Raw genomic sequence first — 55,075 nt, forward strand, 5'->3', positions numbered from 1 at the left:
AGATCAACGTTCTCTACGCCATCCTGCGCGACCGTCGCCCCTACGAGGCCCGGCCGCCTCTTCGTCTCGTGGCTTGACAACAGCATTAGGCAGCGTCCTCCTTGGGGTGGGGTGCTGCCTGCTGGTCGCCCGGCGATTCGGCCCGCCTCCGGTCCCGTCGCGTGCGGTGGACCTCGGTCTCCAGCGCGGCCAGCCGCTGCGTCCAGGCGTCGGGCCGGGGGTCGGCGAACTGGGCGAGCCAGGCGGCGAGGTCGCCCAGGCGGGAGGGAACCAGGGAGTAGTGCCGGTGGCGGCCGAGCTGCTCGTCCCTGACCAGGCCGCTCTCCCGCAGGACGCGCAGGTGCCGGCTCACGGCCGGCCTGCTGATGGCGAACCGGGCGGCTATGTCGCCTGCCGTCAGCGTGGACCGGCGCAGCATGGTCAGGATCTCCCGGCGCACCGGGTCGGCTATGGCGTCGGCCACCTCGCTGAGTTCGTCCACGCCGGAAGCGTAACCTATTGGTTACGCGTTCGGGCGGCCGCCCGGCCTGGGCCGAGTCGCCCGAACAGGACGGACGTGCGGCGGCGCGCCGCGTGACCGGGTCAGTCCGCCACTTCAGGTGACCTCCGGACCACCCTCGTTTACGGACCGGCCCGCGGGCCACGGCCGTCCCGGGGCGCCGTTCACGCAGCGGGCCGCGTCAGCGGAGATGACGGGCGAAGAACTCCACCGAGCTGTCCAGCTCCCATCCGGGAAGGTCGCCGTGCTTGCCCGGGTTCACGTGCAGCGACTTGTCGGTCGAGGCGAACGCGTCGAACAGGGCCAGGCTCTCCTCTCGCGGCACGCGTTCGTCGTCCCACTGCACCAGGAACTCCACCGGGATCGTGATCCGTGCCGCGGCCGCGTGCAGGGTCGGGGCGCCGCCCAGGCCCAACACCGCTGCACGGACACGGGGTTCGGCCGCGAGGAAGGGGACTCCGAGGCCGCAGCCGAGGGAGACGCCCCAGTAGCCCACCGGTCCGGTGCCGACGTGGGTGAGTTGTTGGACCGCGTCCAGGACGGTCCGCCACTCCGGTACCGTCCGGCGGGCGACCAGGGCCTGGAAGTCGGCGATGAGGGTGGCCAGTTCCTCTCCGGCCTCGACGCGCGCCGGGATCTCGGTCGCGATGCGGTCGTATGCCGAGTCCACGGGCCGGTCCCCGTGGTTGGGGACGTCGACCGCCACCGCGGCGAAACCGCATTCGGTCGCGAAACGGTGGGCCAGGACCAGGATCTCGGGGTCCTTCTTGTGCCGCCCGCCGCCGTGCCCCATCAGGATCAGGGGACGGGTACCGGCGGCCTGTTCCGGTGTCCACAGGACGCCGGGGATGTCGTTGAGGGAGAAGAGCTGTTCGCGGATGCCTTCGGAGCATGTGTCCGACGTCAGGCGCATAGCGTGGTGAGCCTTTCGGGGTACCTTGCGGGCTCCCTAGGCCATGCGAGCGAGGGAGGCCCGACCTGTCGTGGTGTTGATCGGTCTCACCTCCCCGGTTCACGGCCATGCACGGCGGCGTCGAAGGTATCCCATCCGTGGTCGGACGGGGAAGGGCAAACACCCGTACGGACAGGCCTTAACATGTCGCCCGTCGGGTGACGGGCGGTCCAGTGCCGCACATAGTCGTAGGGCCGGTGCGGCGCCGTCCGTCTGGCTGTGTCCTGGCAGCTGTGAACTACGGGGGAGAACGTCGATGTTCGGAATCATCAGGCCCTGCCGTCATCGCCTCGGCGAAGGCATGCGCACCGAGTGGATGGCGCATCTGTGCGGGCTGTGCCTGGCGCTGCGCGGTGAGTACGGGCAGTTCGCCCGGGTCGCCACCAACTACGACGGGTTGATCGTGTCGGTGCTCACCGAGGCGCAGTCCGAGCGCACCGGTGACTGGCGGCGCGGTGCCGGTCCGTGCCCCCTGCGGGGGATGCGGTCGGCGGATGTCGCGCAGGGCGAGGGTGCGCGGCTGGCGGCGACGGTGTCGCTGGTGCTGGCCGCCGCGAAGGTACGTGACCATGTGGCCGACGGCGACGGGCTGTTCGGCCGTCGGCCGGTGACGCTGGCGGCGCGCAGGATTGCCGACGGCTGGGAGCGGGCCGGGGCCGTGGGCGGCCAGGGGCTCGGTTTCGACACCGCGGTGCTGCTGGACGCGGTCGAGCGGCAGGCGCAGATCGAACGCCGCACCGGTACCGGCGACTCGCTGCTCGCCGTGACCGAACCGACCGAGACGGCGACCGCCGCCGCCTTCGCGCACACCGCCGTCCTCGCCGGTCGCCCCGGGAACACCGAGCCGCTGGCCGAGGCCGGCCGGCTGTTCGGGCGGCTGGCGCATCTGCTGGACGCGGTGGAGGACCTGGACGCGGACCGGGCGTCCGGCGCGTGGAACCCGATCGCCGCGACCGGCGCCACCCGCACCGACGTGCGCCGGCTCTGCGACGACGCCGTCCACGGGATTCAGCTCGCCCTGTCCGACGTCGCGTTCACCGACGGCCGGCTGGCACGGGCACTGCTGGGCGGCGAGCTGGAGCGCGCCGTGGACCGTGTCTTCGACCCACGGCACCATCACCACGAGCACCGCCACCAGACACGGGCCACGCGCCTGCTTCCCTTCCTGGGACGCCGTACGACGACCGGGGCCCTCCCGGGGAGCGACTCCGGGACGGGCTCGACCTGCGGTGTCGGGGCACTCACGGGTACGGCACCCGCCGACGGCCGCATGGCGTCGCGGCGGTCCTCCGACGGAGAGTGCCGCAGATGCGGCCAGTGGCGTGAGCTGTGCCGTGACTGCCGGTTGTGCCGCAACTGCTGCATCTGCAGCGACGACGAAGGGCCGGACGACTTCGAGCCGTGGCAGACCGGTGAAGGCGGCGGTGGCGGCTTCCGCGAGGGCTCGGGCGGCCGTGGCGGTTCCGGTAAGGACGGGTCGGGCCGGGACGGATCGGGCGGCGACGGTTGGTCCGGAGGCTCCGGCAATTCCGGCGGGGGCGGCTGGTCGGGGGGCTCCGGCGGTTCGGGCGGGGGCGGCCGGGGGTCCGGCGGCTCGGGCGGGGATTCCGGCGGCTGCTGCGACGGCGGGGGCTGCTGCAACCCGTGCAAGTGCTGCGACTGCTGCTGCTGCGACTGAGCAACGCGACAGCCCTCCCGGCGCCGCGTGCGCACTGCTCCTGCCGTGGTGACGCTCAGCCCTGCTCGGGCTCCACGGCGAGCCACAGCTCGGCGTCGGCCTCGGTTCCGTCCGCGGACAGGCGGGTGCGCAGGATCTCCGGGCCCGGGCGGGTGCGGTACGGGTTGGAGGGGAACCACTCCGTGAACGCGTCCCGCCACAGCTCCTGGATCGCCTGCGGTGCCGGACCGGATGTGGTGAAGACCGCCCAGGTACCGGCGGGGACGGCGAGCGTCGCCGTCCCCTCGGGGGCCGGTGCGCCGGTGATCACGGCCTGGTAGTAGTCGAGTTCGGTGCCCTCGGCGCGGCTGGGGTCCAGGTCGTCGCAGACCGCGACGATGCCGTGCGGCTCCTGGTCCGACAGTTTCCCCAGGCGGTCGAGGGTCTCGGGGGCGATCCCGCGGACAAAGGACATGATCGCCTGGTTCGGGCCCCTGTGCACCAGGGGCACCCGCGTCTTGAGCCCGACGACGCGGAAGGCTTCCTTCTCCACGATGCGGTACCGCATGGTGCTGCTTCCTTCGGTGGTGAGGCGAAAGGCCATCCGGGACTGGGAGTTGAGCGCCGCGCCGGTACGCCGTGCCTCGCCCGGTCCGATGCCGTGCATGGCCCGGAACGCCCGGGTGAACGCCTCGGTGGAGCTGTAGCCGTAGCGCACCGCGATCTCCAGCAAGGTGTCGCGCCCCGCCAGTACGTCGGCACCCGCCACGGTGAGGCGACGGCGCCGGATGTACTCCGACAGCGGCATGCCGGCGAGCGCGGAGAACATCCGGCGCAGGTGGTGCTCCGAGGTGGCCGCGATACGGGCCAGGTCCGTCACGTCGAGAGCCTGGTCGAGGTGCCGCTCGATGTGGTCCAGGGCTTGGTTGAGCCGCTCCAGCACGACCAGCTTCCCTCGCTTCTCTCCCTTGAGCCGCTCACGCGTGGATCACTCCTCGGCGGCGCTGTGGCCTGCGGCTTCCCTTCCGAGACCCAGGCGGATCGCTGTCTCCACGGGAGAGTACGCGCCGTCCGCCCGCTCCAGTTCGTACGGCGTGGCCGGCATCAGCGGTGGCTGGGCCAGGAAGCGCGGGCGGGTGCCGTGGTGCGGTTGTGCCGCGTGCACCAGGAACGGGTGGCAGAGGAAGACGTCGCCCGGGCTTCCGGTGGCGAGGACGACAGGGCGGTGTTCGGACGCCGCGGTGATGTCCGGGGCGAGGGTCAGCCCGCTCGCACCGTCCTCGCCGTACTTCTCCAACACCTTCGGTACGTCGAGGTGGGAGCCCACTCTGATCCGCGTCGGGGCGTCCTGCTCGCCGACCTCGCTGAAGAGGAACAGCATCAGCAGTGCCCTGCCGCGGGAGTGCAGATTCGTGAAGTACCAGCTCTCCCCGTCCGGCAGGTAGCTGCCCTCGATGTGCCATCCCGCGTCGTCCGGCTCCTCCTCGTGCGGGAACCGGAGCGGGAACGTGCCGAGTGAGTAGCGCGGCTCCCAGCGGCCAGGGCCGACGAGCAGGTCGTACGCGTGGTGCAGTTCCGGTGAATTGGGTGCCGCGGCGAACGGGCCCTGGGCCAGGCCGCCCACCCAGTGCACGGGCTGCGTCCATGTCGACGGGTCGTCCGGGTCGCAGCCGGTCTCCCGCCACAGCAGGCGCGTGCAGTCCGCGGCCACGCGCGGCGCGACGGCACCCTCCAGCTTCACGAAGCCGTCGCGCAGGAAACGGGTTACCAAGGTGTTGTCGTCCATGGCCCCATCGTGCGGTGCGGACGGGCACGGCCACCCGACATTTACCGCACCGATTCTGTCGGGTGGGGGGACGCACGGAGCAGGGGTGGCATCGGTGTCCTGGAGCGAGGCTCACCTTCCCCAACTACTTTCAGCCGTGATCTATCGCAGTGGCTGGTTCTTGGTGCATGGTGTGCGGGCGGGCACCCCACCACTCCCCCGGGTGGGGTCCCTTGGCGGAGCCCTGCTGTGCGTCCCCCGCACAGCAGAGCCCGCATAGCCTCCCGGCTCCCCACGGGAGGCTGCCCGCATGCTCGGTCATGAACGACCGCGATCAAGAAGGTACCGGCTGTCACCAGGCGGCATCGCCCCCAGGCCTGGCCGGTGCCCCCGCAGGACCCGGCTGGTCCGGCGGCCGGCTACGGGGCTCGTTGAGCCAGGTCGTGGGGCAGGTTGTGGAGGAGGGCTTCGGCTCGGTGTGGGCGGGTCATGGCTCGGGAGATCGGGGCGAGGTGGTCGGTGATCGCGGGGCCGATCCGTGGGGTGTGAGTGTCCTGGGTGCGGGGGCGGCGGTGGGCGTAGGCGTCCAGGGCGGCGCGTAGGGCTGCGGCTCCGGCCAGGGCGCGGGACGTGTTCGCGTCGTGCTGGGTGGCCGCCTGTTCGTATGCCTGGTGGTACAGGGTTTCGTCGAAATAGGGGGCCAGGCGCAGGAGGGCGTCCGTGATGTGTTGTTGGCGTTGCATCAGGCGGAGGTCCACGGGGGCGAATCTGCTGACCTTGGCTTTGGCCGAGGAAGGTGCGACCGACTCGACGGCGCGGCAGAGCGGGAGCAGGGACCAGTGCAGGATTTGGTCCCTGAGCCTGGTCTGGAGGAACGGGCCCGCTACGGGGAGGATGAAGCCCACGGCAACCAGAGAGCCTCCCAGGAGGGCGAACAGGGGTGCCGCCCCGGTGTTGAGGGTGTCCCAGTCCGCGCCCGCCCAACGGGCCGCGATGGCAAGGGCTTTGGCCGCGACGAAGGCGACGCCCAGGGCGTAGCCGGACTGGAGGCAGATCAGGCCGGTCTTGAGCCAGTGGCCGCTGACGTGGGGGATCCAGGTCCGGATCATCCAGGCGGACACGACGGTCGAGGTGAGGTAGCCGAGCAGGTAGAGGACGATGTGCTCGCGCATCCAAGGGGTTGTGGCGTAGTACGTGTCCAGGTCGTAGACGCGTTCGCTGGGCACCTCGGCCAGCAGGAAGGTGAGCCACAGGGCCGCGATGACGCTGCCGTAGCCGGTCCAGGCCCAGGCGATTCTCCGGGTGCGGCGGGGTGAGGGTTCCTCGCGCCAGGTGATGATCATGGTGAGGCAGGCGCCGCAGAACGCGTTGATGAGGGAGTACGTCCAGGGCGCCGCGAAGTTCGGTACGCCGGTGATGCTGTTGATGCGGCGGATGTTGCCGGGCATCACCGAGATGAATACCGCCGCCGCGCACAGCAGGACGAACCAAGTGGCCCGGGAATTGGGGTCCTTCCAGGACCGGGTGATCGAGGGGGCCTTCACGGCGAGGCCGGTGAGCAGCAGGACCGCGGGTGGGAGGTACAGCGGGTGGTTCACAGGATCTGCCGGTTGCGGCTGGTCAGGGACAGGCTGATGCGGCCTGCGACGGTCGCGGCGTTCACCGGGCCCTGTGCGTGCGGACCTGTCATCCAGGGGCGTACCGCTCGGCCGAAGAGCAGGCCGAACGTCTCCGCGGCCTGCTCGGTCTCCTCGTGGGACCGGGCGCGGGCGGCGATCGTGAGGAGGGCGTCGCGGGGTACTCGGTGCCCGGTGAGGATGCGGTCCAGGGCGTGTCGCAGATCTTCCGTCGTCCGGTAGGTACCGTGCGTGCGGGCCGCCGCACGCGGCGCGCCGCCCGTGAGGTGGTGGCCGCGGTCCTCCTTCTCCTCGTGCCACAGTTCGTGCCCCAGGATGACCAACTGCGCGGTAGGTGTGGCGCGTTCCTCGACGACGATGACGGAGTGGCCCCCGCAGTCCAGCCGCGCGCCCGACACCTCAAGGTCCGCGGGGAACGCGCTGAGGATCAGCCGGACGGGCCGGTCGCGGCGCTCGCTCATGGCGTCGCAGAAGGCGTGCATCAGCGTGTGCGGTTCGGCCGGCCGCGTGATCCGCTGTGCCGCCGCCTTGCCGAGCTCCGCGAGCAGGGCCTTCATCTCCTTGGCACTCACTGCTGGTCACCTGTTGGGGGGTTGAGGGATTCGGCCATGGTGGTGAGGGGCGCTTCGGGCTGCTGCCCGGGCGGGTGTCCGACGCGTGGCCCGTCAGCAGGCCGCCGTCCGGCGTTCCGCCTCACTCAGCGGCGGGCCCTGGAGCCGTGGTTTCCGCGGACCGAAGAGCATGGGGACGAGCATGTCCGGTGAGAACAGCCGGGTCGCGGGCTTCTCCAGGCCCATCACGTCCAACAGGGCGCCGAGCGCGCGAGGATGGGTGGCGCCGGTCTCGACCGCGCGGTCAACGAAGCGGGCCAGCAGCCGCTCCGTCGCCTTGGGTGGGGTGTCGGTGGCGCCCGGGTAGAAGGCGTCCTGTCCCACTCCCAGGTCCCACGCGGCGCTCACCGGGCGTGCGACGGCTCGCTGCAGGCGCCGGGCAACGCCAGGCGCGGTGAGCCGGGTGGCGCGCACCATGTCCCGGACAGCCAAGGCGCATTGGGCGGCGACCGTCAGGCCGTGGCCGTAGACGGGGTTGTAGCCGGCGACGGCGTCGCCGAGGACGAGGAAGCCGTCGGGCCAGCGCTTGGCCTTCTCGTAGTAGCGGCGGTGGTTGGCCGTGGACCGGGTGATGGCAACGTCACTGAAGGGCTCGGCCCCCTTGAGGAGTTCGCCGATGACCGGATCGCCGAGGCCGAACGCGAAGTCGGTGAAAGCGTCGGGGTCTTTGGTGGGTTCGCCGCCGCGCGTGCCGGACAGCGTGACGATCCACCGGGCGTTCTCGATCGGCAGGATGATGCCGCCCTGCCCCGGCGCCTTGCCGGGGTTGGGCTGGACGTTGACGAGGGGGAAACCGTGCCCGGCGGTGCCGTGCGGGGCGCGGAACAGGCGGGTCGCGTAGACGACACCGGCGTCGACCCGCCGTTCGGGAACCCTCGGCAGCCCCAGCTCGCCGAGCCATCGCGGCGTACGGGAGCCGCGTCCGGAGGCGTCGACCACCAGGTCCGCCCTGAGCGTGGAGCGGGCACCTCCGCCGTCGACACGGACGCCGGTGACGCGGGTGGCGTCGCCCTCCAGTCCCCGTACCGCGGTGTTCTGGAGCACAGTGACGTGCCTGTCCGCGAACACCCGCTCGCGCAGGACCGCGTCCAGCAGGTCGCGGGAGCAGATCAGGTTGCGGTGGTGATTGGCGAGGAATCGGCGGAACCACACCTCGTTCGGCGCCCGGGACACCATGTCGCCCATGATGTGGGCCAGGCGTCCGCCCCGGGTCACCAACTCGTCGACGACGCCGGGCAGCAGTTGGCCCAAGGCGGCCACACCGCCGCTCCACACCATGTGTGCGTGCCGCGCCTGGGGGACGCCCCTGCGCGGCAGGGGGCCGTCCGGCAGGCGGTCGCGCTCGACGAGGACGACGTCTGCCGTATCGGCGAGCGCGGCGGCGGCCAGCAGGCCGCTCGCACCGGCTCCGACGACGACGGCGGTGGGGCGGTGCGCTAAGTCGGGCACGGGGCGGGATCACCTTCTCTGTCGGGCGTTCGCGGGTGGGGTGTGCGGATCGTTCTCGGTGGTGCACGGGGGCAAGGGTGTCCGGCTGTCGCGTCCTCGGTGTGCGGCACCAGTGGGCCACTGCGGTCGATGCGCTGCTCGCCGCATGGCGCAGCGCGGCTCCACGAGGCAGTCCCTGCACACCTTTTGGGCGGCTCGGCTCCCTTACGGCTGAGCAGCGTACGCATAACCGGGACAGCGCTTCAACGCCGGTTCGTCGCCGGCAAGCCGTCCTTGTCTTGTTGCGCATGCTCCTCCGGTGCGCGCGGCCGACCGGGCGGCCGTCGGCGGCAATCCTTTGCCGTTCGCTCACAGAAACCTAAGAACTCGTGCCTAGCTTCGCGTTCAAGATTCACAGCAGGCGTCCCCTGTCCCCCACCTCGCAGAGGCTCTCGCATGCCCACTTCCCTCCACGCTTTCCGCGCCGGCGGACGGCACCGCAAGCCCAAGCACCCGAGCCCCGCCGTGCGCCGGGCGGCCGTTGTCGCTCTCGCCGCGCCGGTCGCCGGGACGCTCCTGGCGGGTCCGTCCGCCTTCGCCGCGGAGAAGTCCGGGACCGGGGCCGCCGTGCTCAACCCCACGGAGCGGAGGATCGCGGCGGATCTCAACTCGCGTGCGCAGGACGCCCGGTTGGGCGACAGGCTGAGCGGTGTCGTCATCGACGCGGAGTCCGGCAGGACCGTATGGGGTCACGACGCGACCACGGCGCTGATGCCCGCGTCCAACACCAAACTCGCCACCGCCACCGCCGCGTTGAAGGTGCTCGGGCCCGAGCACCGGTTCACCACGAAGGTCGTCCACAGTGCCGGCACGCTCACCCTGGTCGGCGGCGGGGACCGTACGCTCACCACCGGTGACCTCACCGAGCTCGCCGCGGCGGCGGCCTCGGGCCTGCGCGACGCGGGTGTCACCTCGGTGAGCGTCCGGGTCGACGACAGCCTCTTCCCCGGACCCACGCTCGCCACCGGCTGGAACAGCGGCTACTACCCGGACAGCGTCGCCCCGGTACGGGCCTTGGTGGTGAACGGCCGCCATGTCACGGACACCTCCCTGGACGCCGGACGGACCTTCGCCCAGCTCCTCACCCAGCAAGGCGTCACCGTCAACGGCAGTGTCACCCGTGGCACGGCGGGCAGCGGCGACACCATGGTGGCCCGGCATCAGTCCGACCAGCTGTCCGTCATCGTCAAACACATGCTCAAGGTGAGCGACAACGACATCGCCGAGTCACTGCTCAGGACGACCGCGCCGGCCGCCGGTCGCCCGGCCACCTTCGAGGGCGGCACCGCGGCCGTACGCGACGTCCTCACCCAGTACGGCATCTCCCTGCGCGACTTCGTGATGCACGACGGCAGCGGTCTCTCGCGCGCCAACCGCATCCCGGCACGGACCATCGCCGGCATCCTCGACGTGGCCTCCGACCCGCGCCACACCGGCACCTTGAAGTACGTCGTGGACGGGCTGCCCGTGGCGGGTGAGGCGGGCAGCACCCTCGGGCCCGAATGGGGTCGCTTCGACACCGCGGACTCCAGCTGCGCCGTCGGCCGGGTCAAGGCCAAGACGGGCACACTCACCGGCGCGATCGGGCTCAGCGGCCTGACCAAGGCCAAGGACGGGAACTGGAAGATCTTCTCCTTCATCGAGAACGACTCCCCCGCGGCCCCGGGAGCCGTCAAGGACGCCCTCGACGGTCTCGCCGCCACGGTCAACGGCTGCTGGGCGTAGTGAGGGCCGAGCAAGTGCCGTACCGTCACAACGACTTCGCCCCCTACGCGCAACAGCACTGGCCCCGCCTGGTCACCACCGCGCACCTCCTCTGCGGCGACGCACAGGAGGCCACGGAGTTGGCGCGCGACACCCTGGTGGGCGTGTGCGCGCGGTGGCGGCGGATACCGCGGGACGACGTGGACTTCTATGTACGGCGGTCCCTGGTCAGGGCGTATCTGCGCGGGGCGCGCCGGGCACACGGCCCGTCCCCGGAAGGGCTGGGCTCTCTGTCCGCACGGCAACGCGTCGTGCTGGTGCTGCTGCACCGGGAGGGCCTGCGCGAGGCGGAGGTCGCCCAGATGCTCGGGTGCTCGGTGCGCGCGGTCAAGAGCCTCGCCCGACTGGGATGCCTGGCCTGCGGGGGTGGCCCGGAGCGACTGCGGGCGCTACTCGCCGCCGAAGTTCTCCCCGGCGCGGTTCCGCTCGACGCGATCGAGCAGCGGGGCCGTGCCCTGCGCCGCCGTCGCGTCGGGGCGGTCGTCGTCGCGTGTGCGCTGGTGCTCGGCCCGTCGGCTGTCCTGGCCGCCGATCGGTTCGGGGGCGGCGGCGATTCGGGCGGGTCGGGGTCGGCCGCGGAGGGCGCGGCGTCGAGCCCGGTGCGGATCGTGACGCCGGGCGAGCGGGTGGAGGCCGTGCGCGGCGTGCGGCTGTGGCTGACCGACAGGGGCAAGCACTGGTCGACACCGCTGAGCTCCCATCAGTTCCTGGGCCTGGCCGAGGACATCACCGGTGAGAACGCCCACGAGAAGGCCGACGACAAGAAGCCGCGTGTCTCGGCGCAGTTGGAGCCGCTGGACGACAGCTTCTTCCTGTCCGGCCTCTACCACGGCTTGTCCACCGCTCCGGGGCGTGTCGAGGCGTCCGTCGGAGACATCAAGGTCACAGGCACGGTCCTCACCCTGGCCGGCAGCCCGGGCTGGGGAGTCTGGTACGCGCGGGCGCCCTTGTCCTCGACGGCGCTGAAGGCGAGCCTCGCCGAGGGCGGTCCGACGGTCACGGTGTACGACGCGGCGGGCAAGGCAGTCGCGCGTTCCGACGCCGGCAGATGAAGCGCGGAAAAGCCCCCGATTCCCCTTCGTCGCGCCCCCTGCAAGTGTGAAAGGCCCCCCGTGCACGCATCCTCCCCGGACCAGGAACCGCCCGCTCAGGCCGAGCCGCCCGCCGAGAACCGGCCCTACACGCCGACCCGTACGAAGCGCGCGCACCGCTACCGCCCGCGCATCCCGCTCCGCCGCCGTCTCCGGCGCACCCGGGGCCGTCGGCTGCGCCGCGCGGCCGTCGCCCTGCTGGTGCTGATCGCGGCACTGTGCGCGACGGTGGTCGTCATGTACCACCTGACGGACATCCCCGAACCGCACCCGGAGACCGTCACCCAGAGCACGGTCTTCACCGATGCCAAGGGCTCCCCCCTGGGGCGCCGCGGCCCCGTCAACCGTCAGGAGGTGCCCCTGTCGCAGGTCCCGCGATACGTCCAGGACGCGGTGATCGCGGCCGAGAACCGCTCCTTCCGCACCGACGACGGGGTCTCCCCGCGTGCCATCGCCCGCGCGACGCTGGCCTCGCTGACCGGTGGGGAGCGGCAGGGCGGGTCCACCATCACGCAGCAGTACGTGAAGAACGCGCTGCTGACCCCGGAGCAGTCATTGTCGCGCAAAGTGCGCGAGGCGCTGATCGCGGTCAAGCTCGATCGCACCCACTCCAAGGACGAGATCCTGGCCGGCTATCTCAACACGGTGTACTTCGGCCGGGGTTCGGCGGGCATCCAGGCCGCCGCGCGCGGCTACTTCGGCGTGGACGCCCGGAGCCTGACCGTGTCCCAGGGCGCGGCGCTGGCGGCGATCGTCAACATTCCGTCGTACTACGAGAAGGCGGGCTCGGATCCGAAGGTGAGCGCGCGGCTCAGGCACCGCTGGGAGTGGGTGCTCGACGCGATGGCGGCGAGCGGCAGCATTTCGGCGGAGCAGCGCGCCGAGGCCGTGTTCCCGCCGTTCCGGTTCTATCCGCCCGGAGCGACCGAGGGGCAGCGGCAGTACATGATCGACGTGGCCGCGAAGGAGGCCGCGGACCGGCTCGGTATCACCGAGGACCAGTTGGCGCGCGGCGGCTACACCGTGCGGACCACTTTCGATCTGGCGCTCCAGGACGCCACGACCGAGCTGGTGAAGGGCATCAAGGGCCGCGAGGGCACCCGGCTGCACACCGCAGTCGTGGCGATCGAGCCCGACGACGGGGCGGTGCGGCTGCTGTTCGGCGGATCGGACTACGCCCGCCAGCCGTTCAACGACGCGGTGGCCGGGTCGGTGGAGGCGGGGGCGGCACTGGACCCCTTCCGTCAGGTCCGCCTCGGCGCCCCGTTGGACGTACTGCCGAGGACCGCGGCCCCGACTCCGCTGAAACTGACCTCGGCGTACGCGACGGCGGCGGCGAACGGGGTGTACGCGGCTCCGTACACGGTCGCGAAGATCAGCCGGGACGGGCGGACGGTCTACACGGCCCGCCCCGACACGCGTCGTGCGATGAACGAGAAGGAGGCTTGGACCGTGCAGGAGGCCATGCGCATGTGGCCGACACCCAAGGCCTCCTCCCTGCCGAGCGATGCGCGGGACTTCTTCACGGCGGGCGCGGGCGGCGGGATCACCCGCCGGACGGTGTGGTCCACCGGGATGGACCACCGGCTCGCCCTGACGGTCACGCTCTTCGCCGACCGGCCCGGCGAGAAGAAGAACACGTCCGTGCCCGCGTTGCTGCCGAGTGAACCGGCGCCGACCGAGACGGCGGAGGAGACCGCTGCGGAGATCTGGCGGACGGCTTTCGGGGAGACGTAAGCCCTTGGGAGGGGCGGGAGTTGCTGAGGCAGGATGCCTCTCGCGCACAGCGCGCGTCCGGCTGACCCGCCCCGCGAGAGGACATCCATGACCATCGCCTTCCTGATGCTCGCACGGCTGCCGGAGGGGCGGTTCGAAGCCTTCGACGCCTACCGGTCCGATCCTCGGCGGGCGGCCGCGGCGCCGCTGCTGGAAGCGTCGGGGGCGGCGATCGAGCTCCTCGCCGTGCGGGACGTCGGCGGAGGGAGCTCTGCCTGACGTCACGTGCTCCGGGCGCGCAGCGCGCGCGTGAGGGTGGGGATCATCACCGCGGCGGGGAGGAGGTGCAGGCCCAGCAGCGCGGTGGTGGTCGCGGTGTCGGCGCCGCCGAGGAGGGGCGGGAGCAGCGAGATCACCGTCAGGGACACGGTGATCCACAGGAATCGCTCGGCGGGGCGGGCGCTCCGGCGCAGGAGTGCTACGGCGATGGCGACGCCCACGGCCGAGCAGAACCCGGTCACAACGGCGAACCCACCGAGCGGGATCGCCTCGGCCCCGTCGGGAACCTCGAAGTCGACGCCGGCGGCTCGGGCGAGGGCGGCGGCGAGAGTGGTGACCGCGGCTGCCGCGAGCGCGGCCGTGAGGCCGGTGGTGGCGAGGCCGCGGAGGCGGTGGGGTCGGGTGGCGGCACGGTCGGCGATGACGCCCGTCTCGGGCATGGCGTTCATGGCGTTACTCCGTCGTTCGCGGGCCGGTGTTACTCGGTGCCGTCCGCCGGCAGGCGCTCGGGCAGCCCCAGGCGGGGGAACCGGTCGGCGTGGAACGTGGTGATCTCGGCGATCGCTCCGTCGGTGATGCGCAGGACGTCGATCGTGAGCGGCAGGTACGCGCTCTGCTCCTCCTGCCAGATGTAGAAGGCGATGGCGGGCCGGCGGTTCACGGCGGTGGGGACACCGCGCAGACCCTTGATGCCCTCGAAGCCCTCCTCGATCCAGTTGCTGACGACGGTGTCGCGGCCGATGTACAGGCCCGGTGTGGGCGGCATCGAGCAGCGGACGTCGTCGCGCAGCATGGCCGCGATGGCCGGGATGTCCGTGGCCACGCTGGCGTCGGTGTAGCGGCGTACCAGATCACGCGTCCGCGCGTCCTCCTCGCCGCCGGTCCAGTCCTGGCGCTCGGCGGGCAGGTGCTCCCGCATGCCGGCGCGGGCCCGCTGGAGGGCGCTGTTCACGGAGTTGACGGAGTCGCCGAGGAGCGCCGCGACCTGCTTCGCGGGCCAGCCGAGCACGTCGCGCAGGATCAGTACGGCGCGGGGGCGCGGTGCCAGGTGCTGGACCGCGACCAGGTACGCCAGCTCGATGGTCTCCCGGGCCACGGCGACGGCTTCCGGCTCGTCTGCGCCGCCCGCGGGGACCTCGTCGAGCAAGCGGTCCGGGTACGGCTGGAGCCACAGGACCTCGCCGCCGGTCGCGGGCTCGGGGCGGTGCTTGGCGAGCAGGTCGAGGCAGGCGTTGGTGGCGATGCCGTACAGCCAGGCCCGGAACGTGGACCGTCCCTCGAACGTCTCCCGGCGCCGCCAGGCCCGCAGGAACGTCTCCTGCACGGTGTCCTCGGCGTCCTCGAACGACCCGAGCATCCGGTAGCAGTGCACGTGCAGTTCCCGCCGGTGCCGCTCCGCCAGCTCGGAGAACGCCGCCTCGTCGACCTCGCCCAGTCCGCTCACGCCCGGTTCCTCCAGCCGCGTGTCCGCGCTCATCACGTCATCCTTCCGCCTCGTCGTGTCCTGTCGTAGGTGTGACGGGCGGGGGCGCGGAAACTCATCACTGGGCTCGCCGGGGGTCACTCTCAGGGCAGGGCATCACGGCATGTGGCGGATGGACCACGAACCGTGGACGGCGAACCTAGTCGTCGAATTCAAACCCGGCCGTCTCGGCGCGGGCGATGAGCTGGCGGACTTCGCTGGGGCTGGAGAGCACGAACTCAAGGGTGGCCTTCAGCTCGGTCAGGTCGCTCAGCTTTCCGCGCGCGCAGAACATGCCGCTCTCGCTGTCGAAGTCGAGGCGTTCGGCGAGGTCCGGCCAGCCGAACTGGACGAGGCCCTCCCAGAAGTAGCCGCTCGGCTCGTGTCCGGCGGCCACTACCGCGGCATCGGCGGGCAGGCCGCCGGCAGCGCATGTCAGGGAGTAGTCCCCGTCGAAGTCGTGGAGGGTGACAGTCACGGCGCGATCTTCCCACAACCGGCACGCGAGCCGCCCGGCCCCACGTTCACCGCACCGGGTTGAATCCGTATATGACTTGCTGACCGAACGGCACCGCGGGCAGGATCGCGCGCATGGTTTCGGTGGTGCAGAACGTCGCGATCGACTGTGCGGATGCCTACGCGCTGGCTCGGTTCTGGAGCGAGGTGCTCGGTTGTCCGATGGACCCGGAGAGCGAGCCGGGGGACGCGGAGACCGCGGTGGTCCTGCCGGACGGCCCGCACCTGTACTTCAACCAGGTGCCGGAGCCGAAGACGGTCAAGAACCGGATCCACCTGTGCCTGCGCCCCGAGACCGCCCGCGAGGAGGAGGTCCAGCGGCTGCTGGACCTCGGAGCCGCTCTCGTCGCCGATCGCCGGGAACCCGACGGATCCGGCTGGGCCGTCCTGGCCGACCCGGAGGGCAATGAGTTCTGCGTGCTGCGCAGCGCGGCCGAGCGTGCGGCCATGTCTTCCCAGGCGGTCGGCCCGGGGTCGGACACCGTCTAGCGGTCCACGCCCCAGCGCCAGAGGAGCTCTCCGCCCTCGGGTACCGCTGCCCAGCGGGCCGCGGCCGCGTCCAGGCGGGGTCCCGTCCTGGCCAGGGCGTCCTCGCCGATCGGTGCGCGGCCGATGCCCCGGCCTTCCGTGGGCAGGCCGCTCCAGACCCGGTAGGCCCAGTTCACCGACATCTCGGCGGCCATGACGGCGTCGCCGCCCCGGCGCAGCACCTTCAGTCCGGAACGGCGGTGGCGACCGGGGTTGATGAGCTCGAAGCCCTGGAACGTGGCGCCGCGCGCCATCGCGCCCCAGAACCCGTCGTCGATGCCGAGGGCGGTCTCCACGACGGCGTGGACCAAGTCGTGCGGCATGGTCGGGCCCGTGGGCTGGGCGGGCAGTCTGACGTCCGGCCCCTTGCGGTCGCGGACCAGGAGTTCGTGCTGGTTGTCCGGCAGCTTCCGGAAGGACATCTCCATATCGCGGGTGACGGTAAGGCAAAGCGGGCGCGCTGCCAATCGATTTTCCCCGTGCCCTTGCGAGGCGGCTTGTTCCCGGTCCTCCGCACCGCCCACCTCACCGCGCGATGTCATAGACCAAGTGCGTCGCGGTGGAGGTCGCGAGCACGCTCCGCTGCACCAGCGTGCGTGGCGCTCCGCCGGTGAACAGGGGTGTCCCTGCGCCGAGTACGACGGGCGCGAGGTGCACGGACAGCACGTCGACCAGCCCGGCCTCGATCGCGGAGCGGATGACGGCGCCACCGCCCATGAGGACGGCGTCGAGGTCGCTGCCGCGGGCCTTCGACGCCGTCTCGGCCAGCTCGCGTGCCGTGGTGACGGCGTCGGCGATGCCGGTGGTCACGAAGGTCCAGTCGAGGTTGACGGTACGCACCGTCGTGGGCGGTGAGCTCGTGACGACGACGAAGGAGGGCTTGCCGACCTCGCCGGCGCCGTAGCCGACGGTGTCGTCCCAGCCCTGCGGGCCGTCGACCACGTCGAAGAGACGGCGGCCGAGCACCACGGAACCGGAGCGGGCGGTGGCCTCGCGCAGGACGCGGCGGTCGTCGGGGTCGTCGGAGAACGCCCAGGTGTGCAGGGCCTCGCCGCCGGTGCCCAGGCCGTTGTCCGGGCCGGGGTCGGGCCCGGTGACGAAGCCGTCGAGCGAGACGGAGATGTCAGCGATGATGCGTGTCATGCCAGGGCAGACTCTCTCCGCCGCCCGAACTCATCGCTCACCCTCCCGGACGTACTGTCAGTGCCGCGTGCCATGATGCCGACGCGTCTCAGGGGAGGGACGCAGTGTGGTGAGCACCGAGGGGTGGGCCATGGGCTCGGGTACGGCACCGGACGGATCGTCCAGGTCGGACGAGGAGTGGGAGCGGTTCCTCCGCGAGTCGGTGGCCGGTGCCGCCGACGCGCCCAAGGAGCCGTCGGCGCGGGCACGTGAGGTGGCCCAGCGGCTGCGCGCCGAACCCGACCGGGGCACGGGGGGCTGGCGCAGCTACACGCCGGCCCAGCCCAAGCGGCGCACGGGCTGGTACGTCGCCGGCTTCGTCGCCGCGCTCATGCTGCTGGTGGTGGCGCTCGCGCCGGGGCGGGCCCTGGACCTGTTCTCCGGCTCCGACTCCACTCCGGCGGCGGCCGAGACCAGCCGGCCGACCCAGGCGCCCCCCACGGACACCGCTCAACGCCCCACCGTGGACGAGCCGTTCCGCGGCTCACCTGCGGCACGCTGGGCGAACGGGGCCGACGGGATAACCGTGCCGAAGGCCGAGCCTGTGGGCTGGATGAGCGAGGGGGAGGTCGGGCAGGCCCTCGCGCGCACCCGGGACTTCCTCGTGGCGGCCGGACTGGACCGCGGGGTACTGCGCGGGGAGCGGCCCAAGGACGCCATCGCGCTGATCAATCCGCACCAGAAGGACGTCCAGGACCTCCTGAGCGCCGCTTTCCGGGCACCGAGCGAGGACAGCGACCCGCTCCTCCTCTTCAGCCGCTTCGAGCCGTCCGGCACCCGCCTGGTCGGCGACATCGTCAAGACCCGGGGCCGACTCTCGTACGAGGAGGGCGAGCGCGGCGCGCTCCAGGTGACCGCCGACGTCACCTTCGTCTATCCGGTCAGGCCGGCCGACGGCGGCAACGAGGTCCTGCGCACCATCGTGCGGCGCGAGCTGGTGGTGAGCTGGGACGACCCCGACAAGGTGGTCACCGAGCCGGGCACGTTCTCGGTCGTCTCCTACAAGTACGACGTCACCAACGGCGGTTGCGGCGACTCCACCGGGTACTTCACCCCGCCCTTCGGCACGGAGGGCGGGGCGGACGAGAACAGCGAGGAGATCGATCCGTACGACCGCAGCGGGCCGGTCGCCGAGGGTGCCTCCGATGACGAGAGTTGCCGCAGGGCGACGCGGTCCTAGCAGCCCGTTGGAGGCACGAGCGGCCTCACACCTCGGAGACGTTCGGCTCCTAGAAGAGCGCGACGAGTCGGTCGCTGAAGGATGCGGCGGCGCCTCCCTTCCCTTCGGCGCGGTACGCACGGATCGCGGGGTCGGCGAGGGCGAGCACGAGCGCCGGGCAGTCCTCGACGTCGTTGGTGTGCTCGGGCTCGCACCCGCCGACGCCGAACAGGTCGTAGCCGGGGCACAGGGCGGCGGCGGGCAGTTCCACGTCCAGCAGCAACGGCTTGCCGGGCGCGACGCGAAACCGCCCGGAGGCCGGGGGTTCGACCGGCTTGCCCTCGAAGTCGCTGTCCACGACGGTCGCGGTGAGTCCGCGGGCGGAGGCGCGACGGCCCTCCCCGTGCGGGCCGTGGACATCGAGGGTGACGCGGCCTTTCGGCAGCGGCGCGGGGAGCAGCAGGGGCCTGGCGGCCGTTCGTATCGCCACGTGCACGGTGAAGTGGGCCGAGCCCTTCGCCTTCGAGCCCGGGTCGAAGGCTCCGTAACTGGTCAGGGCCATCTGCGGGTCGATGTCGCGCTCTCCGGCTCCGCGCGGCTGCGGTCGCCATCCGTCGTTGTCACCGCACTGCGACAGCAGGGCCGTGCCACCGCCCGGAAGCGGGATGTCCCGCAACGGCTGGGCCGGTGCTGTCCGCCGCTGTGTGGACGCGGGCTCCTCCTCGTCGGTGCTGCCGACGTACGTCAGCAGCAACAGGCCCACGACGAGGACGCCGAGGATCGTCCAGGACCGTTCGGAGAGGCGGAACACTCAGACCCGCCTTTGCGCTGCGCTCATGATTCGTTCAGCGTGCGGGACGCCAAGATCGTCACTGTCCGGGCCGATGCCGTGGTACGGCACCGCGGTGGCTGGCTCGGGCAGCGCATCACCATCGAGCAGCCGGGTGCGGCGACTTCTCCTTACCCGAACTGCTGGGCGGCACCGACGACCGTGAACTGGCGCATCCGCCGACCCTATCGCCGGGCGGCCAGTCCCGGGATCAGCACCGCCCCCACCGCAAGGTGCGTCAGGGCGAGGGTCAGCCGCGTGCCGCCGTCCATGCCGTCGCCGAGGAACGGCAGGAAGGACACGGCGAGTACGGCGCCCGCCGCGCTGATCCAGACGGTGCGGGCGCGTGCCGCCACGAAGCGCTCCAGGACCGCCAGCAGTCCCCAGCCGGCCAGCGACGCGAGCAGCGCGACGAACACCACAGGGCCCGCGGTGATGTCGAGCGTCTCCTCACCGTCCACTACCCGCGGTCGGTGTCCCAGCAGCGGGTCCGCGACCAGCCACACCAGGACGGCGGCCAGGACGGCCAGGGCTGTGGCCGCCAAGCGCCTTGACCGCGTGCTCACTTGGTGTCCCCCGACATCGCGCCGTGCAGGAAGACCTCCACCAACTCCTGCGGGGTCAGGTCGGGTTCGTCGCCCGTACGCGGTTGGGTGAAGAGCAGTCCGATGAAGAGGGCCGCGGTCTGCTCCGGCGGGCGGCGCAGGGTCGCCCTGTCGGGCTCCAGCAACTCGGCGAGGGCTTCGCGGATACGGGCCATCGACTCGTCACGGCCCGCTCCGCGTACCGGTCCGGGGTGCTTGCCCCCGCGATGGCCGAGCGAGCCGAGAATCGCGCCCATCCTGGCCATGTGTGCCTGGAGCGCCTCCGCCGACTCCGCCAGCCGCACCGGGAGCGGCTGGGCCATGTCGATGGCGTCGAGTTCGCGGACCGCGTGCTCGGGCGAGAGCGCCTCGGCCACGCATGCCTGGAGGAGTTCGTCCTTGTCGGCGAAGACGCGGAAGATCGTGCCCTCGCCGATGCCCGCGGCGCGGGCGATCTTCGCCGTCGTCACCGCGGCGCCGTACTCGGCGATCAGCGGAATGGCCGTCTGGATGATCATCTGGCGGCGCTGCTCGGGAGCCATGCCGGGGGCGCGGCGCCTGGGGGTCTGGTTCTCCTTGGCTGCTGTCATGCGGCGAGCATACGGAGTGAGCGCTCACTCCGTCAATGAGTGAGTACTCACTCTGGCCCTTGGGGCCTTACCGGTCCCTGGTGGTCGGGGTCGTTGTCAGTGGCGCGTCGTAACCTGCCTTGCATGATCCGCCCGACCGGGCGGGAGGGACGATGGGGTACGGGGGCAAGGGTGCGCAGGCCTGTCGCTGGCGAGGTACACGTTCACTACGGCCAGATCTACGTCGAGAGCGATCCCGACCTCGACATGGATCTGCAGGATTCGTTCGCGGGCCAGGAGGCCGGGCTGTGCGGAGCGGCGGTCCCCGGCGGCCTCTTCCTGCTGACCGGGCTGCACACGGGCGACGTCGGCTTCACGGTCGAGATCCACGACCAGGAGCCGCCGCTGGATCCCGCCTGGGAGGACGTCGTGGAGGTGTCCTTCCGGCCCGGCTCGGACCGCAGCTCGCTCGTGCAGTGGGGCGGTGAGGCCTACTGGGACCTCGGCCTCGAAGAGATCGACTACCGGGTGCGGTACTGCGCCAAGGGCATGGACGCGGGGAACGAGCTGGACACCCGCGTGAAAGAGCCCCAACAGGACTGCTACCTCCTTCAGTTCTGGCCCGCCCCTCCGGCGCCGGACCGTATCGTGAAGCAGACCGCCTCGATCGCCGCCTACTGGCACGACTTCGCCCGGGAGCAGCCGCCCGCCCCCACCGCCGCCGAACGCGCGGAGTCCGAGCGCCAGGCCCGTCTTGAGCAGGAGCGCCAGGAGACGGAGCGCCGGCTCGCCCACGAGCGGTGGGAGTGGGGCGGTCAACTGCCCAGCGAGGCCCTGCGCACCGTCCGGGCCAATACCCGCGGGCTCCTTCCCTTCGATCCGGCTCTGCTGCACACCCTCGACGCCGCCGGACCCGACACCCAGCGCGCGGTCGCCGTGCTGGCGGCCCGCCTCGCCTGCGAGAAGGCCGGGCTCGCCGGTCTCGAATGGGTCGCCGCCGGACTCGACGCGCTGTCCGAAGGGCGGCCGCTGCCGCCGCCCTTCGACGACTGGGACCGCATGTGGGAGGCCCTGACCTCGGATCCGCGCGTCCCGCGCCGTCTCGTGGCCCCTGCCGTTCCGGCCGAACGCGCCCCGTTCCAGCCGCCCGCCGACGACTCCGAGATCTTCCGGATCGTGGGCCCGGCTGCCACCCTGGCGAAGTCCTCACAACCGCTCAAGCCCGTCGGGGGCGCAGGGTCCGGGCTCGCGTTCGTCATCGGCGAGCGCCAACCGATGTCCCAGCCGCACATGGCCCTCCCGGCGGTGCCGGAGGCCGCGGCGAGCGACCCGCTCCAGGCGGTCATCAACGCCGTCCACGCGGCCGTGGTCACCTATGGCGACGACCATCTCACCCTGTTCCGGCGCATATGGGCCGCGTGCGGGCGACCGGCCGCCGCCGATTAATCGATTGGCGCCCGCCCGGCTCCCGGACACAATCGGCACGTGCAGATCTTGTCGTTCCCCGAAGTCGCCACACCCGCCGACCTGCGTGCGCAGGTGATGCAGCTCCAGGAGCAGGCATGGCCGTCCGAGCCCGGCTCGGAGCCGCCCACTGACGCGCCCACGCACGATCAGGCGTTGCGGCCGTTGTCCATGCTGCTCGTGGACGAGGGGACGGTCCTGGCCGCGCTGGACATCCTGTTCAAGGAGATCGTCCATAACGGCCGGCGCTTCGCCGCGGGCGGGCTGAGCACGGTCGTGACGAGCGAGCGGGCGCGTGGTCGCGGGTACGGCGGGCGCCTCGTCTCGGCGGCGCGGGAGGAGATGCGGGCCCAGGGGCTGGACCTGGGCCTGTTCACCTGCGACCGCCCGCTCCAGGCGTTCTACGAGCGTGCGGGATGGCGTGTGCTGCCGGGAGCGGTGCTGGTCGGAGGGACGCCGCAGGCCCCCTTCCCGAGCGACCGGCCCGGCTTCGACAAGGTCACGCTGGCGGACTTCTTCTCGGCGGCGGGGCGTGCGGCACAGACGTCGTTCGAGCACACCCGTATCGAGCTGTACCCGGGGGAGATCGACAAGCTCTGGTGAGCCCCAGCCGTCTCCGGTCACTGCCAGCGGTAGAGATCCCGGAGCAGGCAGATCTCGGCGCCGTGGTGGATCAGCTCCCTGTTGACGTGCAGGACGATGCCCTCCATGGGGAACTGTTCGGGCCCCACCGCAGGCGGATTCTCCAGCTCGGCGTCCGAGAGTTCCCGGACCCCCGCGTGCCAGCGCCCGTACATCCCGTCGAGCTGCTTCAGCGCCTCGTCGGCGGTCCCCGCGTAGGCGAATGCCTCCGATTCGATGTCCTGGCCGCCGAAGTGCCAGCCGACCCGATAGCCCAGGACGGAGACGATCATGTGCGCCAGCCGCCAGGCGATCGTGGTCACCGGGGCCGGCGCCGGGGCGGGGGACGCGTAGTCCATCGTCCACTCCCCCGAACCCTCCGACATCGGAGCGGCCGACGTCCCGCGCGGGCGGATGCTCCAGCAGCCGCGCACCGGCTCCCAGAAATACTCCGCGTCCGTGAGACCGTCCAGCCTGGGCCGCACGTTCTTCTGCCAGTGCCGGTCCAGCTGGTCGGCGAGCCGTTCGCTTCGTGTCATCTCCGCACCGTACACACAGCGGCGGCGTCCCCCCTGCCCCACCCGTGACACGTGACGGATCGTCAAAATCCGTCCCCACACCCTCTGCCACGACCATTGCCGACGACTCCGAGCATCGCTATGTTAATCGAAAATCACATACGTGCGACGGCGCGCAGCACGCCGCGGGTCGCACAACTGGCAAGTCTGCAAAGGAATCTGACACTCTCCGGCCCATCAGGGAAGCAGGTAAGTCAATGGAGAACCTCAGCAGGCGAAAGGCCATATCCCTGGGTGTCGCCCTGGGACTCGTGGGTGTGGCGAACCCTGTTCAGGCGTGGGCCTCGGCAGGGGCGGCGAAAGCGAGGGGTGCCGAGGCCGCGGCAGGGACCGGCCCGGAGTGGATCTGGGACGACCTGGCGGACCCCTTGATGAAGTCGATGCTCCAACAAGGGCACGTACCGGCGATCAACACCGCGTGGAAGTCATGGGTGAACAACAACGACCCGCTGCCCAGCGGGCTGCCCGCCGAGTTCACCGCCTATCTGCGCCAGGTCAACCGGCTGCCCTCCTGGGCGGACCCCACCAAGCTGGCGCGCGCCGCGGACTTCAACCGCCGCAGGGACACATACCTGTTCATGCTGTACGGCCTGGGCAGCGGCATCATGAGTACGGTGATCCCGCGCGAGGCCAAGAGCGTGTACTGGTCCGCGGGCGGCGCCGACATGCAGGACCGCGCGGCGAAGACGTTCACGTTCGGCTACGACCTGTGCGAACTGGGCGCGTTCACGCCCACGGGGCAGTTCGTCGTCACCGCGAACAAGACGCGCGTGGTCCACGCCGCGGTACGTCATCTGCTCCCGCAGTCGCCGCACTGGCGGGCGGTCGCCGACGAGTCCATACCGATCAGCGCCGCCGACATCCTGGTCACCTTCCACAGTCTGGGCACCTACGTCTACCGCAAGCTGCTCGACTGGAGGATCCCGTTCCCGGCGGCCGACCAGGAGGCGTTCCTGCACTCGTGGCAGGTCGCGATCCATCTGCTCGGTGTGCCGTACGAGCACATCCCCAAGACCTGGGCGGAGGCCGAGGCCCAGTCGGCGCGGGTGCTGACCCCGATCCTCACGCCGTCGAGAGAGGGCATCGCCCTGGCCGAGGACCTGCTCGGGCTGACCGCGCAGGTCGACCTGGGGGTGACCCGCGGGTTCCTCAACGAATTCGTGCGCTACGTCCTCAGCGACCAGGTCGGCGACTGGCTCGGACTCAGGCGCGACTACGCGGCGGCGGCTCTGGTCCGTACCGGCTGGCCCGCGTTCATCCTGTTCCGTGAGGGGCTGTCGCCCGTCATGCCCGGCGCCTTCTACATGTTCGACCAGTTCGTGCGGGCCCTGGCCATGCTGTTCCTGAACAAGGGGTCTTCCGGTACGACCACCCCGATCACGATCCCCACCGGGAACAGGCCGGGCTGAGCCGCCGCGTTCACAGCCCCAGCGCACCCACGACCAGCGCGGTCACGGCCTCCCGGTGCTCCGGGCTGTCCTGCCACCGCAGTTTGCGCCCCGCCTCGACCACCACCCCGAACGCGGCGTGCACCAGCACCCGGGCCTGGCGCGGGTCCAGTTCCGGCCGGACCAGGACCAGCTGCTGCTGCCAGACGGCGATGTGCTCGCGCTGGGCGAGGAGCAGGGGACGCCGCAGCTCGGCCGGCAGCCCGGCGTACTCGGCCTCGGCGACGCTGTTGAGCTCGGTGTGCTCGAAGCTGTAGGCCACGTACGTCGCCGCCAGCGCGACGAGGGCGTCGTACGGGTCGGTCACGTCCCGCAGGTTCTGCTCCACGCCCTGCGACAGCAGTCCCGCCGCCTGGAGACAGGCCGCCGCGAGTATGTCGATCTTGCCGGGGTAGTGGCGGTACAGCGCGGACGGGGTCAGTCCCACGGCCTCGGCTATCTGGCCGTTCGTGACATTGGCGAACCCGTCCCGCGCGAACAGGGGGACGGCCGCCGCGAGGATCTCCGCGCGCCGGGTGCGGGGCACCGGCCGGGCGGGCAGTTCGACGGGGCGCGGGCACCGCGGGCCCGCCGCGGGGTCGGTCGCCGCGACCCGCAGCGCGCACTCCAACAGCAGCTCCTCCGCCCGGCGTTGGGCGATGGAGGTGCGGTGCATCGTGATGGACCCGATGGCGCCGAGCGCCGCCATGGCCCGTAGCCGGTCGTCGGGCAGGGGGTGTGCGCGCCGCACCGCTTCGTCGACCCGCCCGACGAGGCGGTCGAACTTCGTCCCGAGCCGCCGCCGGTCGTCGCGGTCGAGGTACCGGGCCTCCCAGCGGTACACCCCGCCCGACGCGCGATGCGCGACGGTGACCCGGGTGACGGCGGTGAGCACATCGCTCAGGCTCGCCCCGGCCGGCACCTCGTCGAGCGCGGCGACCAGTCCGTCCACCATGACGTGGGCACACTCGGCGAACAGCGCGTATTTGTTGGGGAAATGGCGGTAGAGGGCTGCCGCGGTGATGCCCACTCCCGCGGCGACCTCCTCCATGGAGGCGTTGTGGTAGCCGCGCTCGCTGAACACCCGTCCTGCCGCCTCGACGATGAGCTGCCTGCGGTTGCGTGGCCGGGTGGCCGCGGCGGGGCGGGCGCTCGCGGCCGGGCGGGCCGATGGAGAGGCAGGAGCCATGCCGTTCAGTCAATCACACCCCGTCAGAGGGGCTCCGTGGCGGCGGCCGCCCTACCGATGTCCCGGAGCCACGCGGTCGAGGTAGAAGTAGTAGAAGGGCCCATCGGCGGGGGTCCCCTTGGCATTCATGATGCCCATCAGTGTGGTGTCGTCGACCCTCTTGAAGTGGTCGAGGACCGGCTGCCCGTCATAAACCATCGTGGCCGTCGACTCACCGCGGAACTCGACGACCCACAGACTCGCCTCGCCCTTGCCCAGCTCGCGGTGGGAGTACAGCTCTCCCTTCTCGTCCCGGCACATCAGCGGCTTGACGTCGTCGAGCGCGGCGAACGTCTTGCCGTACCAACCGACCTTGGCGAGCTCGCCGTTGAGGGGGTGGCCGGTGTTGAACTCGCCACCCTTCCACTCACCGAGGATGGCCTCCGGGCGGACGGTGTCCAACACCGCCCAGATCGCGTCGAGTTCGGCGGGGTCGACCAGGTCGCCCTTCTCCCGGAGCTGTTGGAACCGGGCTCGTGCCTCGGGCAGGTCCATACAGGGTGTCCTCTCTGTCGACGTCGACGCGAACGAGGCACCGCTCACCGCGAGCGCTGCCGGACCCCGCCGCCCCGCCGTACGAGTGCGGCGGACAGCGGAAGGTCGCCGGTGACCGCCGCGGGATGCCCGACCGTGCCCAGCGTCAGCAGCACATGGCGTTCGGCGACCTCCTCCGCGGTGAGCGGGCCGTCCTCGCGGAACCAGTTGGCGACGCCCTGGCACATGACGAGCACGGCGCGCACGGCGTCGCTGGGGATCGGCGTGGTGAACACGCCCTGGGCGACGCCCGCTTCGACGGTGTCCAGCAGCATGTGCTGGAGGTAGTCGCGCAGGGCGACGTAGCGGGCCCGGTTCTTGGGTTCCAGACTGCGTATCTCGGTGTCCAGGAAGGCGAGTTCGCGACGGTGGGCCATGTAGAGCACGATCGACTCGACCATCCCTCGGAACCGGGCGAGCGGATCGGTCCCGGCCTCCTCCGCCGCCGCCCGGCAGCGGTCGAGAACGTCCTTGATGGATGTCTCCAGCAGGGTGGCCAGCAGTGCCTGCTTGTTCTCGTAGTGGTAGTACAGCGCGGGCACGGTGACACCTACGCGTCCGGCGATGTCGCGGACCGAAGTGCCGTGGTAGCCGTGCTCGTTGAAGGCCTTCATGGCGTGCAGCAGGATCGGGTGCAGGTCGAGGGGCCCGTAGGAGCGCCAGTGCTCCGCCTGTGGGGTGGGGTCCTGGCTCGGCGCGACGTTCAACAGCACTCCCTTTTCACCGCTTAGCGATCGCTCAGGAATCCCGCGATCCGGCGTCCAGTCTGCTGCCCGGCCCCGTGGCGTGTCTACGTAAGAACCAGTTTTGCGCGGGGAGTTGACCGAGACGCGCCCCACTCCTACGTTTTAGCGAACGTTCAGTACGGCGAAGGCATGCCCGCACGGCTGAAGGGCTCACACCGATGGAACTGTCCACGCCCCTGGCGTACGCCGGAGATCCGCGTGCCGCCGCGGACCGGGCCGCCGCCCTGGAGTCCGCCGGCCTCGACGCCGTGTGGGTGGCGGAGGCCTACGGCTTCGACTCCCCCACGATCATGGGTTATCTCGCGGCGAGGACCGAGCGGATGCGGATCGGCTCGGCCATCCTCAACGTCTACTCGCGCACCCCCGCCCTGATCGCCCAGACCGCCGCCGGACTCGACGCGCTCACGGGCGGCCGCGCCCTGCTCGGTGTCGGCGCCTCCGGGCCCCAGGTCGTCGAGGGCTGGCACGGGCGCCGCTACGACCGCCCGCTGGGCCGCACCCGCGAGGTGATCGAGCTGTCCCGGCGGATCTGGCGCCGCGAGGTGATCGAGCACCACGGCATCACGGACCTGCCGCTTCCGCCCGGGAAGGGCGGCACCCTCGGCAAGCCCCTGAAGCTCCTGAACCACCCGGTCCGCGACACCGTCCCGGTCTACGTGGCCGCGCTGGGCCCGGCCAACGTCCGCATGACCGCCGAGGTCGCCGACGGCTGGCTGCCGTTCCTCTACGTGCCCGAGTACGCCGCCAAGGTCTGGGGCGGCTCCCTGGCCGAGGGCCGGGCCCGGCGCGACCCCGCGCTCGGCCCGCTCTCGGTCGTGGCGGGCGGACTGCTCGCCATCGGTGACGACGCCGAGGCCGTCCGCGACCTGATGCGCCCCACGGTCGCCCTGTACGTCGGTGGCATGGGCGCGCCGGGCCGCAACTTCTACCACGATCTGATCTGCTCCTACGGCTACGAGTCCGCCGCTGCCGCCGTCCAGGAGCACTACCTGGCGGGCCGCAGGAAGGACGCGGAGGCCGCCGTGCCGGCCGAACTGCTGGAGCAGCTCTGTCTGGCCGGGCCCGAGGGCTATGTCCGCGACCGTATCGAGGTCTTCCGCGAGTCGGGCGTGACCATGCTGAACGTCACCCCTGTCGGCGCCGATCCCGCCCGTCTCGTCGAGCGTGTGCGGGACTGGCTCTGACGTCGGGGCACGCCCTGTCCGGCCCCCGGGATCGTCGTCACATTCCTTACGAGCCGCAAGGAGGCCCCGATGACATCGGCCCCGCGCACCACCACCGCCGACGGCCTGCCGGACGACCCGGCGGACCTGGCCCTTCCCCGACTACTGGCCCGGAACGCCCGCGAGTTCCCGCACCTGCCCGCCCTTTCGTGGCAGTCGGCGGACGCGGGCGACGGCGCCGGCTGGACGACGCTCAGTTGGGCGGAGGTCCGCGAGCGGACCCGGACCCTGGCGGCCGGATACCGTGCCCTCGGTGTCCGCCCCGGCGACCACGTGCTGATGATGATGTCCAACCGGCCCGAGCACTGGCTGTCGGACCTCGCGCTGGTCCGCCTCGGCGCGGTCCCGGTGAGTGTGTACGGCACGTCCGCCCCCGAGCAGATCATCCATATCGCCCGCAACTGCCGGGCCCGGCTCGCCGTGGTCGAGGGCAGCGCCCAAGTGGCGGTGTGGGAGCCGCTGCTGACCGACGGCGACACACCGCTGGAGCGGCTGGTGGTGGCCGAGACCGGTGCGGAGGGCGAGCATACGCCGTACGCCGGTCTCCTCCGCCCGGAGGTGCCCGAGGGGTTCGACGGGGAACTGGACCGCGCCCGTCCGCAGGACCCGCTGACCGTCGTCTACACGTCCGGCACGACCGGCGAGCCCAAGGGTGTGGTGCTCACCCACCGGGTGGTGCTGTCGAACGCCCTCGCGCTGGACGCCGTGGTGGAGTTGCCGCCGCACGTCGAGCACATCTGCTACCTGCCGTTCGCCCATATCGCCGAGCGCATGCTGGGCATCTACCTGCCCTGTCACCGGGCCTCGCACGTCTACCTCTGCCCCGACCCGACGCGCGTCGGCGAGGTGGTGCGCAAGGTGCGGCCCGCGCAGTTCTTCGGTGTGCCCAGGATCTGGGAGAAGCTGGCCGCCGCGGTCCGGGCCGTTCTCTCGCTGATGCCGGCCGAGCAGATGGCTGTCATCGAGGAGGCGTTCGAGGTCGCGCGCGAGCATGTCGGGTACCGGGAGCGGGGCGAGACACCGCCCGCCGAGGTGGAGGAACGGTACGCCCGTGCCCGCGAGGAAGTGCTGCGGCCCATGCTGGCGGCGGGCGGTCTGGACCGGGTGGAGTGGTCGGCCAGTGCGTCGGCGCCGATGTCGGCGGACGTGGTGAGGTTCTGGGCGGGGTTCGGCATCGTCATCATGGACGCCTGGGGGCTGACCGAGACCACGGGGGTGGCCACCAGCAACAGCCCGAAGACGGGCTTCAGGCTCGGCTCGGTGGGGCGGCCGGTGAAGTCCGTGGAGATCCGTGTCGCCGAGGACGGCGAGATCATGGTGCGGGGCACGTCCGTGTTCTCCGGCTATCTCCGGCCGGACGGCTCGGTGACGTCCGCGGTGGACGACGACGGCTGGCTGGCGACCGGTGACATCGGCCGGATCGACGAGGACGGCTACCTCTGGCTCACCGACCGGAAGAAGGAGATGATCATCACCTCGACCGGCAAGAACGTCTCGCCGGCCCTGGTGGAGAACGCGCTCAAGGAGCACCCGCTGATCGGCCAGGCCATGGTGCACGGTGACAACCGCTCCTACCTGGTCGCCCTGCTCGTACTCGATCCGGAGGCGGCCCCCGCCTGGGCCGCGGCCCACGGCATCGAGACGGAGAAGGGGCTCTCCGGGCTCGTGGACCACCCCGGGGTCCGGGCGGAGGTGGACCGCGCGGTGGCGGCCGCCAACAGCCGTCTCAACCGCACCGAGCAGGTCAAGCGGTACGAGCTGCTGGCCGAGGAGTGGGGTCCGGCGACCGGGGAGCTGACACCGTCGCTGAAGATGCGGCGCTGGGTCATCCGGGACAAGTACGCGGCCGAGCTGACCCGGCTGTACGAGGCCTGAACGGGCGGGGCCCACTCCGTCGCGGGGCGGGCCCCGCCGCGTCCTCAGAGGCCGCACGTCCTGCGGAACTTCAGAGGCCGTACGTCCTGCGGATCTTCAGAGGCCGTACGTCCGGCCGATGACGTCCCGCTGGATCTCGCTGGTGCCGCCGTACACGGTGGAGACGACGGCGGCCCTCAGGTGGCGTTCCATGTCGGACTCCGTGGTGTAGCCGTAGCCGCCCATCATCTGCATGCCCTCCAGGGCGGCCCGCTTGGCGACCTCGGTGGCCTTCAGCTTCGCCATGGACGCCTCGCGCGGGAACAGCTTGTCCGGCTCCGCGTCGCAGTCCAGGGCGACTTCGCGCACGAGCAGCCTGGTGCACTCGATCTCGGTGGCGAGGTCGGCGATACGGTGCCGGAGCGCCTGGAAGGAGCCGACGGGGCGGCCGAACTGCTCGCGTTCGCGGACGTAGGCGACGGTGTCGTCGAAGGCGCGGCGGGCCAGGCCCAGCATGTTGGCGGCCAGGAACAGCCGTTCGTAGGTGAGGCCCGCCATCAACTGCCGCCAGCCGTTGTCGACTTGTCCGACGACGGCGTCCGCGGGCAGTCGTACTCCGGTGAGGAAGACGTCGTTGACCTCCCGGCCGCGCATGGTCTCGATGCCCCGTATCCCGACGCCCTCGGTGTCTGCGGGCAGGTGGAACATGGTCAGGCCGCCGTGCTTGTCCTCGCCGGTGCGGGCCACGAGGAGAATGCTCTTCGCGCAGTGCGCGTTGGAGATCCAGGTCTTCTGGCCGTCGATCAGCCAGGTGCCGTCCGCTGTCCGTTGTGCGCGGCAGCGCAGTGCCCCCACGTCCGAGCCCGCCTCCGGCTCGGACATGGCAATGGCCAGTACGTCACCGCGCGCGGCGCCGGTCAGGACCTCGCGGCGCTGATGTTCGGTGCCGAACCGTTCGTAGGCCTTCGCCGTGATGACGGTGGTGATGAAGCCGCCGCAGGGGACCATGCCGTAGGAGGTCTCCTCCAGGAAGAGGCAGGCGTCGGCCAGTCCTCCGCCGGCGCCTCCGCACTCCTCGGGCAGACACACCCCGAGCCAGCCCAGATCGGCGAGCCTGGCGTACACCTCCGGGTGGTGTGCGTCGCGTCCGCCCTCGGCGAGCGCGGCGCGCTGCTCCCGGGTACCGCACTCGCGCTTGGCGAAGTCGCGTACCGCCGCGGCGAAGGCGGCCTGTTCCTCGGTGAGTCGACTGCCCATCCGGTCCTCCGTACCCTTGCCCGAGTGATACATAGATACGGTACTTGTTTCACAGTCTCGTCGTGAGCGGTTCGCCGGTATCGTGAACCGCACCATGCGAACCGACACGAACGACTCGTGGCTCGTACAGGCCCTCGCCCAGCCGGAGCCCGAGGACGACACGGCCCGGCGGATCCTCGACGCGGCGCTTGAGCAGTTCACCCTGCTGGGACTGCGCCGGTCCTCGGTGGACGACGTCGCCAAGCGGGCCGGGGTCTCCCGGGTCACCGTCTACCGGCGCTTCCAGACCAAGGACCGGCTCATCGAGGAGACCCTGCTGCGCGAGCTGCGCCGGTTCTTCCAGCGCCTGGACGCGACGGTGGCGGCGCTGCCGACCATGAAGGAACGGGTCGTCGAGGGCTTCGTGGTCGCCCTGCGCCACACCCGCGCCCATCCTCTCTTCGGCGGTCTGCTGCGCCTCGAACCCGAGCTGGTGCTGCCCTACATGACGGTGCAGGGCGGCTCGTCGCTGGCGGCCACGGTGGAGTACCTGACGGCCCATCTGCGCCGGGCGCAGCAGGCCGAGGGCAGGCCCGAGGAGGATCCGCGTCCGCTGGCCGAGCTGATGGTGCGGGTCGCCGTGTCGTTCCTGCTCAACCCGGCCAGCTGTATCGAGATGGAGGACGAGGACCAGGCGCGGGCCTTCGCGCGCCGCTACCTGGCCCCGCTGCTGGACGTCTGAGGCCGGTCAGCGGCGCCGGTGCAGCGCCCGCGCCAGCCGTACCGCGCGTTCCCGGGTGGCGGCCGGGACGGCGAAGGAGGTCAGCGCGACCGGTGGGGTGAAGCGCTGCACGGTCGTCGACTGCACGGCGGTGAAGGCGCGCAGCCCCTCCTCGCCGTGGATCCGCCCGAAGCCGGAGTCCTGCGAACCGCCGAACGGCAGCGCCGGTACCGCGGCGAAGCCCAGCACCGAGTTCACCGATACGGCGCCGGCGCGCAGCCGCGCCGCGATGGCCGCACCGGTGCGCCTGTCACGGCAGAACACGGCGGCGCCGAGCGCGTAGCGGGAGGCATTGGCCCGTCGCACGGCCTCGTCCACGTCAGCCACCTGGTTGATCGCGACGACCGGCCCGAAGGTCTCCTCCGTCATGGCCGGGGCGTCCTCGGGGACGTCGGTCAGCACGACCGGCGCGATGTACGGGGCGCACACCGACTCGGCGCCGCCGAGCAGGGCCTTGGCGCCCTTCGCGAGCGCGCCGGTCACGTGCCGTTCGACGACGGCGATCTGACCTTCGAGCGTCATGGGGCCGTACGAGGCGTCCGCCCCGCCGCCGGGCCGTACCGACGCGGCCCGCTCGACCACCCGCTCGCACAGACCGGCGTGGATCTCGCGCACCGCGTAGACACGCTCGACTCCCGCGCAGGTCTGGCCCGCGTTGCTGAGCGCGCCCCAGACGACGGCGTCGGCCGCGGCGTCCAGGTCCGCGTCGGCGGTGACGATCACCGCGTCCTTGCCGCCGCACTCGGCGAGGAACGGGGTCAGGGTCTCGGCGCACACCGCCATCACCTTGCGGGCCGTCCCCGGGGAGCCGGTGAAGGCCAGCTTGTCGACCCCGGCGCGGGCCAGGGCGTCCCCGGTGGATCCGGCGCCGGTGACGGTGGTGAGCAGCCCGGCGTGGTCCGGCACGGCGGCGTCGAAGCTCCCGGCCAGCAGGACGCCGGTGCCCGGGGTCAGTTCGGACGGTTTGAAGACCACGCCGTTGCCGGCGGCCAGGGCGTAGCCGAGGGAGCCCATGGGTGTGTAGACGGGGTAGTTCCAGGGGCCGATCACACCGACGACGCCGAGCGGCCGGTGGACGAGCGAGGCCCGCTGGTGGAGGGCGAACAGCCCGGTGCTCACCTTGCGGCGGCGCAGGACGCGTTCGGCGTTGCGGGCGGCCCAGCCCAGGTGCTCCAGTGCGAGGACGACCTCCAGCGCGGCGTCACCGGCCGGTTTGCCGGTCTCCGCGGCGACGGTGCGGGCGACGGCGTCCAGGTCGGTGGCGAGGGCCTTCTTCCAGCGCAGCAGGTGGTCACGGCGGCGCGAGGGCGGGAGCGCCGCCCAACCGGCCTGTACTCCTCTGGACTTGGCCACGGCCTCTGCGACCTCTTCCGGGCCGTGCACCGGGTACTCCGCGATCGGTTTGCCGGTCGCCGGGCTGCAGGTGGTGAAGGCGGGCACAGTGGTGTCGGTCATGGGGACTCCTGAGGGGAGGTGTCGGTTCGCGCCGGTACGCAGGCCCCTGGGGATGTCCGGGAGTGCGCCCAGTGCGGGCCCAGGTCGTCCAGGGTCCAGCCGAAGGGGTAGGTGCGTGCCGTGGGTGTGCGCGGGCGCCACTCGGGGCGGGCGGGCAGCAGGCGGATCAGGGCGGCCCGGACGCGGAAGGCCCGGTGGACGGCGGCTCGTACGAGGCGCGGCTGCGGGCGGAACCCGAGTGCCTGCAGCAGGGGTTCGTCCAGGACGGCGAGCGCGACCCGGGAGGCCAGCCGCCGTGCCGGGGCCGGATACCAGGACGCGAAGGTCCGTAGTGTGGCGGCGGCGACCCTGCGGTTGGCGGGGTCGTAGGCGAACGTCTTCCGCTCGTAGTCGTCGTGGAGGCGCTCGAACGCGGCGTAGGTGTCGGGCACGCCGTCGATGCCCATCATCTGCCCCATGCGGCGGCCGACCAGGGCGAGGCTCTCGGTCTCCTGCTCGGACAGGCGCCGCCAGCCGAAGCGGTCGATCCACCGCTTGGGTCCGACGACGGTGGTGGCGAGGACGTACAGGAAGTCCTCGTTGGCGATGCGGTAGCGGCCGTGGATGCGGTTGAGGTGTTCGGCCGCCGCACGGCCGTGGTCCGAGTCCATGCCGTCGCGGACCATCTCGTAGGTGAGCAGCACGGTGTCGTCGTAGCGCTTCTGTCCGGCGCGTTCGAACTCCTGGGTGCGGTCGAGGAGTTGTGAGATGCGCGGGACGCCGAAGTCGCGCAGGAAGGCGATCGAGGTGCCGTGGAGGTAGTCGCGGGGGAACTCGTAGTGGATGATCCAGCGGTAGATCTGCTCGAAGTCCCTTCGCGGGTCGAGCTGTTGGATGCGGCGGAGCCGGGTGTGGCGGCCCGTCAGGAATCTCTGCCGCTTCGATAAGCGGGCCGTGGTGGTGCCGGCCGTACCAGGTCCCATGACGCGCACCCCCGATGAGTCGATGATACGGAAACTATTGAGTTGTATCACCGGGCGTCAAGGGTCCGGGGGACCCGGTGTGCGTGGCTGTCTCCGCCGTACGGCGGGGGCGGACCGTGCCTGCGGACGATGCGGGCGGGTAACGGCGTCGGCGACGATCAGGGATGTCGAAGCGTCCACACCCGGAGCCCCGCATGTCCAGCCGTATCCCGCACCACGCCCACGGTTGCGGGCATCTCCCCCAGCAGCGATCCGTACGGCACCGTACGGACAGGAGCCGGCAATGAGTGAACTGCGCCTTCCACCCCGCGAGCACACCTCACGCCCCTGGCGGATTCACGAGATCGCCCATGACTTCCGGCTGGAGGATGTGTGGGTGCTGCCGACGCCGGGCGGCCCGGACGATCTGCGCCACCTGGTGGAGCAGATGGCCAACGGCAGGGGTGGTCCGGACGGTGGCAGCCGGCTGGGCCGGTTCCTGTTCGCCGTGCGCTGGAAGCTCGGCGCGCTGCTCGGCTGGGACAAGCCCGGCTCGGGCGTCGGCGGCCGGGTGGCCTCGCTGCGGGACCGCCTGCCGGACGACCTGCGTGAGGGCGACCGGGGGCCGGTACTCGCCGCGGCGCCCTTCACGTCCGTCTTCCAGACCCACGACGAGTGGGCCGCCGAGTGCGCCAACAGGACCATGCACGGGGTCCTGCACGTCGGCTGGGTGCCCGACGGCGACGGCGGCTACCGGGGGCAGATGGCGGTGCTGGTCAAGCCCAACGGCCGCTTCGGGGAGCTGTACATGCTGGGCATCAAGCCGTTCCGGTACCTGGGGGTGTACCCGGCCCTGCTGCGGACCATCGGGCAGGAATGGCGCGCCAACGCGGCGAGCCGTGCGGCCAGTTGAGCTGTCAGCGGCGCACGTGCAGCCCGAACCCCGTGCGGCCCTCGGGCTCCAATCCTTCCTTCAGTTGCAGCGAGGGGATCTCGTAGTCGCCGTGGTTCTGCCGCCGGAACGGGATCGGCTCGGTCGATTCCAGGGTGAGCAGGCGCTGTTCCCACGCCTTGGCGATGTCCGGGTAGTCGTCGGCGGTGGTGCGGTCGGCGCTGTGCACGACGAACGGCGGCAGGACCTCCATACCGGGGTAGAACAGGACACCGTGGTGGATCGGGAACAGCAGGTCCTCGACAGGGCCGTTGATGCCGCGCGGGGAGTAGTGCGACTCCGGGCCGCCGACGGTCACCGACAGCAGGGCCCTGCGGCCCGCGAGGGTGCCCTCGCCGAAGCGCTCGCCGTACCTGCTGTCGCTGTGCTCGCCGACGCCGTACGCGAAGTGGTAGGTGAACACCCGGTCCACCCAGCCCTTGAGGATCGCGGGCATCGAGTACCACCACAGCGGGAACTGGAGGATGACGGTGTCCGCCCACAGCAGCTTCTCCTGCTCGGCGCGGACGTCGGCGGTGAGTTCCCCGGCGTCGAAGGCCCGGCCCGAGTCCGCGGCGACCTTCAACGGGCTTGAGGCGTGCGGGCCGTAGTCCGCGGCGTCCACGACCGCCTTCCAGTCCATCGCGTACAGATCACTCACCCGTACCTCGTGCCCGGCGCCGCGCAGTGTGGTCACCGCGAGGTCCTTCAACGCGCCGTTGAGCGAGCGCGGCTCGGGGTGGGCGTGGACGATCAGGGTCTTCATGGGAACTCCTTCGGATCGGAGGGGCGGTTCCGATCCTGGGCGCCGCGGCGCCCGGCGTTCAGGGGCTCCGCTTCCCACGGACGGGAGTTCCTGGTACTGGCAGGGCCACCTTCCCGCCCTTCCGGCCGGGCAATACTGGAGGCATGGACGATCTCGCGAGCTTCCTGCGGATCCGGCGGGCCCGGGTCGACCCGGCCGCCGTCGGTATCCCCACCGACAGCCCGCGGCGGGTGACGGGGCTGCGGCGCGAGGAGGTCGCCCACCTGTCCGGGGTCAGCGTCGACTACTACGTACGCCTGGAGCAGGGCCGCGCGACCCAGCCCTCCGATCAGGTGCTCGACGCGCTGGCCCGCGTCCTCGCCCTCGACCCCGTCGAACGCGAGCACCTCAGCCGGCTCGCCTGCCAGCGCCGCCGTCCCGCGAGGTCGCCGGGCGGACGTGTGCGTCCGGAACTGCTCCGCACCATCGAACTGGTCAAGGACGCCCCCGCGTTGATCGTCGGTCACCGCCTGGACGTCCTCGCCGGAAACCGGCTCGCCGATCTCCTGTACGGCCGGCCCGTGCCGGGCCTGAACACGGCCCGGCACATCTTCCTGGAGGAGGCCGGGCGGGGCCTGTACGCGGACTGGGACACGTGCACCCTCGACGTGGTCGGCCACCTGCGCCTGGCGGCGGGCAAGTACCCCGACGACCCGCGACTGGCCTCCCTCATCGGCGAGTTGGCGATGGGCAGCGAGCGGTTCCGCCGCCTGTGGGCCCGCGCCGACGTCCGCGCCCGCACCCACGGCCGCAAGGCGTACCGTCACCCGCTGGTCGGCCTGCTGGAACTCCACCAGGAGAACTTCGCCCTGCCGGACGACTCGGGCATGGAGCTGCTCGTCCTGTCCGCGAGTCCCGGCAGCCGCACGGAGGACGGCCTGCGCCTGCTGGCGAGCCTGGACGCAACCGCCCGCACCGCGCCCGCCGAGCGGAGTGGCGTACGTCCGGCGTCGGGCGGAGAATTTACACAGGACTGACGTCCAGTCCCGCGGAGGAGCCATGACGGATCCGCGAACGATCCTGTGGCAGGCGCGCCGGGGTCCCGTACCGGCGGACTGGCATGTGTTCACCAAACGCCGGAACAGGCTGACCGGCCTCTTCCGCGGGACCTCGGACGATCCGGACCCCCTGCTGGTGATCACGCCGGACGGCGCCGTCGAGTACATCAACGAGAGCAAGCCGCTGGCGATCGTCGACTTCCAGGACGTGGCCGAGGTGAGCCTGCGTGTGGCCACCACCGATTCGTCCATGTTCGTCAACACCTGGCTGGACCTTCGCTACCGGGACGGGCGCAAGGGCAAGTGGCGCTCCTCCGGCTTCGTCAACAGGATCGAGGCCGTCCAGGGTTTCATCGAGGCGTACGGCGCCCACAAGTGCCTGCACGGGCACGAGCGCGCTCACTGGGCGTAGAAGGTCGCGTCCGCCCGGTCCGTCGAAGTGCTCACTGTCCGGACGTGCAGCAGGTAGTCGTAGTGGCGGATGTAGCGGCCCGGGTAGTTGTACGACTCGTAGGAGACGCCCGCCGGGTCCGCGAGGCCCGCGCCGGCGGTGAAGGTGGCGTCGGCGCGGAACTGGGCTGTGCCGTCGTTCTTCTCCACCCACAGCTCGAAGTTCTTGTGGCGCAGGTAGTAGCCGGGGAAGTTGGCCGACTCCAGGGAGACCGTGCCGGTGCCGGTCAGGCCGGGGACCGTGCGGAACTGGGAGTCCGCCAGAGGGGAGATGTCGCTCGGGTCGAGCCGGGCGCGGTACTCCCAGTGGCGGATGAACCGGTCGGGGTAGTTGTAGGAGGACAGGCGGACGGGGGTGGGTCCGTCGGCGACGGGGATGCCGAAGTCGGGGGTGCCGTCGGCCCTCCAGTAGATCTTCTGGACGCGGGTACGGCGGTTGGGGTCGTTGAGGGGATCGCCGCTGATGTCGCGGTAGCCGCGGTCGTGGTAGACGAGGATGTCCGACCTGCCGTCCTCGGAGACCGTGAACTGGTTGTGGCCGGGGCCGTATTGGCTCGTGGCGGCGTTGCCGGCGAACACGGGTGTGGGGGTCTTCGCCCACGACGACGGGTTCAGCAGATCGGCGTTGGCCGAGGCGGTCAGCAGGCCCATGCAGTAGTTGGCGTCCGTGGCGCTGGCGGAGAAGGTCAGGAAGACCTTGCCGCCCCGCTGGATCACGGCCGGGCCCTCGTTGACCCGGTGGCCGACGGTCTCCCAGGAGGCGGTGGGCGTACTGATCCGGACCGGAGTGCCCGTGATGGTCCAGGGGTTGGCCATCCTCGCCAGGTAGAGGCTGGTGCCGCTGCCGACGGCCGGGTCGTTCTGGGCCCAGCACAGGTAGCGGGCGCCGTTGACCACGAACGTGGTCGCGTCCAGCGAGAAGGTGTCCAGCGGCAGGGCGATGCGGCCCTTCTCCGTCCAGGTGCCCGTGAGCGGGTCGGCGGCGGCGCACTCCAGGACGTAGGGCCGGATGCGCCAGATGTCGTCCGTGGCGCCCGCGGCGAAGTAGAGGTACCACTTGCCATCGATGAAGTGGATCTCCGGCGCCCAGATGTGGGCGCCCATCTCGCCGCTGGAGTGCTTGGTCCAGATCGTGGTCTCGGCGGCCGACGCGAGCCCCTGGATGGTGGTGGCGCGGCGCAGCACGATGCGGTCGTACGCCGGGACCGTGGCGGTGAAGTAGTAGTGGCCGTCCGTGTGCTTGAGGATGTGCGGGTCCGCGCGCTGCTCGGCGAGGGTGTTGGTGTAGGTGACGGCCGGGGACGCGGGTGCGGCGGCGTGGGCGGTGCCCGCCGTGGCGCCGGTGAGGGTGGCGGCGGCCGAGCCGGCCATCATGCCGAGGACGGTTCTGCGGCCGAGCACTGGTCCCACAAGCCCACTCCGTTCGATATATCGAATACCATTCGCACGCTCGACCGGACGATAGGGAGTCCCACACGCGACAGTCAACGCTTCCGACAGCGAAGTGCCCGGGCGAGCACGCCGGTTGGGCGTGCGCACCCGGGCGAAAGGGGCATCAGGGCGACGGATGCATCAGGGGAACGTCAGCTTGAAGCTGTTGATGTAGCCGGTGTCGTACCTCGCCCGGTCCTGCACCCGCAGGCTCCAGGTGCCGTTGGCGGTCTCCGACGACGCGTTGACCGTGTACGTCGCCTTGACGTTGTCGGCGGAGTCGGAGGACGAGTACGGCTTCAGGTTGTACACGGTGCCGTCGGGGGCGACCAGGTCGACGACGAGGTCGCCGCGCCAGGTGTGCACGATGTCCACGCCGACGGCGAGGTCACTGGGCGCGTTTCCGGGGATGCCGGTGACGTTGACGGAGGAGGTCACCGCGGCGCCGTAGTCCGGGATGGTGACATCGGCGGTGTTCTCGAAGACCGTGCCGGTCGGCGGGTTGGTGGTGCCGGAGGACAGGGCCCAGATCGCGTGGGCGATGGCGTCGCTGTTGCGGTCCAGGGCGGTGTCGTTGATGTTCGAGGTCGTGTCGCACGACGAGTGGTAGCAGCGGTCGAAGGAGGTGGTGGTGCCGCCCCACTTCTGCACCTGCGCGGAGGTCTTGGTGCGGCTGGCGCCGGTGAACAGGCCGCCGACCGGTATGCCGACGTTCTTGAAGGAGGCATGGTCGGAGCGGCCGTCGCCCTCGGTCTCGATCTCGGTGGGGACGCCGAGTCCGGCGAAGTAGTTCTTGAAGGTCTGCTCGATCGCCGGGTCGTCGTCGTAGACGAAGTAGCCCGGGTTGGGCGAGCCGATCATGTCGAAGTTCAGGTAGGCGCTGATCTTCGCGCGTTCGGCGGAGGGCAGGTTGTTCACGTAGTACCGGGAGCCCACGAGCCCCAGTTCCTCGGCTCCCCACCAGGCGAACCTGAGGTGCTTGTCGGGCTGGTAGCCGACCCGCGCGACGGCCAGCGCGTTCTCCAGGACCGCGGCCGAGCCGGATCCGTTGTCGTTGATGCCGGGCCCGGAGGTCACCGAGTCCAGGTGCGAGCCGGCCATGACGACCTGGTCGGGGTCGCCGCCGGGCCAGTCGGCGATCAGGTTGTAGCCGGTGGCGCCGCTTGAGGTGAACTGCTGAATGGTCGTGGTGTAGCCGACGGCGTCCAGCTTCGCCTTCACGAAGTCGAGGGACGCCCGGTACCCGGCCCTGCCGTGGGCGCGGTTGCCGCCGTTGGCGGTGGCGATGGACTGCAGGTCGGCGAGGTGCTGCTTGACGTTGGCGACGGGGATGTCGGGTGCGGCGGCGGCCTGTTGGGCGGAGGCCGTCGGTACGGCCCCGGCGAGCAGCCCGGCAAGGGCGGCTCCGGCCACGATCAGGGCACGCTGACGAGCGGAGTGTCTCATGTGGGGGCTCCGTGATTCCGAACTGAGGATGGGTTGCGGAACGAGCGAAACGTCCCGCTGCGTTGGTGACGCGGGACGCTGGAGCTGTGAGAGGGCTGTGCCAGGTGCGGCGATGCGAGTTGAATGTTCGGTGAATGTTGACTCACCGTCAAGAGCACGTCGTACGGCGGAAGTTGACGCCTGAAGGCGGTAGCGAAAATTCCGCTGTCGGCCGTTGTGCCCGTTACCGGGATGGATAACGGAAAGTAACAGTACGGACACACCCCTACACCTGTGTGGCGGAGCGGCGCGAAGATACCCGTCCCGCACTCCGCTCAAGGGGGGATCATGCGCATTCACACTCCCGCTGTCGCCGCCGTCGCGCTCGTCTGCGCGCTCACGGCCTGCTCCAACACCGCCGAACAACCGAGCTCCACACCCGAAACCACCCCGAAGGAGGTCTCCCAGAAGGACCGCGACGAAGCCCGGGCCGCCGCCGGCATTCCGCCCGAGCCGACCGGCGCGGACCGCAAGGCACTCCTCGACGCCCTGGAATCGGCCGCGCCGGACGTCGTGCGCTACGAGGACGAGGCGATCGCGGCCGCCCGCGACCAGTGCTCGGCCATCAATGGCGAGGCGGGCATGCTCGACTACCTCGCCGCGCGGCGTTTCTCGTACAAGGACGTCACCACCACGGAGGAGCAGGCGGCGGAAATCAACGAAGCGTTGAAGGCCTTGGGCTTCTGCGACCTCTGATCCGTGCTTCCCCTCCTGGCCCGGGGGAGCCAGGAGGGATCTTGCCCGGCGACCGCGTCGCGGCCGCTAGGCTTCGGCCGGCACGGGCATCATGACGGGGGTGAGACTCATGAACTCCGGGAAGACACCGCGATGGGCATCGGCCCTGGACGCCGTCGTGGTGTACGCACAGGGCGCGATGTGCACGCGCCGGGCGACGGGCTCGGTACCGCCGACGGGGCGGGTACGGGTCACCGGACTGCCGCGCACGATGGACGCGGCGTCCCTGCGCGCCCGCGTGATCGGCGACAGCGCCGTACGCGTCACCGAAGTACGCGTGGCCGTGGAGGCCGAGCCGTCCGCCGACGAACCCGCCGCCGACCTGCGCGCGGAGGTCGAGCGCCTCGGCGACGCCTGCGCCGCGCTCCAGGACCGCCGCGACCGCGTGCTCGCGCGCATCAAGGAGGTCGCCGCCCTGCGTCCGGTCCCGCCGCCGCGCAAGCGCGAGGACCCGCACCGGCGCACGCCGGCCGAGGCGTGGCTGGCCCTCGCCGACTTCGTGGACGAGCGCCTTGCGGCCCTGCACGCCCGCCTCGCCGAGGTGGAGGCCGAGCTGCGCCGCACCCAGCTCGAACTCGACGTCGCCACCGACCGCTTGGTCCGCAGCTCAACCGACGCCCCGGACCGCCACGTCGACACCACCGTCAGCGCCCTCCTCACCCTCGACGGGCCGCGGGAAGAGGTGGAACTGGAGCTGGAGTACGGCGTTCCCGGCGCCGTATGGGTACCGGCCTACCGCCTGGCCTACCGGCAGAACGCCGACTCGGGCAGCCTGGTGCTGCGGGCCTCCGTCGCGCAGCGCACCGGCGAGGACTGGAACGGCGTACGCCTCGCCGTGGCCACCGCCGACCTGCGGCGACGCACCGATCTGCCGAAGCTGCGCTCGCTGCGCATCGGCCGCCGTCAGCCCGCCCCCGCGCCGTCGGGCTGGCGGGAACCGCCCGCGGGCCTGGCGGACCTGTTCGCCGGGTACGACGCGGCGGGCCCGCCGCCACTGCCGCGTACACCGCCCCCGCCGGTCACGGTCGGGGCCGGGACCGAATTCCCGACCATGGTCGGCGGTGCCGCCGCCATGCCCCCGGTGCCGTCGGCCCCGGCGGCGTACGGCGCGCCCGTGCCCCCGCCGCCTGTATACGACGGCCCCTTCCCTCCCGCGCCCCAGCCCTTCGGCGGCGCCCCGGTCCGTCCTGCCGAGCCCGGCGGCGCCCCCGTGCAGGAGGAGGCGCTCGACCGCGCCGTGCCCGCCTTCGCGGCGCCTGCACCGCAGCAGCTCTCCCGCTCACGGGGTGCCATGCCACCGCCCCCGGGCGCCTCTGCGGCCCCGGCGCCGCCCGCCCCCGTGCCCGGCCCGCCGCGCCCCTCGCACGACGAGCTGGACTACGCGGCCCTCCAGCTCAGCGGTCCCGAGGAGTCCTCCGACCGCAGGGGCCGTCTGTTCCCCGCCACGCCCTACGATCCGGTGGCCGTCGAGTACCGCCGTCGCGCCGAGTCGGTGGCCTCGCTGCCGCTGCCCGGACATGCCGTACGGCCCCGCGAGTCGGCCGGTTCCTTCGACCACCGCTACGACGCCGACGCCCGCGCGGACATCCCCTCGGACGGCACCTGGCACACCGTCACCATCGGCGAGATCCCGGTGGGCCTGCGCACCGAATACCTGGCCGTTCCCTCCGTGGAACAGCGGGTCTACGGCACGCTCGTCCTCTCCAACGCCACCGACCAGGCCCTGCTCGCGGGGCCGGTCGAGGTCACCGTCGACGACGACTTCCTGCTGACGGCCGCGCTGCCCACGCTCGCGCCCGGCGGCGTCCGCCGGATGGGGCTCGGGCCCGCCGAGGGCATCCAGGTCACCCGGCGCACCCACCTCAACGAGTCCACGGCGGGCCTGCGCAACAACACCACCGTGCTGGACCACCGTGTGTCGGTGGAGCTGGCCAACCGGCTCGCCCGGCCCGTACGGGTCGAGGTCCGCGAACAGGTACCGGTCACCTCCGAAACCGACGTGCGGATCGAGGAGAAGGCCGACTGGGCGGTCCCCGACGAGGGCGCGGGCCCCGACCGGTACGCCCCCGGCACCCGTGTGTGGCGCGTCGAGCTGCCGCCCGGGGGCACCGCCGCCCTGGAGGGCGGTTACGAGATCCGTATCCCGGCCGCGAAGGCCCTGACCGGCGGCAACCGCAGGAGCTGAGACACACCATGGCCACGGATACGGACCTGATCCCCGCTCCGGTCACCGCCGTCACCTGCCTGGAGGACCGCGCCCAGGTCGAGCGCACCCTCGCCCTCGACCTCGCGGCCGGAACCCATCGGCTGCGCCTCGGACCGGTCAGCGCGCTGGCCGTCGACCGCACCCTGCACGCGGAGCTGACCGCCGGCCACGACGCCGCCGTCCTGGACGCCCGCCTCGTCCGCACCTGGACGCCGCGCGGCCCCGAGCCCACCGCGGACGACTCGGCGCTGCGGCTGCGCCTGCACGAACTGAAGCAGGAGCGGTTCGCGCTGGAGAAGCGGACGGACCGGCTGCGCACCCGTCTCGACCTGCTGGGCAAGCTCGCCGCCGACCTCCTGCGCGAGATCGGCGAGGGAGCCGGCCTCGGCGAGACGGAGGCGGCCCGCTGGTCCGCGGAACTCGACCGGGTGGACGACGAACGCGACACCGTCAGCGAGGAGTTGCGCACCGCCCAGGCCGGTCTCAACAGGCTCTCGACCCGCATCCAGGAGACCGAGCACGCCGTCGCACTGGCCGAGCAGGAGCCCGCCGAGCTGCTCGGTCACATCGAGCTGACCGTACGGTCCGCCGAGGCGGGGCAGGCCCGGCTGCGGCTGACCCACCTCGTGCCGTGCGCGCTGTGGCGGCCCGCCTACCGGGCCGTGCTCGACGCGGACACCGTGACGCTGGAGACGGACGCCATGGTCTGGCAGCGCACCGGCGAGGACTGGTCCGGCATCGCCCTGACGCTGTCGACGGCCCGCTCGGCCTCGGCGAACGAGCCGCCCCGCCTGGTCGAGGACCGGCTCACCCTGACCGACCGCTCCCCCGCCGAGCGGCGCACGGTCGCCGTGGAGATGCGCGAGCAGGAGATCGCCGACCTGGGCCCGGCGCCCGTGCTCGGGCTGCCCGGCGTGGACGACGGCGGCGAGACCCGGGTACTGCGCTCCCCCGCCCCCGTCTCGGTGCCCTCGGACGGTAGCGCCCACCGGCTCCCGCTCTCCTCGGCCACCATGCCCGCGCGCAGCGAGTACGCCTGCGCCCCGGAACTGTCCCCGCTGGTCACCCAGGTGGTCCGGTTCGACAACGCCTCGGGGCACGCACTGCTCGCCGGTCCCGTGGACCTGGTGCGCGGCAGCGGGTTCAGCGGACGCGGCACCCTGGACTTCACCGCTCCCGGCGGGCCCGTCGAGCTCGCCTTCGGCAGCCACGACGACTACCGGGTCGTGCGGTACGCCGAGGAGTCCCGCGACACCGCGGCCATGACCCAGCGGACCACGGTCACCCACACCGTGCGCCTGCACCTCTCCCGCTTCTCCGCCCCGGGCACAGAGGGCGAACAGGTGGTGGCGGTGCGGGAACGGATCCCCGTCTCCGAGGTCTCGGCCGTGGACGTACGGCTGCGCAAGGAGGACTGCTCCCCGCTCCCGGACACGGTCGACGAGGACAGCATCGCCCGCTGGGACATCGCCCTCCCGCCCGGCGGGCACCGCAGCATCACCCTGGTGTACGAGGTCTCCGCGAGCGGCAAGGTGAGCGGTCTGTGAATCGCGGCCCCGTCAGGCGCCGTCGACCAGGGCGCGCAGGGCGGCGTCCCAGTCGACGTCGTCCAGTTCCGTCCCCGGCGGCACCGACTCGCAGGTCCGCGCCAACCAGCCCTGGAGGTCGGCCAGGTCGATCTCGAACAGGGCCGTGGAGCCGTGATCGTGCAGCCGCAGCCGGACCACGGGGCGGCCCGTGCGGCGCACCGGCCAGATCCGCACGTCCCCGCTGCCGGTGGGCCGCCGCAGTCCGTCGCACATCAGGGTGCGGCTGATCTGCCAGGTCACGGCCCGGTCGTAGGCCGGCCGGAAGACGACGGACACGAACAGCGGATCGGCCGGGTCGTAGGAGAAGTCCACCCGCAGCGCCGCCCTGACGTCCTGGATCACCTGGTTCGCGGTCAGCGAGAGGGGCTCCGGCCGGCTGGACGCCGGAGTCCTCCCACCCGATCCGAACTGCTTACCGCTCATACGTCCTCCCACCCGTGCGCCCGCATCGCGGCACCGGGTACCCGCCTGCGCCGACTTCTTTCCCCTCAACTCCCGGAAGACGGTCTGCGCCGGTGCCTGCGGTACCACAGCCCGCCGACGACGACCGACCCCGCGGCCAGGACGAGGCCGAGGACCGGCCAGCGATGACCGGCCATGTCCAGTCCGGCGAGGAGGGTGAAGACGACCAGAAGGACCGGTACGACGAGGGACAGGACCGCGCGGAAGGTGGCCGCCAGAACCTCCGGCTCGGGTGTCGAGATCCGGCGGCGCGGGGCGATGGCGGCGGCGCTGTCGCCGAAGTAGTAGGCGAGGACCCGGGGCATCAGGCGGGCGTCGGCACGGCGGTAGGAGTTCGCCATGTACGGGAGCCAGACGAGCGGGGCGACGAACCCGACCACGAGGACCGCGCCGAGCAGGACCCAGCGCGCTGTCTGGACGAGGATCCGGCGCACCCGGCTCATGCCCGCGTAGTCGTCGCCCGGTGTGATGATCCCGAGGAGCCGGGCCATCCGGAGGGTGACCTCCCACAGGGCAGCCCAGCGTCTGAAGCGGGCGGGCGGCGGTTCGACGGTGCGCGGCATCCGGTCGAGCGCTTCCCGCGCCTGCGCGGTGTCCTCGTACGCGCCCTGGAGGACCATGAGTTCGGCGGCGCGTTCGCGGTCGTTGGGGTCCCGTCCGTCGAGGGCGGCCAGTTCCAGGATCGTCCGGGCCTGGCGGAGGATGGCCGTGCAGAACGCGACGGGGATCAGCACGATGAAGGGGCCGCCGACCAGGGCCCCTTCCGACACGACCGCACGCCTGCCGCGGGCGACCACCATGGCCCGCAGGTCCGCCTCGTCGGCGTCGGGGTGGTCGTGCCGCAGCTTCTCGATCGCGCGGGGCACGCCCTTGCCCATGTGGCGGACGGCGAAGTCGGCAAGGAGTTCGGGGAGACGGCGGGGTTCGGCGACGATCGCCGCGAGCAGCCAGCGCTCGGCGGAGCGCTCCTTGCGGGCCCCCGCCTTCTTCCTGTCCTCCCGATGACGCACATGCCGTATTTATCACGAAAAGCCGCATTACCGGCACGGTCGTCGATGCCCGTGTCATCGTTCGACGCGGCCGCGGCCCCGGACAGCGAGAACCGCGAGGCCGAGAAGCCAGGTCGGCCGTAGCGGCGAACGGTGTCCGGGGGCGGATCGTCACCGAAGCTCAGGGCGCCATCTCGTACGCCCCCGACAGCGCCTCCACGCGCTCCCACACGCGGGCCGAGCGGGCCTCGTCGATGACGGGGCGGCGTACCGCGGCGAGCGCCCAGTTCTGCTGGGCCTCGGTCGCGGAGTCCTTGCCGTGGAGTTCGACGGCGTAGGCGGAGAAGTCGCGGACGAGGACGGAGAACAGCTCGTCGAGGACGTCCTCGTCGACGTCCGTGAGGCTGGCCTGCTCCAGGATCAGCTGGCCGTGGACGACCAGGGCGAAGAGCTGGCCGACGGCGAGGAGGAGGTCGAGGTCGCGGCTCTGCTCCTCGTCGGGAGCCGCCGTGGTGACGAACTCGCACAGGGCGTCGGCCTGTTCACGCAAGCGGGCGACGTTCGGCACGTGGGCGTAGGCGTCATAGGCGGGGCGCCAGTCGTGGAAGCGGACGGAGCCGAGGCCGCGGGCCGGTCCCTGCCGGAAGAGGAAGGTGTCGTCGGCGGCGTCGAGGCGGGTCGGCACAGGCTCGAACTCGGCCGGGTTCAGCAGGTGGTTGTGCATGAACTTGAGGATCAGCGCGAGGTTGACGTGGACCGTGCCCTCCAGCTTGGGCAGCCCTCGGATCTCGACGGCGGCCTGGGCGAAGTAGGTGTCCTTCTCGAAGCCCTTGGCGGCGATGACGTCCCACATGAGGTCGATGACCTTCTCGCCCTCGGTGGTCACCTTCATCTTCGTCATCGGGTTGAAGAGGAGGTAGCGGCGGTCCTCGGGCGAGGCGACGCGGAAGTAGTCCACGGCGCGGTCGCTGAACAGCTTCATGCCGACCAGGCGGACGTAGGCGTCGGCCAGTTCGCGGCGCACGTGCGGGAAGGCGGTGACGGGGCGGCCGTAGAGGATGCGGTTCTGGGCGTGCGTGATCGCCTCGTACATCGCGTGCTCGCAGATGCCGATGGAGGCGGTGCACAGGTTGAACTTGCCGACGTTCACGGTGTTGAGGGCGGCGTCGAAGGCGGCGCGGCCAGTGTGCAGGACGTCGTCGGGGCCCACCGGGTAGTTCTCCAGGCGGAATTCGCTGACGTACTTGGAGGAGTCGACGACGTTCTTCACGAGGTGGTAGTTCTCGTGGCGGCTGTCGGCCGCGAAGAAGACGTAGCCGTCGGGGCCCTCGATGTCGGTACGGCGGCCGAAGACGGAGACGAGGCCGGCGGCGTTGCCGTTGCCGATGTAGTACTTGGAGCCCGTGGCCGTGAAGCCGCCGTCGCCGTCGGGCGTGAGCAGCATGTCGGTGGAGTAGATGTCGGCGCCGTGGGTCTTCTCGGAGAGGCCGAAGGCGAACACCTCGCCCTGGTCGAGGAGTTCGGCGGCGCGGGCGCGGGCGGCGGCGTTGTCGCTCTGCCAGACCGGGCCGAGACCGAGGATGGTCACCTGCCAGGCGTACCAGTAGTCGAGCCCGTAGAAGCCGAAGATCTCGTTCAGGGCGGCGATCCGGGCCGTGTCCCAGCGCTGCTCCTTGTTGCTCGCTGCCGAGCCGGGCGTGAGGAAGGTGGCGAAGAGGCCTTCCTTGGCGGCGAAGGCCAGGAAGTCGCCCAGCCAGGCGCGGGAGCGGTAGTCCTCGACGATCCTGCGCTTGCCGCGCTCCTCGAACCAGTCGACGGTGGCGCGCAGCAGCCTGCGGGTCTCGGGGTCGAAGTGCGCCGGGTCGTACGTACGCGGGTTGAACAGGAGCGGGTCGGTCATGGAGGTCCGCCTTCCGAGGGGTGAGGGTGAACGGTCGGAATGGAAGTGCCGGTGGGCTCAGTCGCGCGGCTGTGCGCCGCTGAGCCGGTGGAGCGTGGTGAGTACGTCGTCGAGCCAGGCGATCGTCATCCGCTCGTACGCGATGCCGCCGCGCAGCACCACGTGCTGGAGCTCCTGGCCTGCGTCGAGCGGGCTGGGGGCGGTCGGGCCGGTGAAGTCCCGCTGTTCGCCCGCGAGATAGTGGGCGAGCCGGTCGCGGTGCGCCCGGCGGTGCCGTTCGACCTCGCGGATCAGCGCGGACGGATCGTCGAAGGCCGCGCCGCGGATCTTCACGGCGAGTTCGTGCCGGATGCTCTCCGGTTCGATCGGCTCGTGCAGCCACTGGGCGAGGGCGGCGCGGCCGGCGTCCACGACGGAGTACACCTTCTTGTCCGGCCTGCTCTGCTGCGGCTCCCCGCGGACGGCGAGCAGCCCGTCGCTCTCCATGCGCTTGAGGACGCGGTAGATCTGCTGGTGGGTCGCGGTCCAGAAGTACCCGATGGACCGGTCGAAGCGCCGGGCCAGCTCATAGCCGGTACCGGGCTGCTCCAGCAGGGAGACGAGGATCGCGTGCTCAAGCGCCATGCCTCGATCTTGATATGCAACTCGTTGCATAGCCAAGTCCCCTCGGCCCGGTGAGACGCGGTTCACTCACGGGCGGGGCTTCGGGTTACCCCCACCCCGGACTCGCCAGCAGCCACCATGGCCCGCCGCCGCCCCCGCTCCGTAGCGTCGAGGCATCGGCCAAATGAAAATCACGAGAGGGCGGACCATGGGGCTGCGCAGGGGCAAGGGGCACACGGTCGAGGAGCGGCCGGAGGCGCAGGGGACGCCCGGTCTCGCCGTCGAGCTGCGCGGTGTCCGGCGCCAGTACGGCCGCGGCTCCGGTGCCGTGCACGCGCTCGCGGGCGTCGACCTCGGCCTGCCGCACGGCACGTTCACCGCCGTCATGGGGCCCTCGGGGTCCGGCAAGTCGACGTTCCTGCAGTGTGCGGCCGGGCTCGACCGGCCGACGGCCGGGTCGGTGCGGCTGGGCGGTACGGAGATCACGGGGATGCGTGAGAACCGGCTCACCGAGCTGCGCCGCAGCCGCCTCGGCTTCGTCTTCCAGGCGTTCAACCTGCTCCCGTCCCTCACCGTGGAGCAGAACGTGCTCCTCCCGATGCGTCTGGCCGGGCAGCGGCAGGACCGGCGGCGGGCCGCGACCGTGCTGGCGCAGGTCGGGCTCTCCGACAAGGCGCGCTGCCGGCCGGGCGAGCTGTCCGGCGGTCAGCAGCAGCGGGTCGCCATCGCCCGTGCCCTGGTCACCAGCCCGGACGTGATCTTCGCCGACGAGCCCACGGGAGCCCTGGACACGGCCACCGCCGCGGGCGTCCTCGGTCTGCTGCGGCAGGCGGTGGACACGCTCGGGGCGACCGTGGTGATGGTCACCCACGACCCGTCCGCCGCCGCCTGGGCCGACCGCGTGCTGTTCCTCGCGGACGGCGTCTTCGCCGGTGGCCTCGACGGCGGCTCGGCGGAGCGGATCGCGGCGCGGATGGCCACCCTCACCTCCCGTACGGGAGCGATGGCGGGGGTCGCCGCGTGAGGCGCCTCGCCCCCACCGGCCTCGCCCGCGCCGCGGTGCGCTTCAAGCCCGCCGCGTTCGCGGGCACCTTTGTCGCGCTGCTGATGTCGGCGCTGATCGTCTCGGCGTGCGGCATCCTCCTGGAGACGGGCGTCCGCGCCGCCGTGCCGCCGCAGCGGTACGCGAAAGCGCCGGTCGTGGCCGCGGCGGACCAGTACGCCCGCTTCGTCACGGGCAGCGGGGACGGCCGTACGGAGACGGCGGAGCCGCTGCCCGACACGGCACGGGTCGACTCGGAGCTGGCGCAGAAGGCGGCCAGGGTGCCCGGAGTGCGGGCCGCCGTGCCCGACTTCACGTTCCCGGTGCGGCAGGGCGAGTCCGCGCTGATCGGGCACGGCTGGGGCGCGCACCGGTTCACCGGCGCCGCGCTCACCTCCGGGTCGGCGCCCCGTACCGGCGAGGTGGTGCTCGGCACCGCCACCGATGCAAAGGCCGGCGACACCGTCACGCTGGAAACCGCCGCCGGGCGGGCCGTCTTCCGCGTGTCCGGGCTGGCCGAGCCCGGTCCCGGCGACGTGGACCAGGGCGCCGTCGCCTGGTTCGCCGACGACCGCTCCCCCGCCCTGGCCGGGCACCCCGGCAAGGCCGACGCGATTGCCGTACTGCCCGAGGACGGGGCGGACACCGACGCGCTCGCCGCCGGGGTACGCAAGGCGCTCGCCGGTTCGGGGGTCAAGGTGCACACCGGTGACGACCGGGGCGGTGTCGAGGAGCACGGGCTGGCCTACGCCAAGGAGCTGCTCACCGGGCTCGGCGGCTCCTTCGGCGGGATCGCCGCCGTGGTCGCCGTCTTCACGGCGTCCGGCACGGTCGCGCTGTCGGTCGCCCAGCGCGCCCGGGAGTTCGCGCTGCTGCGTGCTGTGGGTGCGACTCCCCGGCAGATCCGGCGCGCGGTCGCCTCGGAGGCGCTGCTGGTCGCGCCGCTCGCCGGGCTGGTGGGCTGTCTGCCGGGGATCGGGCTGGCGCACTGGTGGTTCGGGGAGCTCCAGGACCGCGGGGCGGTACCGGAGGCCGTCGAGCTGCACGTGTCCTGGATTCCGCTCGTCGTGGCCGTCGGCACGGGGCTGCTGACCGCGCTGGTCGCGGGCTGGGCGGCCGGGCGGCGTCCGTCGAGGATCAAGCCCGGTGAGGCGCTCACCGAGGCGTCGGTGCAGCGGCTGCGGCCGGGTGTGGTCCGTACCGTGCTGGGCGTGGGTGCTCTGGTCGGTGGCGGCTTCCTCAGTGTGGTCGCCGCGCGTTCGGCCGGCGACGACGCAGCCAACGCGGCCCTCGGTGTCGTCATGTGCTTCATGCTCGGCGTCGCGCTGCTCGGTCCGCTGGTGGCGCGGCTGTGCGCGGGGCTGTTCGGGACGGTGCTGCGGGGCGGTGGCGCCCCGGCCTCGCTGGCGGCCGCCAACTCCCGTGCGAACGCCCGTCGTCTGGCCTCGGCGCTCACGCCGATCGTGCTGGCGATGGCCTTCGCGTCGACCCTCGTGTTCATGCACACCAGCGAAAGCCATGTCGCCGACCGGCAGTTGCGGGACGGCCTCACCGCGGACCACGTGGTCACGCACCCGGCCGGACTGCCCGCCGACACCGCCGACCGGGCCGTCCGCGCGCCCGGAGTCGAGGCGGCCGTGTCCCTGCTGAACACACAAGTCCTCGTGCCCGTCGGGTCCGGCGCCGACCGCTGGTTGCAGAACTCGACCGCGCAGGGGGTCTCCGGCTCCGGCAGGGATCTGGCGAAGGTGCAGGATCTCGACGTGCGCGGCGGCAGCCTGGACCGGGTGGGCAAGGGCCGGATCGCCGTCGACAGGACCCTCGCCACGTCGGCGAAGGTCGAGGTGGGCGACAGGCTGGAGCTGTACCTGCCCGACGGCACCAAGGCCCGACCCGAGGTCGTCGCCGTCTACGGCCGAGGGCTCGGCCTCTCCGCGGTGACCATGGACCGCGATTCCCTCGTGGCCCACGTCACCTCGGGCTTCGGCAGCGTGCTGCTGGTCCGGGGCGGGGACGGCAAGGCCCTCACCGCGCTCGGCGAGGTCACCGATGCCTCCGGGTATGTCGTCGAGCAGGACACCGACCGCGCGCTCAACGCCTGGGCCAACCGCACGATGGCCGCGGTCCTCGGCGGCTTCGCCGCCATCGCCGCCGCCAACACCCTGGTGATGACCGTCCTGGACCGGCGCCGCGAACTCGGCATGCTGCGCCTGGTCGGCTCCACCCGCCGTCAGGTGATGCGGATGCTGCGCTGGGAGGCGCTGCTGGTCGCGGTCGCCGGCGTCGTCCTCGGTACGGCCATCGCCGCCGCGACGCTCGTCCCGATGATGCGCGGCCTGACCGGCGAGGACCCGTACGTACCCCCGCTGACGTACGCGGCCTTCGCCGGGGCCGCGGTGGCGCTGGGTCTGGTGGCCGTCACCCTGCCGGGCAGGGCGGCACTGCGGCGCTGAGACCGTGGGCGCCCCACCCTCCACGGCGCCCACGGTCCCGACTGCGGGCCCCTGGTCAGGGGGCCGGGACCTCGTCGACGAAGGTCGTGCCGTCGCCGCGCAGTGCGGAGACCTTCGCGGCGACCTGGGCCGGGGTGAGGACCTGGTCCTTGACGTGCAGGACGTAGTCGACCTGCTGGTCGTAGGCGCGCGGAGTGGTCGACGTCTGGCCCTGGAGGTCGATCAGCCACTGGTTGAAGTTGATCGACATGGGCCGCTCGGGCAGATAGGCCGCGTCGTGCGTGCCGAAGTGCCGGCCGTCGATGTAGTAGGTGATCCTGCTGTTGTCGATGGTGACGACGAGGTCGTGCCAGCCCGCGAAGCTCTGACGGCTCTCGCTGTGCTGGTTGACCGCCTGCCACGGGTCCGGGTTGTAGGTCTCCCAGGAGGTCGTGTACAGGATGTTCGCGGGCTCGCCCCAGCCGCCGTTGGGCAGGTACTCGAAGTCGTACTCGGCGTAGTCGTCGGCCATCGGGGCCTTGAGGTCGTTGATGGTGAAGAAGGTCTGGACGACGCGGTCGCCGTCGGGGCCGTACTTGGGCGCGTCGGAGAACTTCACCCGGGCCGCGTAGGTGCCGTTCCTGAACTTCATGGACTTGGTGAGGACTTCGGTGTGGGTGGTGCTGGAGCCGGTTCCGGCGGAGGAGGTCTCCAGGTTCATCACCGAGTTGCCGCCCTGGTTGACGAAGGTGACCTTCGAGGGGTCCCAGGTGGCGCCGGGGACACCGGGGCCGCCGGAGTTGGAGCGGACGCTCCAGCCGTGGTTCGACAGCGCCGGGTCGGTGTGCGAGGTGTAGTTGAAGTCGTCGAAGAGGGTCTTGCCGTCGCCGGGCGGGTCGGTCGGGGTCGGCGGGTCGGTGGGCTCGTTGCCGTCGGGCGCGGTCCCCCACGCATGGGCGCCGCCCAACTGCGCGGTGACCTTCGTCCAGTCGGCGTACCCGGTCTGGCCGCCGTTGAAGGAGTAGTCGTCGCTCTGGGTCAGCCGCTGCCAGTTGGACTGGTAGAAGCGCAGTTGCATGTCGCCGGTGTCGGCGCCGGGGGCGAGGGTGCCGGCCGCGCCGGTGAAGCCGATCTCCAGGTAACGGTCGGCCGTGGCGGTGGGGTTGGCGAGGGTGCCGAAGGTACCGGTGATCGCGGAACAGCCTCTGACCGCCCAGGAACAGGCGAAGCGGTAGGTGGCGTTCGGGGAGTCCGCCTTGAAGTAGTAGCGGATCTTGACCTGGCTCAACTGAATGGTGCTGGTACCGGTGTTGCGGACCTTGAACCACGGTTCGCTCTGGTCGGCGGTGGCACCGCCGGCGCTGGTGCGGTACTGGACGGCCAGGCTGTCGCCCGGTGCCGCGGACGCGTTGGTGAGGGGGACGGCCGCCAGGGCGGCGCTGCCGATGACGGCGGTGAGGGCGAGGGCCGCGCGCGTGCTGCGGCGGGTGGCACGGGTACTCATCCGACGGTTCCTTTCGTTCGCTCCCGGTGTCCGCGGGAGGGATGGTGGGGGTGGAGCGTGGATGTGCGGGTGGGTGGCGCCACGGCGGCCCTACACGGGCGTCGTGGCGGGTGCCGTGCGGTCGGGGAGGGTGTCGTGCGGGACGCCGAGGGCGGTCAGGCGGGCGAGGTGCCCGTCCAGCCGGGTCCGGAAGCCGGGCCAGTCCTCGGTGGTCGCCCAGGCCCGCTCGGCGAGGGCGCACAGGCGGGGGTAGGTGAGGTACTCGATGTGCTCGGGTGTCGCGACGAACTCCGTCCACAACTGCCCCTGCACGCCGAGCACTTTCCCGGCGAGCCGGGGCTCGGCGGCGGGTGGCCCGAGGTCGACGCCGTAGACGCTCCGCAGGTCGAGGGCGTGGCCCGGCTGGGCGGGCGGTTCGGCGGGGCCGGGGGCGCGGGCGTAGTCGAAGTACGTGGAGCGGTGGTCGGCGTGGATGACGTCGTGCCCCCGGCGGGCCGCGGCCCAGGCGTGCCGGGGGGTGCGCCAGCTCATCACCGTGCAGGTCAGGGGGAGGGTGCTGCCGTCCTCGGCCCAGGCGAGGGGGCGGCGGCCGGACCGTACGACGTGGTCGGCCATCCGTGCCAGGAACCAGCCGTGCAGTTCCCGCGGCCCGGACAGGCCTTCGCGCGCGGCACGGGCGATCGCCGCCGGACTGGCCTCCCACTCCTCGGTGGGCACCTCGTCTCCTCCGATGTGGAGGTACGGGGAGGGGAAGACGTCCATGACCTCGTCCAGGACCGTGCGGAAGAAGTCGAGGACGTGGTCGCCGACGCCGAGCACGTTGGTGCAGACACCCCACTGGGTCCATACGTCGAGCCGCCGGTCGGGGTGGTTGCCCAGTTCGGGGTAGGCGGCGAGCGCGGCTCGCACGTGGCCCGGGGTGCCGATCTCCGGTACGACGGTCACACCCCGGGCGGCGGCGTAGGAGACGAGGTCGCTGAGTTCGGCACGGGTGTACGCGCCTTCGTGCGGACGGCCGTCGAAGTGTGCGCTGCCCGCCGGGCCGACCATCGACCGGGCCCGTCGCCCGCCGATCTCGGTGAGCCCGGGGTAGGCGGCCACCGGCATCCGCCAGCCCTGGTCGTCGGTGAGGTGCAG

General features: G+C 71.7%; 52 protein-coding genes (1 of these 52 cut by a window edge). 21 read left to right on the forward strand and 31 right to left on the reverse strand.

The genetic code is table 11. The annotated features are described in order from the left end of the window. Positions 1-85: 85 nt before the first annotated feature. Positions 86-481 carry a metalloregulator ArsR/SmtB family transcription factor gene (locus ACZ7L7_RS13245; RefSeq protein ID WP_285516750.1) on the reverse strand — a complete coding sequence of 132 codons (396 nt, stop codon included), beginning with the start codon at positions 479-481 and terminating at the stop codon, positions 86-88. 199 nt (positions 482-680) lie between these two features. Continuing rightward, positions 681-1,412, reverse strand: coding sequence for a dienelactone hydrolase family protein (locus ACZ7L7_RS13250; protein ID WP_472075820.1), 732 nt, complete (start codon positions 1,410-1,412; stop codon positions 681-683). Between the two features lie 295 nt (positions 1,413-1,707). Here ACZ7L7_RS13250 and ACZ7L7_RS13255 point away from each other — a divergent pair, with 295 nt between their 5' ends. Further along, positions 1,708-3,129 (forward strand): DUF5685 family protein, encoded by a 1,422-nt coding sequence (locus ACZ7L7_RS13255; protein ID WP_472075822.1) that lies wholly within the window; start codon positions 1,708-1,710, stop codon positions 3,127-3,129. 55 nt (positions 3,130-3,184) lie between these two features. Here the strand turns inward: ACZ7L7_RS13255 and ACZ7L7_RS13260 are convergent, their stop codons facing one another. The 5 genes from ACZ7L7_RS13260 to ACZ7L7_RS13280 all read right to left on the reverse strand — a co-directional run bounded on the left by ACZ7L7_RS13260 (position 3,185) and on the right by ACZ7L7_RS13280 (position 8,570). Beyond that, positions 3,185-4,051 (reverse strand): AraC family transcriptional regulator, encoded by an 867-nt coding sequence (locus ACZ7L7_RS13260; protein ID WP_453602380.1) that lies wholly within the window; start codon positions 4,049-4,051, stop codon positions 3,185-3,187. A gap of 45 nt (positions 4,052-4,096) precedes the next feature. Further along, positions 4,097-4,894 (reverse strand): phytanoyl-CoA dioxygenase family protein, encoded by a 798-nt coding sequence (locus ACZ7L7_RS13265; protein ID WP_471592458.1) that lies wholly within the window; start codon positions 4,892-4,894, stop codon positions 4,097-4,099. A 398-nt stretch (positions 4,895-5,292) separates the two neighbouring features. Beyond that, on the reverse strand, positions 5,293-6,471 hold the full coding sequence (locus ACZ7L7_RS13270; RefSeq protein ID WP_471592459.1) for an MAB_1171c family putative transporter: 1,179 nt from the start codon (positions 6,469-6,471) through the stop codon (positions 5,293-5,295). Then, positions 6,468-7,082, reverse strand: a complete 615-nt coding sequence (locus ACZ7L7_RS13275) for a toxin (RefSeq protein ID WP_285516745.1) — start codon at positions 7,080-7,082, stop codon at positions 6,468-6,470. Before ACZ7L7_RS13275 ends, ACZ7L7_RS13270 begins: the two co-directional genes overlap by 4 nt. A 93-nt stretch (positions 7,083-7,175) precedes the next feature. Then, entirely contained in the window at positions 7,176-8,570 is a 1,395-nt protein-coding gene (locus ACZ7L7_RS13280; RefSeq protein WP_285516744.1) for an NAD(P)/FAD-dependent oxidoreductase, read from the reverse strand. Positions 8,571-9,005: 435 nt separating this feature from the next. Between ACZ7L7_RS13280 and dacB the strand changes: the two genes are divergently transcribed. The 4 genes from dacB (at position 9,006) to ACZ7L7_RS13300 (ending at position 13,459) form a co-directional block, all read left to right on the forward strand. Next, a complete protein-coding gene (gene dacB, locus ACZ7L7_RS13285) occupies positions 9,006-10,334 on the forward strand; it encodes a D-alanyl-D-alanine carboxypeptidase/D-alanyl-D-alanine endopeptidase (protein WP_453602370.1) in 1,329 nt (442 codons plus the stop codon). 14 nt (positions 10,335-10,348) lie between these two features. Beyond that, positions 10,349-11,425, forward strand: coding sequence for a sigma factor-like helix-turn-helix DNA-binding protein (locus ACZ7L7_RS13290; protein ID WP_285516742.1), 1,077 nt, complete (start codon positions 10,349-10,351; stop codon positions 11,423-11,425). A 171-nt stretch (positions 11,426-11,596) separates the two neighbouring features. Then, positions 11,597-13,201: a transglycosylase domain-containing protein gene (locus tag ACZ7L7_RS13295; RefSeq protein ID WP_453602401.1), complete on the forward strand. Its 1,605-nt coding sequence runs from the start codon at positions 11,597-11,599 to the stop codon at positions 13,199-13,201. Between the two features lie 87 nt (positions 13,202-13,288). Further along, positions 13,289-13,459, forward strand: coding sequence for a hypothetical protein (locus ACZ7L7_RS13300; RefSeq protein WP_285516740.1), 171 nt, complete (start codon positions 13,289-13,291; stop codon positions 13,457-13,459). A 2-nt stretch (positions 13,460-13,461) separates the two neighbouring features. Here the strand turns inward: ACZ7L7_RS13300 and ACZ7L7_RS13305 are convergent, their stop codons facing one another. The 3 genes from ACZ7L7_RS13305 to ACZ7L7_RS13315 all read right to left on the reverse strand — a co-directional run bounded on the left by ACZ7L7_RS13305 (position 13,462) and on the right by ACZ7L7_RS13315 (position 15,399). Next, complete coding sequence (locus ACZ7L7_RS13305) at positions 13,462-13,908, reverse strand: DUF6069 family protein (protein WP_285516739.1); 447 nt, start codon at positions 13,906-13,908, stop codon at positions 13,462-13,464. A gap of 29 nt (positions 13,909-13,937) precedes the next feature. Next, on the reverse strand, positions 13,938-14,936 hold the full coding sequence (locus ACZ7L7_RS13310) for an RNA polymerase subunit sigma-70 (protein ID WP_285516738.1): 999 nt from the start codon (positions 14,934-14,936) through the stop codon (positions 13,938-13,940). Positions 14,937-15,081: 145 nt separating this feature from the next. Continuing rightward, positions 15,082-15,399: an Imm51 family immunity protein gene (locus ACZ7L7_RS13315; RefSeq protein WP_285516737.1), complete on the reverse strand. Its 318-nt coding sequence runs from the start codon at positions 15,397-15,399 to the stop codon at positions 15,082-15,084. Positions 15,400-15,512: 113 nt separating this feature from the next. On the opposite strand from ACZ7L7_RS13315, the gene ACZ7L7_RS13320 reads away from it, so the two are divergent. Further along, entirely contained in the window at positions 15,513-15,926 is a 414-nt protein-coding gene (locus ACZ7L7_RS13320) for a VOC family protein (RefSeq protein ID WP_285516736.1), read from the forward strand. Here ACZ7L7_RS13320 and ACZ7L7_RS13325 read toward each other — a convergent pair. Then, positions 15,923-16,393, reverse strand: coding sequence for a hypothetical protein (locus ACZ7L7_RS13325; protein WP_285516735.1), 471 nt, complete (start codon positions 16,391-16,393; stop codon positions 15,923-15,925). The two genes, ACZ7L7_RS13320 and ACZ7L7_RS13325, sit on opposite strands and share 4 nt — an antisense overlap. Before the next feature lie 97 nt (positions 16,394-16,490). After that, a complete protein-coding gene (locus ACZ7L7_RS13330) occupies positions 16,491-17,108 on the reverse strand; it encodes a dihydrofolate reductase family protein (RefSeq protein ID WP_285516734.1) in 618 nt (205 codons plus the stop codon). Positions 17,109-17,238: 130 nt separating this feature from the next. Here ACZ7L7_RS13330 and ACZ7L7_RS13335 point away from each other — a divergent pair, with 130 nt between their 5' ends. Further along, positions 17,239-18,327 (forward strand): hypothetical protein, encoded by a 1,089-nt coding sequence (locus ACZ7L7_RS13335; RefSeq protein WP_472076035.1) that lies wholly within the window; start codon positions 17,239-17,241, stop codon positions 18,325-18,327. A gap of 49 nt (positions 18,328-18,376) precedes the next feature. Here ACZ7L7_RS13335 and ACZ7L7_RS13340 read toward each other — a convergent pair whose 3' ends face one another. The 3 genes from ACZ7L7_RS13340 to ACZ7L7_RS13350 form a co-directional block, all read right to left on the reverse strand. After that, positions 18,377-19,117: a hypothetical protein gene (locus tag ACZ7L7_RS13340; RefSeq protein WP_472075827.1), complete on the reverse strand. Its 741-nt coding sequence runs from the start codon at positions 19,115-19,117 to the stop codon at positions 18,377-18,379. A 203-nt stretch (positions 19,118-19,320) separates the two neighbouring features. After that, complete coding sequence (locus tag ACZ7L7_RS13345) at positions 19,321-19,701, reverse strand: DUF6069 family protein (RefSeq protein ID WP_471429795.1); 381 nt, start codon at positions 19,699-19,701, stop codon at positions 19,321-19,323. Next, positions 19,698-20,309 (reverse strand): TetR/AcrR family transcriptional regulator, encoded by a 612-nt coding sequence (locus ACZ7L7_RS13350; protein ID WP_285516731.1) that lies wholly within the window; start codon positions 20,307-20,309, stop codon positions 19,698-19,700. The genes ACZ7L7_RS13345 and ACZ7L7_RS13350 overlap by 4 nt, the downstream gene beginning before the upstream one ends. A gap of 246 nt (positions 20,310-20,555) precedes the next feature. On the opposite strand from ACZ7L7_RS13350, the gene ACZ7L7_RS13355 reads away from it, so the two are divergent. Together ACZ7L7_RS13355 and ACZ7L7_RS13360 are read left to right on the forward strand one after the other, a co-directional pair. Next, positions 20,556-21,734 carry a hypothetical protein gene (locus ACZ7L7_RS13355; protein ID WP_472075829.1) on the forward strand — a complete coding sequence of 393 codons (1,179 nt, stop codon included), beginning with the start codon at positions 20,556-20,558 and terminating at the stop codon, positions 21,732-21,734. Between the two features lie 39 nt (positions 21,735-21,773). After that, complete coding sequence (locus ACZ7L7_RS13360) at positions 21,774-22,355, forward strand: GNAT family N-acetyltransferase (protein WP_472075831.1); 582 nt, start codon at positions 21,774-21,776, stop codon at positions 22,353-22,355. Positions 22,356-22,372: 17 nt separating this feature from the next. Here the strand turns inward: ACZ7L7_RS13360 and ACZ7L7_RS13365 are convergent, their stop codons facing one another. Then, on the reverse strand, positions 22,373-22,912 hold the full coding sequence (locus ACZ7L7_RS13365) for a DinB family protein (protein WP_285516728.1): 540 nt from the start codon (positions 22,910-22,912) through the stop codon (positions 22,373-22,375). 236 nt (positions 22,913-23,148) lie between these two features. On the opposite strand from ACZ7L7_RS13365, the gene ACZ7L7_RS13370 reads away from it, so the two are divergent. Then, positions 23,149-24,360 (forward strand): oxygenase MpaB family protein, encoded by a 1,212-nt coding sequence (locus ACZ7L7_RS13370; protein ID WP_453602352.1) that lies wholly within the window; start codon positions 23,149-23,151, stop codon positions 24,358-24,360. A gap of 10 nt (positions 24,361-24,370) precedes the next feature. On the opposite strand, the gene ACZ7L7_RS13375 is transcribed toward ACZ7L7_RS13370, so the two are convergent. From ACZ7L7_RS13375 to ACZ7L7_RS13385, 3 genes are read right to left on the reverse strand one after another with little or no spacing between them, the layout of a single operon-like run. Then, a complete protein-coding gene (locus tag ACZ7L7_RS13375; RefSeq protein ID WP_285516726.1) occupies positions 24,371-25,567 on the reverse strand; it encodes a TetR/AcrR family transcriptional regulator in 1,197 nt (398 codons plus the stop codon). A 51-nt stretch (positions 25,568-25,618) separates the two neighbouring features. Continuing rightward, complete coding sequence (locus ACZ7L7_RS13380; protein WP_285516725.1) at positions 25,619-26,101, reverse strand: DUF4334 domain-containing protein; 483 nt, start codon at positions 26,099-26,101, stop codon at positions 25,619-25,621. A gap of 44 nt (positions 26,102-26,145) precedes the next feature. Next, on the reverse strand, positions 26,146-26,847 hold the full coding sequence (locus tag ACZ7L7_RS13385; RefSeq protein WP_453602343.1) for a TetR/AcrR family transcriptional regulator: 702 nt from the start codon (positions 26,845-26,847) through the stop codon (positions 26,146-26,148). A gap of 197 nt (positions 26,848-27,044) precedes the next feature. On the opposite strand from ACZ7L7_RS13385, the gene ACZ7L7_RS13390 reads away from it, so the two are divergent. Then, a complete protein-coding gene (locus tag ACZ7L7_RS13390) occupies positions 27,045-28,070 on the forward strand; it encodes an LLM class F420-dependent oxidoreductase (RefSeq protein ID WP_453602340.1) in 1,026 nt (341 codons plus the stop codon). 69 nt (positions 28,071-28,139) lie between these two features. Beyond that, a complete protein-coding gene (locus ACZ7L7_RS13395) occupies positions 28,140-29,984 on the forward strand; it encodes an AMP-dependent synthetase/ligase (RefSeq protein WP_472075834.1) in 1,845 nt (614 codons plus the stop codon). A gap of 96 nt (positions 29,985-30,080) precedes the next feature. Here the strand turns inward: ACZ7L7_RS13395 and ACZ7L7_RS13400 are convergent, their stop codons facing one another. Continuing rightward, a complete protein-coding gene (locus ACZ7L7_RS13400; RefSeq protein WP_472075836.1) occupies positions 30,081-31,220 on the reverse strand; it encodes an acyl-CoA dehydrogenase family protein in 1,140 nt (379 codons plus the stop codon). A 94-nt stretch (positions 31,221-31,314) separates the two neighbouring features. Between ACZ7L7_RS13400 and ACZ7L7_RS13405 the strand changes: the two genes are divergently transcribed. Then, a complete protein-coding gene (locus ACZ7L7_RS13405; protein WP_285516720.1) occupies positions 31,315-31,941 on the forward strand; it encodes a TetR/AcrR family transcriptional regulator in 627 nt (208 codons plus the stop codon). A gap of 6 nt (positions 31,942-31,947) precedes the next feature. Here the strand turns inward: ACZ7L7_RS13405 and ACZ7L7_RS13410 are convergent, their stop codons facing one another. Both ACZ7L7_RS13410 and ACZ7L7_RS13415 read right to left on the reverse strand, forming a co-directional pair. After that, on the reverse strand, positions 31,948-33,435 hold the full coding sequence (locus ACZ7L7_RS13410; protein WP_472075838.1) for an aldehyde dehydrogenase family protein: 1,488 nt from the start codon (positions 33,433-33,435) through the stop codon (positions 31,948-31,950). After that, positions 33,432-34,397, reverse strand: a complete 966-nt coding sequence (locus ACZ7L7_RS13415) for an oxygenase MpaB family protein (protein ID WP_471592464.1) — start codon at positions 34,395-34,397, stop codon at positions 33,432-33,434. Before ACZ7L7_RS13415 ends, ACZ7L7_RS13410 begins: the two co-directional genes overlap by 4 nt. Positions 34,398-34,680: 283 nt before the next feature. On the opposite strand from ACZ7L7_RS13415, the gene ACZ7L7_RS13420 reads away from it, so the two are divergent. Further along, entirely contained in the window at positions 34,681-35,289 is a 609-nt protein-coding gene (locus tag ACZ7L7_RS13420; RefSeq protein ID WP_285516717.1) for a DUF2867 domain-containing protein, read from the forward strand. Positions 35,290-35,293: 4 nt separating this feature from the next. Here the strand turns inward: ACZ7L7_RS13420 and ACZ7L7_RS13425 are convergent, their stop codons facing one another. Further along, positions 35,294-36,073, reverse strand: a complete 780-nt coding sequence (locus ACZ7L7_RS13425) for an NAD(P)H-dependent oxidoreductase (protein WP_472075840.1) — start codon at positions 36,071-36,073, stop codon at positions 35,294-35,296. Between the two features lie 143 nt (positions 36,074-36,216). On the opposite strand from ACZ7L7_RS13425, the gene ACZ7L7_RS13430 reads away from it, so the two are divergent. Next, entirely contained in the window at positions 36,217-37,089 is an 873-nt protein-coding gene (locus ACZ7L7_RS13430; RefSeq protein WP_472075842.1) for a helix-turn-helix transcriptional regulator, read from the forward strand. A gap of 22 nt (positions 37,090-37,111) precedes the next feature. Further along, positions 37,112-37,522, forward strand: coding sequence for a hypothetical protein (locus ACZ7L7_RS13435; RefSeq protein ID WP_285516714.1), 411 nt, complete (start codon positions 37,112-37,114; stop codon positions 37,520-37,522). Here the strand turns inward: ACZ7L7_RS13435 and ACZ7L7_RS13440 are convergent. Both ACZ7L7_RS13440 and ACZ7L7_RS13445 read right to left on the reverse strand, forming a co-directional pair. Further along, positions 37,510-38,934 carry a family 43 glycosylhydrolase gene (locus ACZ7L7_RS13440; protein WP_285516751.1) on the reverse strand — a complete coding sequence of 475 codons (1,425 nt, stop codon included), beginning with the start codon at positions 38,932-38,934 and terminating at the stop codon, positions 37,510-37,512. The genes ACZ7L7_RS13435 and ACZ7L7_RS13440 overlap by 13 nt on opposite strands. Before the next feature lie 198 nt (positions 38,935-39,132). After that, on the reverse strand, positions 39,133-40,437 hold the full coding sequence (locus tag ACZ7L7_RS13445; protein WP_453601411.1) for a M28 family metallopeptidase: 1,305 nt from the start codon (positions 40,435-40,437) through the stop codon (positions 39,133-39,135). 327 nt (positions 40,438-40,764) lie between these two features. On the opposite strand from ACZ7L7_RS13445, the gene ACZ7L7_RS13450 reads away from it, so the two are divergent. From ACZ7L7_RS13450 to ACZ7L7_RS13460, 3 genes are all read left to right on the forward strand, one after another. Beyond that, entirely contained in the window at positions 40,765-41,172 is a 408-nt protein-coding gene (locus tag ACZ7L7_RS13450; protein ID WP_285516712.1) for a hypothetical protein, read from the forward strand. A 109-nt stretch (positions 41,173-41,281) separates the two neighbouring features. After that, a complete protein-coding gene (locus ACZ7L7_RS13455) occupies positions 41,282-43,396 on the forward strand; it encodes a DUF4139 domain-containing protein (protein ID WP_453601414.1) in 2,115 nt (704 codons plus the stop codon). 8 nt (positions 43,397-43,404) lie between these two features. Beyond that, positions 43,405-44,964, forward strand: a complete 1,560-nt coding sequence (locus ACZ7L7_RS13460) for a mucoidy inhibitor MuiA family protein (RefSeq protein ID WP_472075844.1) — start codon at positions 43,405-43,407, stop codon at positions 44,962-44,964. Positions 44,965-44,976: 12 nt separating this feature from the next. Here the strand turns inward: ACZ7L7_RS13460 and ACZ7L7_RS13465 are convergent, their stop codons facing one another. The 4 genes from ACZ7L7_RS13465 to ACZ7L7_RS13480 form a co-directional block, all read right to left on the reverse strand. Next, positions 44,977-45,429: an SsgA family sporulation/cell division regulator gene (locus ACZ7L7_RS13465; RefSeq protein WP_472075846.1), complete on the reverse strand. Its 453-nt coding sequence runs from the start codon at positions 45,427-45,429 to the stop codon at positions 44,977-44,979. Between the two features lie 65 nt (positions 45,430-45,494). Continuing rightward, on the reverse strand, positions 45,495-46,478 hold the full coding sequence (locus ACZ7L7_RS13470; protein ID WP_472075848.1) for a hypothetical protein: 984 nt from the start codon (positions 46,476-46,478) through the stop codon (positions 45,495-45,497). 160 nt (positions 46,479-46,638) lie between these two features. Next, positions 46,639-48,357 (reverse strand): acyl-CoA dehydrogenase family protein, encoded by a 1,719-nt coding sequence (locus tag ACZ7L7_RS13475; protein ID WP_285512459.1) that lies wholly within the window; start codon positions 48,355-48,357, stop codon positions 46,639-46,641. A 57-nt stretch (positions 48,358-48,414) separates the two neighbouring features. Next, entirely contained in the window at positions 48,415-48,981 is a 567-nt protein-coding gene (locus ACZ7L7_RS13480; RefSeq protein ID WP_472075850.1) for a PadR family transcriptional regulator, read from the reverse strand. A 187-nt stretch (positions 48,982-49,168) separates the two neighbouring features. On the opposite strand from ACZ7L7_RS13480, the gene ACZ7L7_RS13485 reads away from it, so the two are divergent. After that, positions 49,169-49,984 (forward strand): ABC transporter ATP-binding protein, encoded by an 816-nt coding sequence (locus ACZ7L7_RS13485; protein WP_471592511.1) that lies wholly within the window; start codon positions 49,169-49,171, stop codon positions 49,982-49,984. Next, complete coding sequence (locus tag ACZ7L7_RS13490) at positions 49,981-52,455, forward strand: ABC transporter permease (protein WP_472075852.1); 2,475 nt, start codon at positions 49,981-49,983, stop codon at positions 52,453-52,455. The genes ACZ7L7_RS13485 and ACZ7L7_RS13490 overlap by 4 nt, the downstream gene beginning before the upstream one ends. 55 nt (positions 52,456-52,510) lie before the next feature. On the opposite strand, the gene ACZ7L7_RS13495 is transcribed toward ACZ7L7_RS13490, so the two are convergent. Together ACZ7L7_RS13495 and ACZ7L7_RS13500 are read right to left on the reverse strand one after the other, a co-directional pair. After that, on the reverse strand, positions 52,511-53,938 hold the full coding sequence (locus tag ACZ7L7_RS13495) for a cellulose binding domain-containing protein (protein ID WP_472075854.1): 1,428 nt from the start codon (positions 53,936-53,938) through the stop codon (positions 52,511-52,513). Positions 53,939-54,028: 90 nt separating this feature from the next. Continuing rightward, positions 54,029-55,075 carry the 3' portion of a beta-N-acetylhexosaminidase gene (locus ACZ7L7_RS13500; RefSeq protein WP_472075856.1) on the reverse strand. The gene runs 528 nt beyond the window's last position, so the window shows 1,047 of its 1,575 coding nt (coding positions 529-1,575); its start codon lies off the right edge, out of view — the gene reads right to left on this strand; the stop codon is at positions 54,029-54,031.

Source organism: Streptomyces sp. NPDC110618, from assembly GCF_055657065.1.

What these genes read in the sequence shown, in the direction of transcription:
- ACZ7L7_RS13250 (WP_472075820.1), bottom strand. Translation starts at nt 1,412, where the DNA reads ATGCGCCTGACGTCGGACACATGCTCCGAAGGCATCCGCGAACAGCTC.
- ACZ7L7_RS13255 (WP_472075822.1), top strand. Translation starts at nt 1,708, where the DNA reads ATGTTCGGAATCATCAGGCCCTGCCGTCATCGCCTCGGCGAAGGCATG.
- ACZ7L7_RS13265 (WP_471592458.1), bottom strand. Translation starts at nt 4,894, where the DNA reads ATGGACGACAACACCTTGGTAACCCGTTTCCTGCGCGACGGCTTCGTG.
- dacB (WP_453602370.1), top strand. Translation starts at nt 9,006, where the DNA reads ATGCCCACTTCCCTCCACGCTTTCCGCGCCGGCGGACGGCACCGCAAG.
- ACZ7L7_RS13300 (WP_285516740.1), top strand. Translation starts at nt 13,289, where the DNA reads ATGACCATCGCCTTCCTGATGCTCGCACGGCTGCCGGAGGGGCGGTTC.
- ACZ7L7_RS13305 (WP_285516739.1), bottom strand. Translation starts at nt 13,908, where the DNA reads ATGAACGCCATGCCCGAGACGGGCGTCATCGCCGACCGTGCCGCCACC.
- ACZ7L7_RS13310 (WP_285516738.1), bottom strand. Translation starts at nt 14,936, where the DNA reads ATGAGCGCGGACACGCGGCTGGAGGAACCGGGCGTGAGCGGACTGGGC.
- ACZ7L7_RS13320 (WP_285516736.1), top strand. Translation starts at nt 15,513, where the DNA reads ATGGTTTCGGTGGTGCAGAACGTCGCGATCGACTGTGCGGATGCCTAC.
- ACZ7L7_RS13325 (WP_285516735.1), bottom strand. Translation starts at nt 16,393, where the DNA reads ATGGAGATGTCCTTCCGGAAGCTGCCGGACAACCAGCACGAACTCCTG.
- ACZ7L7_RS13330 (WP_285516734.1), bottom strand. Translation starts at nt 17,108, where the DNA reads ATGACACGCATCATCGCTGACATCTCCGTCTCGCTCGACGGCTTCGTC.
- ACZ7L7_RS13335 (WP_472076035.1), top strand. Translation starts at nt 17,239, where the DNA reads ATGGGCTCGGGTACGGCACCGGACGGATCGTCCAGGTCGGACGAGGAG.
- ACZ7L7_RS13350 (WP_285516731.1), bottom strand. Translation starts at nt 20,309, where the DNA reads ATGACAGCAGCCAAGGAGAACCAGACCCCCAGGCGCCGCGCCCCCGGC.
- ACZ7L7_RS13355 (WP_472075829.1), top strand. Translation starts at nt 20,556, where the DNA reads ATGGATCTGCAGGATTCGTTCGCGGGCCAGGAGGCCGGGCTGTGCGGA.
- ACZ7L7_RS13365 (WP_285516728.1), bottom strand. Translation starts at nt 22,912, where the DNA reads ATGACACGAAGCGAACGGCTCGCCGACCAGCTGGACCGGCACTGGCAG.
- ACZ7L7_RS13370 (WP_453602352.1), top strand. Translation starts at nt 23,149, where the DNA reads ATGGAGAACCTCAGCAGGCGAAAGGCCATATCCCTGGGTGTCGCCCTG.
- ACZ7L7_RS13375 (WP_285516726.1), bottom strand. Translation starts at nt 25,567, where the DNA reads ATGGCTCCTGCCTCTCCATCGGCCCGCCCGGCCGCGAGCGCCCGCCCC.
- ACZ7L7_RS13380 (WP_285516725.1), bottom strand. Translation starts at nt 26,101, where the DNA reads ATGGACCTGCCCGAGGCACGAGCCCGGTTCCAACAGCTCCGGGAGAAG.
- ACZ7L7_RS13390 (WP_453602340.1), top strand. Translation starts at nt 27,045, where the DNA reads ATGGAACTGTCCACGCCCCTGGCGTACGCCGGAGATCCGCGTGCCGCC.
- ACZ7L7_RS13395 (WP_472075834.1), top strand. Translation starts at nt 28,140, where the DNA reads ATGACATCGGCCCCGCGCACCACCACCGCCGACGGCCTGCCGGACGAC.
- ACZ7L7_RS13400 (WP_472075836.1), bottom strand. Translation starts at nt 31,220, where the DNA reads ATGGGCAGTCGACTCACCGAGGAACAGGCCGCCTTCGCCGCGGCGGTA.
- ACZ7L7_RS13405 (WP_285516720.1), top strand. Translation starts at nt 31,315, where the DNA reads ATGCGAACCGACACGAACGACTCGTGGCTCGTACAGGCCCTCGCCCAG.
- ACZ7L7_RS13410 (WP_472075838.1), bottom strand. Translation starts at nt 33,435, where the DNA reads ATGACCGACACCACTGTGCCCGCCTTCACCACCTGCAGCCCGGCGACC.
- ACZ7L7_RS13415 (WP_471592464.1), bottom strand. Translation starts at nt 34,397, where the DNA reads ATGGGACCTGGTACGGCCGGCACCACCACGGCCCGCTTATCGAAGCGG.
- ACZ7L7_RS13420 (WP_285516717.1), top strand. Translation starts at nt 34,681, where the DNA reads ATGAGTGAACTGCGCCTTCCACCCCGCGAGCACACCTCACGCCCCTGG.
- ACZ7L7_RS13425 (WP_472075840.1), bottom strand. Translation starts at nt 36,073, where the DNA reads ATGAAGACCCTGATCGTCCACGCCCACCCCGAGCCGCGCTCGCTCAAC.
- ACZ7L7_RS13430 (WP_472075842.1), top strand. Translation starts at nt 36,217, where the DNA reads ATGGACGATCTCGCGAGCTTCCTGCGGATCCGGCGGGCCCGGGTCGAC.
- ACZ7L7_RS13435 (WP_285516714.1), top strand. Translation starts at nt 37,112, where the DNA reads ATGACGGATCCGCGAACGATCCTGTGGCAGGCGCGCCGGGGTCCCGTA.
- ACZ7L7_RS13440 (WP_285516751.1), bottom strand. Translation starts at nt 38,934, where the DNA reads ATGATGGCCGGCTCGGCCGCCGCCACCCTCACCGGCGCCACGGCGGGC.
- ACZ7L7_RS13445 (WP_453601411.1), bottom strand. Translation starts at nt 40,437, where the DNA reads ATGAGACACTCCGCTCGTCAGCGTGCCCTGATCGTGGCCGGAGCCGCC.
- ACZ7L7_RS13450 (WP_285516712.1), top strand. Translation starts at nt 40,765, where the DNA reads ATGCGCATTCACACTCCCGCTGTCGCCGCCGTCGCGCTCGTCTGCGCG.
- ACZ7L7_RS13455 (WP_453601414.1), top strand. Translation starts at nt 41,282, where the DNA reads ATGAACTCCGGGAAGACACCGCGATGGGCATCGGCCCTGGACGCCGTC.
- ACZ7L7_RS13460 (WP_472075844.1), top strand. Translation starts at nt 43,405, where the DNA reads ATGGCCACGGATACGGACCTGATCCCCGCTCCGGTCACCGCCGTCACC.
- ACZ7L7_RS13465 (WP_472075846.1), bottom strand. Translation starts at nt 45,429, where the DNA reads ATGAGCGGTAAGCAGTTCGGATCGGGTGGGAGGACTCCGGCGTCCAGC.
- ACZ7L7_RS13475 (WP_285512459.1), bottom strand. Translation starts at nt 48,357, where the DNA reads ATGACCGACCCGCTCCTGTTCAACCCGCGTACGTACGACCCGGCGCAC.
- ACZ7L7_RS13480 (WP_472075850.1), bottom strand. Translation starts at nt 48,981, where the DNA reads ATGGCGCTTGAGCACGCGATCCTCGTCTCCCTGCTGGAGCAGCCCGGT.
- ACZ7L7_RS13485 (WP_471592511.1), top strand. Translation starts at nt 49,169, where the DNA reads ATGGGGCTGCGCAGGGGCAAGGGGCACACGGTCGAGGAGCGGCCGGAG.
- ACZ7L7_RS13495 (WP_472075854.1), bottom strand. Translation starts at nt 53,938, where the DNA reads ATGAGTACCCGTGCCACCCGCCGCAGCACGCGCGCGGCCCTCGCCCTC.